The sequence below is a fragment of the Mycobacterium aquaticum genome (genome assembly GCF_002086485.1).
GTDB classification, from domain to species: Bacteria; Actinomycetota; Actinomycetes; order Mycobacteriales; family Mycobacteriaceae; genus Mycobacterium; species Mycobacterium aquaticum.
The window spans coordinates 1-56,445 of record NZ_MVHF01000033.1 but is presented as its reverse complement, the minus strand read 5'-3'; the positions used below and the strand labels follow the sequence as shown (position 1 = coordinate 56,445).

General features: G+C 66.8%; 56 protein-coding genes and 1 riboswitch (1 of these 57 only partly in view). Of the genes, 34 read left to right on the top strand and 22 right to left on the bottom strand.

The genetic code is table 11. From position 1 onward, the window contains the following. The 3 genes in view from BST13_RS26390 to BST13_RS26380 are tightly spaced (at most 34 nt apart) and all read left to right on the top strand, a layout consistent with a single transcriptional unit that may run on beyond the window. On the top strand, positions 1–618 hold the 3' portion of the coding sequence (locus BST13_RS26390) for an acyl-CoA dehydrogenase (protein WP_083167202.1). 1,212 nt of this gene lie to the left of the window's left edge; the window shows 618 of its 1,830 coding nt (coding positions 1,213–1,830); its start codon lies beyond the left edge, outside the window; it ends in the stop codon at positions 616–618. 23 nt (positions 619–641) lie between these two features. Further along, complete coding sequence (locus tag BST13_RS26385; protein WP_083167200.1) at positions 642–1,358, top strand: fumarylacetoacetate hydrolase family protein; 717 nt, start codon at positions 642–644, stop codon at positions 1,356–1,358. A 34-nt stretch (positions 1,359–1,392) separates the two neighbouring features. Next, the gene (locus tag BST13_RS26380) at positions 1,393–2,115 is read left to right on the top strand and encodes a type 1 glutamine amidotransferase (RefSeq protein ID WP_083167197.1); all 723 of its coding nucleotides are present in this window, start codon (positions 1,393–1,395) and stop codon (positions 2,113–2,115) included. Positions 2,116–2,297: 182 nt separating this feature from the next. Here the strand turns inward: BST13_RS26380 and BST13_RS26375 are convergent, their stop codons facing one another. Further along, the gene (locus tag BST13_RS26375; RefSeq protein ID WP_083167194.1) at positions 2,298–4,223 is read right to left on the bottom strand and encodes a DUF222 domain-containing protein; all 1,926 of its coding nucleotides are present in this window, start codon (positions 4,221–4,223) and stop codon (positions 2,298–2,300) included. Positions 4,224–4,349: 126 nt separating this feature from the next. Further along, on the bottom strand, positions 4,350–5,261 hold the full coding sequence (locus tag BST13_RS26370; protein ID WP_095533716.1) for a mycobacterial-type methylenetetrahydrofolate reductase: 912 nt from the start codon (positions 5,259–5,261) through the stop codon (positions 4,350–4,352). 157 nt (positions 5,262–5,418) lie between these two features. Here BST13_RS26370 and BST13_RS26365 point away from each other — a divergent pair, with 157 nt between their 5' ends. From BST13_RS26365 to BST13_RS26355, 3 genes are all read left to right on the top strand, one after another. Beyond that, complete coding sequence (locus BST13_RS26365) at positions 5,419–6,180, top strand: alpha/beta hydrolase family protein (RefSeq protein WP_083167192.1); 762 nt, start codon at positions 5,419–5,421, stop codon at positions 6,178–6,180. Positions 6,181–6,233: 53 nt separating this feature from the next. After that, positions 6,234–6,686, top strand: a complete 453-nt coding sequence (locus BST13_RS26360) for a 6,7-dimethyl-8-ribityllumazine synthase (protein ID WP_083167189.1) — start codon at positions 6,234–6,236, stop codon at positions 6,684–6,686. 102 nt (positions 6,687–6,788) lie between these two features. Continuing rightward, entirely contained in the window at positions 6,789–7,409 is a 621-nt protein-coding gene (locus BST13_RS26355) for a TetR/AcrR family transcriptional regulator (protein WP_245839806.1), read from the top strand. A 6-nt stretch (positions 7,410–7,415) separates the two neighbouring features. On the opposite strand, the gene BST13_RS26350 is transcribed toward BST13_RS26355, so the two are convergent. The 3 genes from BST13_RS26350 to BST13_RS26340 all read right to left on the bottom strand — a co-directional run bounded on the left by BST13_RS26350 (position 7,416) and on the right by BST13_RS26340 (position 9,890). Next, complete coding sequence (locus BST13_RS26350; protein ID WP_083167184.1) at positions 7,416–8,573, bottom strand: acyl-CoA dehydrogenase family protein; 1,158 nt, start codon at positions 8,571–8,573, stop codon at positions 7,416–7,418. Between the two features lie 45 nt (positions 8,574–8,618). Next, entirely contained in the window at positions 8,619–9,176 is a 558-nt protein-coding gene (locus tag BST13_RS26345; protein WP_083167256.1) for a hypothetical protein, read from the bottom strand. An 81-nt stretch (positions 9,177–9,257) separates the two neighbouring features. Next, positions 9,258–9,890 carry a cutinase family protein gene (locus BST13_RS26340; protein WP_095533715.1) on the bottom strand — a complete coding sequence of 211 codons (633 nt, stop codon included), beginning with the start codon at positions 9,888–9,890 and terminating at the stop codon, positions 9,258–9,260. Between the two features lie 284 nt (positions 9,891–10,174). Between BST13_RS26340 and BST13_RS39500 the strand changes: the two genes are divergently transcribed. The 5 genes from BST13_RS39500 (at position 10,175) to BST13_RS26315 (ending at position 16,057) form a co-directional block, all read left to right on the top strand. Then, entirely contained in the window at positions 10,175–10,462 is a 288-nt protein-coding gene (locus BST13_RS39500; RefSeq protein ID WP_095533714.1) for a YggT family protein, read from the top strand. A 56-nt stretch (positions 10,463–10,518) separates the two neighbouring features. Further along, complete coding sequence (locus BST13_RS26330) at positions 10,519–13,320, top strand: FAD-binding and (Fe-S)-binding domain-containing protein (protein ID WP_083167176.1); 2,802 nt, start codon at positions 10,519–10,521, stop codon at positions 13,318–13,320. A gap of 147 nt (positions 13,321–13,467) precedes the next feature. Further along, positions 13,468–14,538 (top strand): LLM class flavin-dependent oxidoreductase, encoded by a 1,071-nt coding sequence (locus tag BST13_RS26325; RefSeq protein ID WP_083167253.1) that lies wholly within the window; start codon positions 13,468–13,470, stop codon positions 14,536–14,538. Further along, positions 14,535–15,299: a DUF1684 domain-containing protein gene (locus BST13_RS26320; protein ID WP_083167173.1), complete on the top strand. Its 765-nt coding sequence runs from the start codon at positions 14,535–14,537 to the stop codon at positions 15,297–15,299. The genes BST13_RS26325 and BST13_RS26320 overlap by 4 nt, the downstream gene beginning before the upstream one ends. 83 nt (positions 15,300–15,382) lie before the next feature. Then, positions 15,383–16,057: a cutinase family protein gene (locus BST13_RS26315; RefSeq protein ID WP_083167171.1), complete on the top strand. Its 675-nt coding sequence runs from the start codon at positions 15,383–15,385 to the stop codon at positions 16,055–16,057. Between the two features lies 1 nt (position 16,058). On the opposite strand, the gene BST13_RS26310 is transcribed toward BST13_RS26315, so the two are convergent. Beyond that, positions 16,059–17,555, bottom strand: a complete 1,497-nt coding sequence (locus BST13_RS26310) for a potassium/proton antiporter (protein WP_083167168.1) — start codon at positions 17,553–17,555, stop codon at positions 16,059–16,061. An 80-nt stretch (positions 17,556–17,635) separates the two neighbouring features. Between BST13_RS26310 and BST13_RS26305 the strand changes: the two genes are divergently transcribed. From BST13_RS26305 to BST13_RS26290, 4 genes are all read left to right on the top strand, one after another. Beyond that, positions 17,636–18,325 carry a potassium channel family protein gene (locus BST13_RS26305; RefSeq protein ID WP_083167250.1) on the top strand — a complete coding sequence of 230 codons (690 nt, stop codon included), beginning with the start codon at positions 17,636–17,638 and terminating at the stop codon, positions 18,323–18,325. Between the two features lie 50 nt (positions 18,326–18,375). Next, positions 18,376–20,910, top strand: coding sequence for a DEAD/DEAH box helicase (locus BST13_RS26300; protein ID WP_083167166.1), 2,535 nt, complete (start codon positions 18,376–18,378; stop codon positions 20,908–20,910). 128 nt (positions 20,911–21,038) lie between these two features. After that, on the top strand, positions 21,039–21,770 hold the full coding sequence (locus BST13_RS26295; RefSeq protein WP_083167163.1) for a cutinase family protein: 732 nt from the start codon (positions 21,039–21,041) through the stop codon (positions 21,768–21,770). 118 nt (positions 21,771–21,888) lie between these two features. Then, a complete protein-coding gene (locus BST13_RS26290; RefSeq protein ID WP_083167161.1) occupies positions 21,889–22,506 on the top strand; it encodes a TetR/AcrR family transcriptional regulator in 618 nt (205 codons plus the stop codon). Between the two features lie 13 nt (positions 22,507–22,519). On the opposite strand, the gene BST13_RS26285 is transcribed toward BST13_RS26290, so the two are convergent. Further along, positions 22,520–23,320, bottom strand: coding sequence for an enoyl-CoA hydratase/isomerase family protein (locus BST13_RS26285; protein ID WP_083167158.1), 801 nt, complete (start codon positions 23,318–23,320; stop codon positions 22,520–22,522). Between the two features lie 157 nt (positions 23,321–23,477). Here BST13_RS26285 and BST13_RS26280 point away from each other — a divergent pair, with 157 nt between their 5' ends. Continuing rightward, positions 23,478–24,218 carry an SDR family NAD(P)-dependent oxidoreductase gene (locus BST13_RS26280; RefSeq protein WP_083167156.1) on the top strand — a complete coding sequence of 247 codons (741 nt, stop codon included), beginning with the start codon at positions 23,478–23,480 and terminating at the stop codon, positions 24,216–24,218. Between the two features lie 103 nt (positions 24,219–24,321). After that, positions 24,322–24,519, top strand: a complete 198-nt coding sequence (locus BST13_RS40450) for a hypothetical protein (RefSeq protein WP_211296185.1) — start codon at positions 24,322–24,324, stop codon at positions 24,517–24,519. A gap of 193 nt (positions 24,520–24,712) precedes the next feature. On the opposite strand, the gene BST13_RS26270 is transcribed toward BST13_RS40450, so the two are convergent. Genes BST13_RS26270 through BST13_RS26255 form a run of 4 tightly spaced genes read right to left on the bottom strand, consistent with a single transcriptional unit; the run spans position 24,713 to position 28,267 of the window. Continuing rightward, positions 24,713–25,498, bottom strand: a complete 786-nt coding sequence (locus BST13_RS26270; RefSeq protein WP_083167245.1) for an ABC transporter ATP-binding protein — start codon at positions 25,496–25,498, stop codon at positions 24,713–24,715. Then, a complete protein-coding gene (locus tag BST13_RS26265; RefSeq protein ID WP_083167153.1) occupies positions 25,498–26,493 on the bottom strand; it encodes a FecCD family ABC transporter permease in 996 nt (331 codons plus the stop codon). The genes BST13_RS26270 and BST13_RS26265 overlap by 1 nt, the downstream gene beginning before the upstream one ends. 29 nt (positions 26,494–26,522) lie before the next feature. Then, positions 26,523–27,296: a class I SAM-dependent methyltransferase gene (locus BST13_RS26260; protein WP_083167133.1), complete on the bottom strand. Its 774-nt coding sequence runs from the start codon at positions 27,294–27,296 to the stop codon at positions 26,523–26,525. Then, the gene (locus BST13_RS26255) at positions 27,293–28,267 is read right to left on the bottom strand and encodes an ABC transporter substrate-binding protein (RefSeq protein WP_083167131.1); all 975 of its coding nucleotides are present in this window, start codon (positions 28,265–28,267) and stop codon (positions 27,293–27,295) included. Before BST13_RS26255 ends, BST13_RS26260 begins: the two co-directional genes overlap by 4 nt. Positions 28,268–28,378: 111 nt before the next feature. Next, a riboswitch (cobalamin riboswitch) is annotated at positions 28,379–28,562 on the bottom strand. A 270-nt stretch (positions 28,563–28,832) separates the two neighbouring features. Here BST13_RS26255 and BST13_RS26250 point away from each other — a divergent pair. Further along, complete coding sequence (locus BST13_RS26250; protein ID WP_083167128.1) at positions 28,833–29,273, top strand: nitroreductase family deazaflavin-dependent oxidoreductase; 441 nt, start codon at positions 28,833–28,835, stop codon at positions 29,271–29,273. Positions 29,274–29,291: 18 nt separating this feature from the next. Here the strand turns inward: BST13_RS26250 and BST13_RS26245 are convergent, their stop codons facing one another. Next, the gene (locus BST13_RS26245) at positions 29,292–30,581 is read right to left on the bottom strand and encodes a flavin monoamine oxidase family protein (protein ID WP_083167125.1); all 1,290 of its coding nucleotides are present in this window, start codon (positions 30,579–30,581) and stop codon (positions 29,292–29,294) included. A gap of 64 nt (positions 30,582–30,645) precedes the next feature. On the opposite strand from BST13_RS26245, the gene BST13_RS26240 reads away from it, so the two are divergent. The 3 genes from BST13_RS26240 to BST13_RS26230 all read left to right on the top strand — a co-directional run bounded on the left by BST13_RS26240 (position 30,646) and on the right by BST13_RS26230 (position 33,341). After that, positions 30,646–31,218 carry a TetR/AcrR family transcriptional regulator gene (locus BST13_RS26240; RefSeq protein WP_083167123.1) on the top strand — a complete coding sequence of 191 codons (573 nt, stop codon included), beginning with the start codon at positions 30,646–30,648 and terminating at the stop codon, positions 31,216–31,218. A gap of 105 nt (positions 31,219–31,323) precedes the next feature. After that, positions 31,324–32,577 carry a M20 family metallopeptidase gene (locus BST13_RS26235; protein WP_083167120.1) on the top strand — a complete coding sequence of 418 codons (1,254 nt, stop codon included), beginning with the start codon at positions 31,324–31,326 and terminating at the stop codon, positions 32,575–32,577. 20 nt (positions 32,578–32,597) lie between these two features. Next, positions 32,598–33,341, top strand: a complete 744-nt coding sequence (locus BST13_RS26230) for a class I SAM-dependent methyltransferase (protein WP_083167118.1) — start codon at positions 32,598–32,600, stop codon at positions 33,339–33,341. A gap of 11 nt (positions 33,342–33,352) precedes the next feature. On the opposite strand, the gene BST13_RS26225 is transcribed toward BST13_RS26230, so the two are convergent. Continuing rightward, positions 33,353–33,901 carry an NADPH-dependent FMN reductase gene (locus BST13_RS26225; RefSeq protein WP_083167115.1) on the bottom strand — a complete coding sequence of 183 codons (549 nt, stop codon included), beginning with the start codon at positions 33,899–33,901 and terminating at the stop codon, positions 33,353–33,355. Positions 33,902–34,080: 179 nt separating this feature from the next. Between BST13_RS26225 and mgtE the strand changes: the two genes are divergently transcribed. Beyond that, positions 34,081–35,436, top strand: coding sequence for a magnesium transporter (gene mgtE, locus BST13_RS26220; RefSeq protein WP_425437057.1), 1,356 nt, complete (start codon positions 34,081–34,083; stop codon positions 35,434–35,436). Here mgtE and BST13_RS26215 read toward each other — a convergent pair. Both BST13_RS26215 and BST13_RS26210 read right to left on the bottom strand, forming a co-directional pair. After that, complete coding sequence (locus BST13_RS26215) at positions 35,433–35,894, bottom strand: hypothetical protein (RefSeq protein WP_083167110.1); 462 nt, start codon at positions 35,892–35,894, stop codon at positions 35,433–35,435. The two genes, mgtE and BST13_RS26215, sit on opposite strands and share 4 nt — an antisense overlap. A gap of 10 nt (positions 35,895–35,904) precedes the next feature. Beyond that, positions 35,905–37,536: a metallophosphoesterase gene (locus BST13_RS26210; protein WP_245839807.1), complete on the bottom strand. Its 1,632-nt coding sequence runs from the start codon at positions 37,534–37,536 to the stop codon at positions 35,905–35,907. 289 nt (positions 37,537–37,825) lie between these two features. On the opposite strand from BST13_RS26210, the gene BST13_RS26205 reads away from it, so the two are divergent. From BST13_RS26205 to BST13_RS26150, 12 genes are read left to right on the top strand one after another with little or no spacing between them, the layout of a single operon-like run. Then, positions 37,826–39,082, top strand: coding sequence for a flavin-containing monooxygenase (locus tag BST13_RS26205; RefSeq protein WP_083167105.1), 1,257 nt, complete (start codon positions 37,826–37,828; stop codon positions 39,080–39,082). Positions 39,083–39,103: 21 nt separating this feature from the next. Further along, complete coding sequence (locus BST13_RS26200) at positions 39,104–39,541, top strand: RidA family protein (protein ID WP_083167102.1); 438 nt, start codon at positions 39,104–39,106, stop codon at positions 39,539–39,541. Then, positions 39,538–40,212 (top strand): DUF1028 domain-containing protein, encoded by a 675-nt coding sequence (locus tag BST13_RS26195; RefSeq protein WP_083167100.1) that lies wholly within the window; start codon positions 39,538–39,540, stop codon positions 40,210–40,212. Before BST13_RS26200 ends, BST13_RS26195 begins: the two co-directional genes overlap by 4 nt. Next, the gene (locus BST13_RS26190; RefSeq protein WP_083167097.1) at positions 40,209–41,366 is read left to right on the top strand and encodes a M20 family metallopeptidase; all 1,158 of its coding nucleotides are present in this window, start codon (positions 40,209–40,211) and stop codon (positions 41,364–41,366) included. The genes BST13_RS26195 and BST13_RS26190 overlap by 4 nt, the downstream gene beginning before the upstream one ends. A 3-nt stretch (positions 41,367–41,369) precedes the next feature. Then, on the top strand, positions 41,370–42,791 hold the full coding sequence (locus BST13_RS26185; RefSeq protein WP_083167094.1) for an aspartate ammonia-lyase: 1,422 nt from the start codon (positions 41,370–41,372) through the stop codon (positions 42,789–42,791). Between the two features lie 55 nt (positions 42,792–42,846). Next, complete coding sequence (locus tag BST13_RS26180; RefSeq protein ID WP_083167092.1) at positions 42,847–44,184, top strand: NAD(P)/FAD-dependent oxidoreductase; 1,338 nt, start codon at positions 42,847–42,849, stop codon at positions 44,182–44,184. Next, entirely contained in the window at positions 44,181–44,897 is a 717-nt protein-coding gene (locus BST13_RS26175; protein ID WP_083167089.1) for a DUF1365 domain-containing protein, read from the top strand. Before BST13_RS26180 ends, BST13_RS26175 begins: the two co-directional genes overlap by 4 nt. Continuing rightward, positions 44,897–46,189, top strand: a complete 1,293-nt coding sequence (locus BST13_RS26170; protein WP_083167087.1) for an SAM-dependent methyltransferase — start codon at positions 44,897–44,899, stop codon at positions 46,187–46,189. Before BST13_RS26175 ends, BST13_RS26170 begins: the two co-directional genes overlap by 1 nt. A 45-nt stretch (positions 46,190–46,234) precedes the next feature. Next, a complete protein-coding gene (gene sigK, locus BST13_RS26165) occupies positions 46,235–46,867 on the top strand; it encodes an ECF RNA polymerase sigma factor SigK (RefSeq protein WP_083167084.1) in 633 nt (210 codons plus the stop codon). Further along, entirely contained in the window at positions 46,860–47,600 is a 741-nt protein-coding gene (locus tag BST13_RS26160) for an anti-sigma factor (protein ID WP_083167082.1), read from the top strand. Before sigK ends, BST13_RS26160 begins: the two co-directional genes overlap by 8 nt. 51 nt (positions 47,601–47,651) lie before the next feature. After that, a complete protein-coding gene (locus BST13_RS26155) occupies positions 47,652–48,611 on the top strand; it encodes an SDR family NAD(P)-dependent oxidoreductase (RefSeq protein WP_083167079.1) in 960 nt (319 codons plus the stop codon). 25 nt (positions 48,612–48,636) lie between these two features. After that, positions 48,637–49,221: an SOUL family heme-binding protein gene (locus tag BST13_RS26150; RefSeq protein ID WP_083167076.1), complete on the top strand. Its 585-nt coding sequence runs from the start codon at positions 48,637–48,639 to the stop codon at positions 49,219–49,221. A 29-nt stretch (positions 49,222–49,250) separates the two neighbouring features. Here BST13_RS26150 and BST13_RS26145 read toward each other — a convergent pair whose 3' ends face one another. From BST13_RS26145 to BST13_RS26115, 7 genes are all read right to left on the bottom strand, one after another. Beyond that, entirely contained in the window at positions 49,251–50,138 is an 888-nt protein-coding gene (locus BST13_RS26145) for an aminoglycoside phosphotransferase family protein (RefSeq protein ID WP_083167243.1), read from the bottom strand. 80 nt (positions 50,139–50,218) lie between these two features. Further along, positions 50,219–50,659, bottom strand: a complete 441-nt coding sequence (locus BST13_RS26140; protein WP_170064339.1) for an SRPBCC family protein — start codon at positions 50,657–50,659, stop codon at positions 50,219–50,221. A gap of 5 nt (positions 50,660–50,664) precedes the next feature. Then, a complete protein-coding gene (locus BST13_RS26135) occupies positions 50,665–52,032 on the bottom strand; it encodes a TIGR01777 family oxidoreductase (protein WP_083167071.1) in 1,368 nt (455 codons plus the stop codon). Positions 52,033–52,121: 89 nt separating this feature from the next. Further along, complete coding sequence (locus BST13_RS26130; protein WP_083167068.1) at positions 52,122–53,060, bottom strand: LysR family transcriptional regulator; 939 nt, start codon at positions 53,058–53,060, stop codon at positions 52,122–52,124. Beyond that, a complete protein-coding gene (locus tag BST13_RS26125; RefSeq protein ID WP_245839805.1) occupies positions 53,033–54,004 on the bottom strand; it encodes a DMT family transporter in 972 nt (323 codons plus the stop codon). The genes BST13_RS26130 and BST13_RS26125 overlap by 28 nt, the downstream gene beginning before the upstream one ends. Next, complete coding sequence (locus BST13_RS26120) at positions 54,001–54,582, bottom strand: TetR/AcrR family transcriptional regulator (protein WP_232491006.1); 582 nt, start codon at positions 54,580–54,582, stop codon at positions 54,001–54,003. Before BST13_RS26120 ends, BST13_RS26125 begins: the two co-directional genes overlap by 4 nt. Before the next feature lie 73 nt (positions 54,583–54,655). After that, complete coding sequence (locus tag BST13_RS26115) at positions 54,656–56,191, bottom strand: APC family permease (protein WP_245839804.1); 1,536 nt, start codon at positions 56,189–56,191, stop codon at positions 54,656–54,658. Positions 56,192–56,445: the final 254 nt, after the last annotated feature.

Below are 56,445 nucleotides of genomic sequence, written 5' to 3'. Positions count from 1 at the left end.
AAGGGGGTCGGCTCCGAACGCGCCTACGAGGTGCTCACCGAATCCCTGCAGACTCTCGGCGGTTCGGGCTTCCTGCAGGACTATCCGATCGAGCAGTACATCCGCGACGCCAAGATCGACTCGCTCTACGAGGGCACCACCGCCATCCAGGCGCTGGATTTCTTCTTCCGAAAGATCGTGCGCGATCAGGGCAGCGCGCTGGCACACGTCGCCGCGCAGATCTCGGCGACCATCAACGCCGAAAACACTGAGCTGCAGCCCGAAATCGCCCGGCTCGCCACCGCCCTCACCGACGTCCAGGCCATGGCCGCCACCCTGACCGGCTACCTGATGTCCGCCCAGGAGCGGCCCGAGCAGCTGTACAAGGTCGGGCTGGGGTCCGTGCGGTTCTTGCTCGCCGTCGGCGATCTGCTGATCGGATGGCGACTGTTGCACAGCGCGCAGATCGCTGCGGCGGCACTGGCAACCGCGAGCGAGCGCGACCGGCCGTTCTATCAGGGCAAGATCGCGGCAGCGAAGTTCTTCGCGCACAACATGTTGCCGCTGCTGACCTCGGTCCGCGAGATCATCGACTCGATCGACGGCGACGTCATGGAGCTGGACAACGCGGCGTTCTGAGCGCGCTGCGCGAGGATGGTCCGATGACCGACTACGTGATCCCTCCGCCGCGTCAAGCGTCGCTCCCGGTGAGCGGTAAGACCGCACGCTTTCCGATCCGGAGGGTGTTCTGCGTCGGTCGTAACTACGCCGCGCACGCGCGCGAGATGGGCAAGGACCCTGATCGCGAGCCGCCGTTCTTCTTCATGAAGCCGGCCGACGCGGTCGTCGACGCCGCGGGCACCATTGCGTACCCGTCGTTGACCTCGTCGTTGCACCACGAGATCGAGCTCGTGGTGGCGTTGGGGTCGGGCGGGCGCGACGTCGCCCCGGGCGACGCGTTGAACCTGGTGTGGGGCTACGGCGTCGGCGTCGACCTGACCCGCCGTGACCTGCAGGACGAGGCCAAGCGGCTCAGCCGGCCGTGGGACTGGTCCAAGGGCTTCGACGCGTCGGCCCCCTGCACACCGATCCACCCCGTGGCCGAAGTCGGCCACCCGGAGGCCGGCGAGATCTGGCTGCGGGTCAACGGCGATCTCAAACAGCGCGGCGATCTCACGGAGCTGATCTGGTCGGTCCCTGAGGTCATCAGTGCCATCTCGGCCGCGGTGGATCTCGCGGCCGGTGATCTCATCTTCAGCGGCACACCGGCCGGAGTCGGCCCCATGCAGGCCGGCGATGTGGTGTCCGGCGGCGTTGCCGGCGTCGCGGAATTCACGTTCACGGTCGGCCCTCCCGCCGATCCGGCACAGCCCCGGTGACCGATCGGGATCGGGGCGGGAAATAGCATGAGGCGTGGCATCGAAAGTACTGTTCATCCGCAATGACCCTGCCGAACCTGGGACTACGCTGGGTGAGGCCTTCGCCGAGAACGGGTTCGACGTCGACACGTTCACCGTGGTCTCGCGCGATCACCTGGAAAACCCGGCCATCGAGGTGGACTTTCCCGACCTGACCCGGTACGACGTGGTGGTCACGATGGGCGGGCGCTGGGGGGTGTACGAGGACGACCTGCGTGCGACCTGGGTCGGCGCTCAGATGGCCGCGTTACGGGAAGCAGCTGCCGCCGGCGTCGGTCTGCTCGGCGTGTGCTTCGGCGGCCAATTGCTCGCGCAGACCTTCGGCGGGTCTGTCGGCAAAACGGATGCGCCCGAGGTCGGCTGGTATGACATCAGCACAGACGACCCGCAACTGGTTCCGCCCGGCCCGTGGTTCCAGTGGCATTTCGATCGCTGGACGACACCGCCCGGCGCCGTCGAAATCGCCCGCAACGGCAACGCGCCGCAGGCGTTCGTGCTCGGCCGCACGCTGGGCCTGCAGTTCCACCCGGAACTCGATCCGGCGCTGCTGGAGGTTTGGATGGACGAAGACGAACACGGCGCAGCTGCTGCCGCCGTCGGCCTGACCCACGATGACTTACGTTCGCGGACAAAAGAACTCGCCGACGACTCGGCTGTGCGCATGCGCGCGCTGGTGCGCGGATTCCTGTCGCGAGTACTTCTCGCCGCGCCCCAGTAGGGTTCGGCGGAAGCCGAGATCAGCCGTCTTGTCCGACTCTGCTCAGTGCCTGGATCGGTGACGCCGTGGTGCCGTGGGCCGCACGCCTCAACGGCGTCCGGGGCGCAGCTACAGGCGACGGTGAGCCGCAGCGATGTTATGCGGCTCACCGCGCAGGTAGCTGCGGCCACCGTGGGTGATGGCTATGGGCCGCGCACCGCTTTGCCGCTTGGGGTGTGGTTGTTGGGTGGGTGGCACCGGCCCAACGACTCTGGGGTGAATGCCTCTGTGTCCCAGAGGTATTCGATATTGGGTATGGATGGATCGAAGGTGTTGTCCCGCTCTGAGGCCCAGTCGGGCCCTTGTTCCGAGGCCGGCACCCGGGTGAGGTCGGGTGTCAGGTCCCATTCGGGCTCGGGCTCCAGGTCCCATTCCGGTGTCCACTCGGGCGCGTGAACCTCGTCCGGTTCCGGTTCGCGGTCCCAGTTCTGAGCTGCGGCAGCCGGCTCCGGGATTTCCGCGGGCGCGCAGCATGGCCGCGACTCGAGGCCTGGCTTCGCTTCGGGTGGATGTTCTGCTTGGAGGTTCTGCTTGAGCTCGGGTTCAGGATCTTTTTGTGACTCGGGGTCCAGTTTGAACTCGTTGTGCGGCTCCGGATCCTGCCTGACCTTGGGGTGTGCTCGCTGTTCCCCTTCCCATGTGCGGTTCTGGACGGGTCTGGGCCCGTGCGCCGCACCCGGCATCCCGTCGGGGTCGTCTTGTTCTGGTGGGGTGAGCAGAAGTTCGGGGCGGTGGTGGTAGTTGATCCGATTTTGGCCGTGGTCAAGTCCGGGTGGGGGCTGCCATTCCACCTCACCGCGAAGATTGATGGTGGTGGTGAAGCCACCGTCGGTGTTCACGAGACGGTTGTCAGGGCCACACGCCAGAGCCATCTCGTCGATGTTGGTGTTACCACCATCAGCCCAATCCGCCACCGCGTGATGCACCTGGGTGCCGTAGGCGCCGACGGTGCAGCATGGTTTAGTGCAGCCGCCATCGCGGGCGATCAGCATGATCCGCTGGGCCGGGCTGGCAATCCTGCGGGCCCGAAAATAGTTCAAGGCGGCGCCGGTGGCCTCATCGAAGATCGCCAAGTGATGATTCGCGTGCCCGCCCATGCGAATCACGTCGCTGATGGGCAGTTTGATGCCGCCGCCGCTCATCCCGATCCCTGCGCGGCGTTCGAGGTCTTGCAAGGTGGTGCGGATGATGATCGACACCGGCAACCCGTTGAGCTGACCAAGATCCGTCATCAGCGCGATGCGTCCGACGACCAGTAGCGCATCGTGTTGGCGTTGAGCCAAGCTGCGGTGATCATTGTCGATCTGGTCTTGGGTGGGGGTTCCGCACGTGCACGGTTCGTCGTCATCCGGGTTGCACATGCCCGGCGCGGCGAACTTGGCGAACAGCACTTCCATCACGGCGGCGGCTTCAGGAGTGAGATTGGCGGTCAGTGTGGACATCGCATCACGGCCCTGTTTGGACATGGTGACTCCGCGTTTGCGGGCGCGTTCGGTGTCGTCGGGTTCGGGGCCGTCCTGATCGAGCAGAAACAACCGCAACTCGGCGGTTTCTTTGAGTTCTTTGGGGCCGACCCCGACCGCGACGCGGACCAGGTCGGCTTCGAACTGCTCGCGGGTGGCATGGTCGACGAAGGCGGGGAGCCCTTTGATCGCGTCGCGCAGCACCTTGACGTGGTCGGGATTGATCAGTCCGGCGCTCTGGGCGGCGGCCATCACCGGAAGCACCGGCGGCAGCGGCTCCCCGGTCAGGGCGCGGCGTGGCCCCAACTCAGCGGCTTCACCCAGCCGGCGGCCGGCTTCGGCACTCGACAGCCGCCACCGGATCCGCAGCACCTCGTTCCAGGATTTGGCGCCCAACTCCCGCGGTGTGGTGTCGGCCTGCAGCTGGGCCAACAGTCGATGCCACACCGAAGGCAGCTGACAGCTCAATGCCTCGTACTCGTCGAGCACCTCCATCAGTTCGGCGCGGGTCAGCGAACCGAATTCACATTCAGCGAACGCGTCGAACGCGGCTCGCAACCCCGCCGCCGCTTGGACCGCATCCGCCTGCATGATTCGAACATACATTCGACCACTGACATGTACGGCCGCCCTGTTGACACGTGAAAAATGCGCCCGCATGAGCCGGCGCCACCACCCGAACCCAGATCAACAAGCGCACCCTGACATGAGGCAACAGGGCCGCGTGAGCTACTAGTTGGTGCGGGCCGGCGACCAGTAGGCGAGCATCTCGGCGAACGTGGTGAACGCGGGCTTGGACACGCCGTAGGCGGCCTCGAAGTGGATGCTCAGCGGGAAGCCGAGGTCGGCCACCCCGTCGATCACCCTCTTGTACAGGTCCAGCATCAGCTTGCGCTTCTCTTCCGGATCCCGTTCGGCCAGTTGGCTGACGAACTCCTGTTCGGCAGCGACGGCCTCGTTGCCGGGATCCTGGATGAGCCAGTTGATCAGACCGACCTTGGTCTCCATCTTCGGCACGAAACCGAACGACAGCAGGATCTCGGGCCGGTGGTCGGTGGTCTCGGCGAACTCTTTGAGGAATCCGACGATGGTGTCGGAGTACAGCAGCTGCGTCATGCCGTAGGTCGCGCCGCGCTCGCATTTGAAGTTGAACCGCCCCTGCTCGCCGTCGCGGGTGGGGATCAGGATCGCGCCGCGGTTGGGAACCAGCTGCTCGTAGATCGACAGGGCATCGGTGGGCGCCACGCCCTCGCCCTCGCCGTCCTTCATGGTGCGGGGAACGCCGACGAACGCGATGCCGTCGAACCCGGCCCCGCTCAGATCCGTCAGCCGCCGGCCCAGTGCCGCCTCGTCGAGGAACGACGTCACCTGCGTGCACAGACCACGCATCCCGGGCAGTTCGGGCCGCAGGATGTTCCAGTAGTCGAGGACATCCATCCGGGGCTTCATCTCGATCGGACGGTCGTCGTCCTCATCGATCATGCCCGGGATCATCACGTGGCCGATCCGGCCGTCGATACCCGTCTCGGCCGCCAGCGCGAGCACTTTCCGCGCCTCGTCGACGGGGTACTGCACGCCGCGTTCCAGGTTCGGCGGGACGAGTTCCAGCGCGATGGTGTTCAGGGGCACGAACTTGCTCCACATCTCAATGCGTTCAGTCGCAGCATGCCGGGCAGCACTGACCAGCAGCGGCCGATGGCCTCCAGACTACGTATCGGCGCTGACGCTGTGACGGGCCGGTCACCTCGCCGGGTTCGAAAGTGACGGAGCAGACCGGGTACCGGCGTGGTACACCTCCTGCATGGCTGAACGCGTCACCTTCCCCAGCTCGACGGGTCCGATGCTGGCGGGCGTCATCGATCTGCCCGACGGTCCCATCCGCGGCTGGGGCGTGTTTTCGCACGGCTTCACTCTCGGCAAAGATTCGCCGGCCGCATCGCGAATCTGTAAGCAGCTCGCCAGCGACGGTATCGGCATGCTGCGCTACGACGCCCTGGGCCTGGGCGGTTCCGAGGGCGACTGGGGTGACGGCTCGTTCACGCACAAGGTGGACGACATCGTCGAGGCGTGCAGGTTCATGTCCGGACGCGGCACCCCGGCCGAGATCCTCATCGGTCATTCGTTCGGCGGCGCCGCGGTGCTGGCCGCGGCGCGGCAGGCCCCGGGAATCCGCGCAGTGGTCACTGTGGGCGCACCGATCGATCCGGTACACGTCGAGCATCAGTACGACGCCGTGCTCGAATGCGTCTTCGCCGAAGGCAGCGCGCAATGGATGGTCGGCGGCAAGACACTGACCCTCAAACGGGCGTTCGTCGAAGACGTCCGTGCCGCCCAGCTGCACGACAAGATCAAGGCACTCAAGCTGCCACTGCTGATCCTGCACTCGCCCACCGACAACACCGTGGGCATCAAGAACGCCAGCGACATCTTCCGCACCGCCCGGCACCCCCGCAGCTTCGTGTCGCTGGAAGGTTCCGAGCATCTGCTCACGGGTCCGGGCCAGGCCAAACGCGCGGGACGCATCATCGGCGCGTGGGCCGACGCATACCTCGGCGGTCGATAGCGGCTGAGGTAGCGTCTCGGCATGACCGACCAGCCCTTGCACGAGGAGCCGTAATGACTGACTCAGCCACCCAGATCGCATTTGTGCAGGCCACATGGCACCGCAACATCGTCGACCGGGCGCGCGAGGGCTTCACCGATCGGATCCGCACCGCCGGCTTCACCGATGACAACCTGGAATTCTTCGAGGTTCCCGGCGCGTTCGAGATCCCGTTGACGGCAAAGCGGCTGGCGAACAGCGGCCGTTACCGGGCGGTGGTCGCCGCGGCGCTGGTGGTCGACGGCGGTATCTATCGGCACGAGTTCGTCGCGACAGCCGTCATCGACGGGCTGATGCGAGTGCAACTCGATACCGAAGTGCCCGTGTTCTCGGTGGTGCTGACGCCGCATCATTTCCACGAGCACGACGAACACGTCCGGTACTTCACCGAGCACTTCGTGAAGAAGGGCGCCGAGGCCGCCGACGCGGTCACCGCGACCTTGGAGTTGCACAAGACGCTGGGATAGCGGCCGAACAGCTGGTAACCCCTCGAAACCGGTTGGTCGGCCGACCGCCGATCCACCGTAACATGAATCTCATTCACGTTACTCGTGTGGGACCATGCCTACGTGGTCACCCAAAACGGGTTACGTCGCCGACAGCCAGTGCAGGAGCGCAGCAAACGGCGCGTCGAACGCATCATGGCCGCTGCCATGGACCTGTTGGAGGCGGACGGGGCTGACGCGGTGACCACCCGGGCCATCGCCGAACGTGCTGACGTACCCGTCGCGACGGTGTACCAGTTCTTCCCGAACCGGGATGCCATCCTCTCGGAGATCCTCCTGGAGTATCTCGACCGACGCGATGCCGACGGCACAGCCATCCTGGGGACACTGACCCCGAGCAGCCTCGGCGAGGTCGTCCACGCACTCTTCGATTTCCACTACGAACACATGCGCACCCACCCGCAACTGGTGACGCTGCACTACAACAGCCTGGCCCGCGGCCTGCTCGCCGATCCGCGACTGCGTCGCGCAGAGTTCGCCAGCGCCCTTCACAATTCGCTATTGGCCTGGCGGTTACTGCGTCCGGACACCGATCCGCTGGTCACCGCCGTGGCCGTGGAAATGGGTAACCGTCTGCTCGAAGTCGCCCACCGGGCCGGGCCGGACGCCGATCGCGCGGTGCTCGCCGAAGGCGCCCGCGCACTCACCGCCTACCTGCAGCTCTACGCGGCCTCCGCCGACTGAGCCCGCTCAGATCGGGTTGCGGGCGATGAGTTGGGCCGCGATCACATTGCGCTGGATCTCATTGGTGCCCTCCCCGACGATCATCAGCGGGGCGTCGCGGAAGTATCGCTCGACGTCGTACTCTTTGGAGTAGCCGTAGCCGCCGTGCACCCGGATCGCGTCGAGCGCGATCTGCATGGCGGTCTCCGAAGCAAACAGCTTCGCCATCCCGGCCTCCATGTCCGCGCGTTCACCCGCGTCGAGTTTCTCGGCGGCGTCGAGAGTCAGCAGCCGGGCCGCTCGTTGCTTGGTCGCCATGTCGGCCAACAGGTTTCCGACCGACTGGTGTTTCCAGATGGGCTTGCCGAACGATTCCCGTTGCTGCGCATACCGGACGGCGTCATCGAGCGCGGCCTGACCGACACCGAGGGCACGCGCGGCGACCTGGATGCGCCCCACCTCAAGGCCGCGCATCATGTGCGCCCAGCCCTTGTTGGGCACCTCGCCGAGGATCGCGTCGTTGCCGACCCGGCGCCCGTCGAACACCAGCTCGCACGCCTCGACGCCGCGGTAACCCAGTTTGGGCAGCTTCTTCGAAACCACCAGTCCGTCACCGGGTTCGGTGAGAATGACGCTCATCCCGCGGTGGGCCGGTGTGGCGTCGCGGTCGGTGATGCACAACAGACCGAACAGCCCCGAGTGCGCGGCGTTGGAGATCCAGGTCTTGGACCCGTTGATGATCCACTCGTCACCGTCGGCGGTGGCCGTGGTCCGCATGGCCTGCAGATCGCTGCCGCCGCCAGGTTCGGTGAGCGCCATGGTCGCCCGGATCGACCCGTCGGCCATGCCCGGCAGATACTTCTGCTTCTGCGCGTCTGTGCCGAAGGTCTTGATCAGATAGCTGATCACCGAATGGCCGCCGATGGCACCGGCCAGGCTCATCCAACCGCGCGCGAGTTCCTCGGTGACGCGGGCGAAACACGCGGTGCTGACGTCGACGCCGCCGTACTCGGCTGGTGCGAGCAGCCCGAAGAAGCCCAGCCGCTTCATCTCCTCGATGAATTCTTCGGGGTAGATGTCGTCCTGCTCGTAGTCGCGCACCCGTGTCCTGACCCGCTGATCGACGAACTCCGACACCAGTTCGACCATCTGCTGTTCATCGGCGGTCAGCGTTCCGGCAGGCATGCGCTGGATTATGCCCGCACGCTCGGTTTCGAACGCGGATGCCCGCTACCGTTTGGCGCCCACCTCGGCGGGCAACGGCGGCGGTAGCGGCGTGGACGGTGTCGCCGACTCGAGCGGTTGCGGAACGTTCTGCGCCGTCGGCGCGTTCTGCGGCGCCGGAGTGCCCTGGGCCGTCCCTTGTGGCGCCGAGGCACCCGACCGGTGGAAATCGACCATGGGTTCCTCGCGGATGGTTGTGCTTCCCTGACTGACCACCAACGACTTTGCCGTGACCAGATAGGTGAAACCGCTGGACTCGGCACGGAAGCCCTCACCGGATGGCGTGGCGGGCGCGACCAGTTTGGCGCCGTCCCGCACCCGAACACCGCGGTACTCGAAGGTGCTGCCGGTCTTGCAGATCGCGACGCGCGAGGCGTCGGTACTGCCGTAGAGCACTGTGGCGTCGACGGTGCCGCATCGCGCGGTGGAGTCGACGAACCCTTGGGCGTCGGTGACCGGCCCGGCAAACGCGGGCACGGGTGCCACCGCCAGCAGCGCCGCACACAACGCACTGGCGGCGGCCAGCTGAGGCAACCGGCGCACTGACAACAAAGAACGCACCATCACCGTCCACGACACCACGCGCGACCGCGATGCGGGAGGGCCGAGTCCGACTTAGGACCCGATCGTTAGCTCCCCGAAACGTCAGAGGCGGCTTGCGACGAAATCGGCCGCGCGCTGGTTGTACGGCGGCAGTTCGTAATTGCTGTGTGCGGCGCGATCTCGTCCGCCCTGAACACAGATCGGGTCACCTGGGCTGCACTGGTCGATGGCCCGGCCCGCGAACAACCCGGTGCTCGACAGCGGGGTGCCGAAGCGTTGACCGGGATTGCCGAACACCGCCACCGCACGGACCGCGTCCGCGCTCGGCGGAGGCAGCGGCGGCGCCGACCCGAACGTACCGATGGTGCTGCCGATCGGCGGCACGCCCGCCAGCATCGATACCACCGCCGCGCCCTGGGAGAAGCCGCCCAACACCAGTTGCGTGCCCGGGCACTGCTCTGTCATCCATGCGATGTGGGCGGCCGCGTCGTTGGCGCCGTCGGCGGTGGTGAGGAAGTTGATGCCGGCCGGATAGTTCACGCCGTAGGTGCTCACCGAGCGGCCGCCCAGTTGTGGCGTCAGGGCGTCGACGAACGCCTGCCCCACCCGGCCGATGCCGGGTGGTTCGCCGGTGCCCCGCGCGAACACCACGTCGACGTCGGCGCACGGGTCGGCGGTTGCGGGGTGCGCCGAGACGACCACGGCCGTCGCGAGAAGCACGCCCGCCAGTGCCATCCGTGGAATCAGCCCCCGGTGCCTCATCCGCTGATCAAAACACACCGATCACGTTCAGCATGGCTATCCCGAAAACCCGTCCACCGGGCTAACCGGAAATGTTGTGGCACAAGTCCATTCATCGGCGCCACGAACGAAACCCTCGAAGTGCCCATCGGACCGGTCGGATTCGCACTGGCTCCGCGGCCAGAAGTGGCACTCGACACACGGGCGAAATCTTCAGCTACCCACAGCACCGCCTCAGGCGCGGGCCGAACACTCGACAGGAACGGAAGGAGCGTGCGGTGATCGCAGGTTTGCTCGGAATAGTCCTCCTACTCTTCGAATTCGTGCTCATTGCCCGCGTCGTCGTCGACTGGGTGGGCGTGCTGTCGCCTGTCGGGGCGCGCAGCAGCGGTGTGGAGTCCGCACGCCGGATCACCCACGGCATCACCGAACCCGTGATCCGCCCGGTGCGACAGGTACTCAGACCCGTGCGGCTGGGATCCGTCTCCCTCGACCTGGCATTCACCGCCGTGTTCGTCGCGGTGATCATTCTGCGCACCGTGATCGTGCCGATGATCCCGCTCTGACAAACGCATGCTGGGCCCGCTCGGGCTACCGAAAGCACTTCGGTACCGTGCGAACCATGATCGACGCGGCCGGCCTGGCCTCCCTCCTGGGCCGCGCCGGCGTGCGCGATGTCGCCGCCGACGACACCACCCGGGCGCTGTACACCTCGGATGCCTCGCTGTACCGGGTGCTTCCCCTTGTCGTGGTGCGACCGCACGACGACGCCGAGGTGGAGGCGGTGTTGACCGTCTGCCGCGGCGAGGGCGTTCCGCTGACGTCGCGGGGCGGCGGAACCTCGATCGCGGGCAACGCGATCGGCACCGGAGTGATTCTGGACTTCAGCAGGCACATGAACCAGGTGCTCGACATCGACGCCGAGTCCCGCAGCGCGGTGGTGCAGCCCGGGGTCATTCAGGCCGATCTGCAACGCCGTGCCGCCGCCCTCGGGCTGCGGTACGGACCGGACCCGTCGTCTTTCACGCGGGCCACCATCGGCGGCATGATCGGCAACAATGCCTGCGGATCACGCGCACTGGGTTACGGCCGTACCTCCGACAACCTGCTGCGGGTCCGCGGCTTTACGGGGTCGGGCGCCCGGCTGGACACCGCCGTCACCGGCGAGGGCCCGACGATGGCGGCGCTACGCGAGGTCACCGCCGCTCATCTGGGCACCATCCGCACCGAGCTCGGGACGTTCGGACGCCAGGTATCCGGCTACGCACTCGAACACCTCGCTCCCGAGCGCGGTTTCGACGTCACCCGGATGATGGCCGGCTCGGAGGGCACCCTCGCGGTGCTCACCGAGGCCACGGTCGGGCTGGTGATCGATCCGGTCCACGCGGTGTTGGTGGTGCTGGGCTACGACGACATAGCCACGGCCGGCGACGCGGCGCCCGGCGTCCTGGCCTTCTCCCCCACGGCGTGCGAGGGCATCGACTCGCGGATCGTGAACGTGGTGACCGAGCGGCGCGGACCGGGCGCCGTTCCCCCGCTGCCCCGTGGCAATGCATGGCTCTTCGTCGAGATCGCCGGTGACGACCTCGACGAGGCGCTCGGCCGTGCCGAACGCGTGGCCACCGGATGTGGTGCCGTGGCGGCCCGCGTCGTCACCGACGCCGCAGAGAAGGCTGCGCTGTGGCGCATCCGCGCCGACGGTGCGGGGTTGTCGTCACGGAGCCCGGCCGGTAGACCGGCCCATGCGGGCTGGGAGGACGCCGCGGTACCGCCCCGCCAGCTCGGCTCCTATCTGCGCGAATTCGACTCTCTGATGACCGATTTCGGCGTCAGCGGCTTGCCATACGGGCATTTCGGCGACGGCTGCCTGCACATCCGGATCGACTGGCCGCTCGATCGTCCCGGCGGCATCGCGGGGTTCCGCGAATTCCTCATGGCGGCAACGCGTCTCGTGGTCGGCTACCACGGTTCACTGTCGGGGGAACACGGCGACGGCCGGGCCCGCAGCGAGCTGCTGGCCATGATGTACTCACCCGCTGCGCTCTCGGCCTTCGCTGCCGTCAAACACGTCTTCGACCCCGACAATGTGCTCAACCCCGGGGTGATCGTCGACCCTCGCCCGCTCGATGCGGACCTGCGGATCCCCGCGGCGCCCGCGTTGCGGCGCGATCTCGCCTTCGCCTACCGGCACGACGGTGGGGATTTCAGCCAGGCCGTGCACCGCTGCACCGGGGTTGGCAAGTGCCGGGCCGACAACCGGACGACCGGCGGCGTGATGTGCCCGTCGTATCTCGCGACGCGCGATGAGAAGGATTCGACCCGCGGCCGCGCCCGGGCGCTGCAGGAGATGATCAACGGCACCGCGGTCACCGGCGGTTGGCGCGCGCGGGAGGTGCACGAGGCCCTCGATCTGTGCTTGTCCTGCAAGGGATGCACGTCGGACTGCCCGACCGGAGTGGATATGCCGATGTTCAAATCCGAAGTGCTGCACCAGAGTTACCGACGACGACTGCGTCCACCCGCACACTACTCGCTCGGCTGGCTGCCGCGCTGGGCACGGCTCGCCAGTAGAGCCCCCGGCCTGGTCAACTCCGCGGCGCGGCTGCCCGGCGTGGACCGCCTGGCACTGCGCGGTGCGGGCATCGACTACCGTCGCGCCATTCCGCCGTTTGCCCGGCAGACCTTCCGCGACTGGTTCGCCGGCACGCACACCCAACCGGTGGGCGGTGACCCGGTGATGCTTTTCGTCGACACGTTCACCAACTACTTCACCCCGGAGGTCGGTCGGGCCGCCGTGGCCGTGCTGGAGGCCGCCGGCCTGCGGGTGCAGTTGACGCAGCGTCAGCGGTGCTGCGCTTTGACATGGATCAGCACCGGGCAGCTCGACGCTGCCAGACGCATCCTGGGCCGCACGATCGACGCGCTGACCGAAACCGCCCGCTCCGGTGTTCCCATCGTCGGCCTCGAACCGTCCTGCACGGCCGTACTGCGCTCGGACGCCGCCGAACTGCTCGGCGAAAAGGCCACACCGGTCGCGGCCGCCACGCGCACGCTCGCCGAGTTGCTCACCGAAAGGTCTTGGCAGCCACCGCAACTCGACGGCACCGCGGTGGTGGCGCAACCGCACTGTCACCATCACGCGGTGATGACGTGGGATGCCGACGCTGCGCTGCTTGGGCGCGCCGGTGCGGATGTCCGGAAGCTGGGTGGATGTTGTGGCCTGGCAGGCAATTTCGGGGTGGAGCAAGGACACTACGAGGTGTCCGTCGCGATCGCCGAGCAGCAGTTGCTGCCTGCCGTGCGCGAGGCGGCACCGGGCACGGTGGTGCTGGCCGACGGGTACTCGTGCCGCACCCAACTGCACGACCTGGCCGACACCCGCGGACTGCACCTCGCCGAACTGCTGGCCGCGCGGCTGGAATGAAACCGCGAACACATCGGTTCGTATAAGTCGTCGCAACTGACTCAGCGCGACTGTAAACCTTGGCATCGAATCGCCGCCGCAACCATGCTGGCCGGCGTATCGATGAAGGAGGCGAGGTATGGCCCGTCGTCGCGGAGCCGGGTGCTGATGAAGTTCCTGTTGCTCACGCTCATCACCCATCAGCCCGATTCGGTCACGGGCGCGAAGAAGAGCCCCGCCGCGCGGCTGCGTGAGGTCGTCGACGCTGCCGTACTCGCCGAGGAACTGGGGTTCGACGGGTTCGCCGTCGGGGAGCGTCACGAGGATCCGTTCATCTCGTCGTCACCACCTGTGGTGCTGAGCCATATTGCCGCCCGCACGTCGCGCATCGGGCTGTTCACCGCGGTGACGACGCTGAGCCTGCTCGACCCGGTACGCGCCTTCGAGGACTACTCGACGCTGGACAACCTGTCCGACGGCAGGCTCGAACTGATCATCGGCAAGGGCAACGGCGCCGCCCAAGCCGAGCTGTTCCACGTGACCGCCGCCGACCAATGGGACCGCAATCGCGAGGGCTACGAACTGTTCCGCCGGTTGTGGGACAGCGAGGACGTGACGTGGTCGGGCAGGTATCGCCCGCCGCTGTCGCACGCCAAGGCACTGCCCCGCCCCCTGCAGGAGCGCATTCGAATCTGGCACGGCAGCGCGACAAGTCGCGATTCGGTGGACCTCGCCGCCCGCCACGGTGATCCGCTCTTCTCCGCCAATGTGACCCATCCGATCGAGCCGTACGCCGAATTGGTGCGGTACTACCGGCAACGCTGGGCGTTCTACGGGCACCGACCCGAGGACGCGCTCGTGGGAGCGGGCACGGCCGGATTCCACGTCGCGCCGACGACTCAGCAGGCGATCGCCGAATACCGGCCCACCTTCGAAACGCGGCTGGCATTTGCCCGTCGCGCCGGGCTGCCTGTGATCTTCGAGACCATCGAGGATTTCGTCGCCCGCAGCTCGGCTCTCGTCGGCAGCCCCCAGCAGGTGATCGACAAGGTCGGCCGCTACCACGAACAGCTCGGTCATGAAGTGATCCACCTCAGCGCGGACGCCGACGGCGTCTCAGCTGTGCAGAAACGGCGCAGCCTCGAGTTGTTCCAGAGCGAGGTGGCCCCGATGCTGCGGACGCTCATCCCGAGCAGACCCCTTGCCGCGCAATCCCTTCAGAAAGAGGTGACGTCATGACAACCACCGACACGTCCGCGACCACATTCGAAGCCGATTGGGACCAATGGCACCGGGAACGTGAACGCTACTTCGGCGATCCACTCGGCTGGGTGAGCCTGACCGGGTTGTATTGGCTCACCGACGAATTCGACACCGTCGCCGACCTGCCGGGCCGTTGGCGGGCGGACGAGGCAGCGGTATACGTCGAGGGGATCGACGGCACCGAGCGGCTCGAGCCGGTCGAGGGAGCGCCCGGACTCCTTGTCGCCGACGGGGACAGGCGCATCGAGGTGATCCGGCGGACCGGGTCGGTCGCGCTTCGGGTGCACGATCCCAAGTCACCCCATCTGCTGCGCTACCACGGCATCCCCACCTACCCGCCCAACGAGAGCTGGCGCGTCACCGCTACGTTCACGCCCTATCCGGAACAGGTCAGGGTCACCACGGGCGCGGTCGTGGCAGGCCTCGAACACCACCACGCGGCCGTCGGTGTCCTCGATTTCGAGTTGGCAGGCACCGCACACCAGCTGGTCGCCTTCGCAGGCCGCGACGGTGGCTTGCAGGTGTTGTTCACCGATGCCACCAGCGGCGTGACCACCTACCCTGCCGCCAGATCGCTGGCGCTCGCCGCGCCCGATGACGACGGGACGGTGACCCTCGACTTCAACCGGGCCGCCAACCTGCCGTGCTCTTTCACCGACTATGCGACCTGCCCGGTGGCACCCGCCGAGAACCGCCTCGCGGTCGCGGTCGAGGCCGGTGAGAAGAACCCACGCTGAGCCCGGCCTGTTGACAGAGTGGTAAAAGTGGTTATTGGGAAAGGATCTGCAAAGGGCCGATCCGGTACACGTCGAGGAGAATCATGCCGGTCGGCACGACATCTCGGCGCCCCAGCATCCACTTCGCCGTCGCCGCCGCTGTGTTGGCCACTTCAGCATGCGCGGTCACGCCCGCGGTCGCCTCTGCCGCACCGAAGTGCTCCGACGTCGAAGTGATCTTTGCGCGCGGCACCGACGAGCCGTCGGGTATCGGCGCGGTCGGCCAGGCGTTCGTGGACACGCTGCGTCCCATGGTCAAGGGCTCGACGGTCGGTACCTACGCCGTCCAGTACCCCGCGTCGTGGGATTTTCTCAAGGCCGCGGCTGGGGCCACCGATATGAGCAAGCGGGCCCAGACCACGGCGTCCCAGTGTCCGAAAACGCAGATCGTGCTCGGGGGCTACTCGCAGGGTGCGGCTGTCGTCGATGTCGTCGCCACCTCTCCCGTCGCAGGCCTCGGCTACAACGCGCCGCTGCCGGCCGCCGTCGTCCCCCGGATCGCGTCGATCGTCGTCTTCGGCAACCCGTCGGCGCGGCTCGGCCAGCCCTTGACGCGGATGAGCCCGGACTTCGGCGCACGAACCGCCGACCTGTGCAACACCAACGACCCCATCTGCTCACTGGGCCGGGACTTCGACGCGCACGTCCGATACCAGCAGTCCGGGCTGATCCAGCTCGGTGCGCAGTGGGCCGCACGGCATATCAACGTGCGCACCTGATTCACTCCAGCAGACCGTATTCGTTGAACCAGTGGGCCAGTTTGCCGCGGCGGCTGACCGCCCGCAGCCGAGCTTCGGTAGCCGGGCGGACTTTGCTGGTCGTGACGATCAGGAGTTCATCGCCGACCTCGATGCGGGTGTCGGGCAACGGGACGAAGGTGTTTCCGTCGCGCACGATCAGCGTGATCACCGCGGGATACGGCAGGCGCAGTTCGAGGATCGTGACGTTGTGCAGACGCGATGACGGCTGCACGGTCATGGTGAGCAGTTCCGCGTCGAGGACATCCAGTGGGGCCGCTTCGACCTGGATCTCGCGGGTGGACTCGGCGGTGACCAGACCGAGCCGGTGAGCGACGAAATGCAGGCTCGGCGCCTGCACCAGCGTGAAGATCACCACCAGCACGAACACGATGTTGAGCAGCCGGTGGCTGTCCGCCACGCCCACCACGATCGGGAAGGTGGCCAGCACGATCGGCACGGCGCCGCGCAGCCCGGCCCACGACAGGAAGAGCTGCTCCCGCAGCGGAATGCGGAACCCGATCAGTGCTCCCAGGACCGACAACGGGCGGGCGACCAACAGCAACACGAGGCCGATGACGATCGCCGGGATCACGTCGTCGGCCAGTTCGTGCGGGTTGACCAGCAAGCCGAGCAGGACGAACAGACCTATCTGCGCCAGCCAGCCGAGTCCCTCGGCGAAGGACCGGGTCGCCGACCGGTGGGGCAGGCCCGAATTGGCGAGCACGACCGCGGCCAGATAGGCCGCGATGAACCCGCTCGCATGGGCGCTACCGCTCGCCGCGAACGCGACGAGCCCCAACCCGAAGGTCGCGATCGGGTACAGCCCGGAAGCCGGTAGTGCGATGCGCCGCAACGCGATCGCGCCGAGCAGTCCGACCGCCAGGCCGAGCGCGACACCCACCACCAGCTCGTAGGCAATTTCGGCGATCGCGCCCTCCGGTTCGAGGATGAAGGGCACCACGCTGAACATCAGCACGAGGATGACCGCGGGTGCGTCGTTGAACCCGGATTCGGCCTCGAGCAGGCCTGCGAGGCGCCGCGGTAGCGGCAGCACACGCAGAACCGAGAACACCGCAGCCGCGTCGGTGGAGGCCACGATCGCCCCGAGCAGCAGGGATAGCTGCCAATCCATGTGCAGCAGCACGTGGGCGCCCACCGCCGTGATCACCGTGCTGATCAGCACCCCGACCGTCGCCAGCGACGCCGCGGGCGCCAGCACCTTGCGGATGTCGGCATAGCGCGTGGTCAAACCGCCCTCGACGAGGATCACCGCGAGCGCGGCAGTGCAGACGTTCCTGGCGAGTTCGACGTTGTCGAAGTGCAGCCCGATGCCGTCCTCACCGAGAACGACGCCGACCAACAGGAACAGCAACAGACTGGGAAACCCCACGCGCGTCGCGACGCGCGTGCCGATGATGCTTGCGAGCAGCACGAGGCCTCCGATCAACAAGGCCAGGTACAACTGTTGCAAGCTCATCAACGTGAAAGTAAATCAGTACCGAAGCCTGCGGTGAGGCCCGGTGCATGCGCAAAAATAACCGGGTGGCGGAACGGAAGATGCGAATCGCGATCGCCGGCGCGGGCAACGTCGGGCGATCCGTTGCGGGCGAGTTGCTCGGTTATGGCCACAAGGTCTTGCTCATCGAGCGGGAGCGGCGGAAGTTCGAGCCGGAGACAGCGGCTGAAGCGGATTGGTTGCTGGCCGACGCGTGCGAGATCAGTGCGCTCGAGGAAGCCGGAATCGAGACCTGTGACGTGCTGATCGCCGCGACGGGCGACGATAAGGCCAATCTCGTCATCGGACTGCTCGCCAAAAGCGAGTTCGGCGTGCCGCGGGTGGTCGCCCGCATCAACGACGTCAGTAACCAATGGCTGTTCGGCCCGAGTTGGGGTATCGACGTAGCGGTGTCGACGCCGGGTGCGCTGGTGGCGGGTATCGAAGGCGCCATCGACATCGGCCACCTGGTGCGGTTGATGGGCCTGCGAGGCGGCCGGGCCGAGCTGACCAAACTGACCTTGCCCGCAGCCAACCCGCTCGTCGGCCGGCGTGTCGACCAGTTGGACCTTCCGTCGAATACCGCCTTGGTGAGTTTGGTCCGTAGTTCGCAGGTCATCCTGCCGCAGCCCGAGGATGTCCTCGAGGCCGGTGACGAAATGCTGTTCATCGCCAATCGCGCTGCGGAGGGATCACTGCTGGCGGCGGTTCACGGCGGCCAGTTCCTGCACGACATGCTCGACGACGCCTGACGGACCTGCCGCACGGAGCCGCCCCGTGCTAAGGCACGCTTGTCACCACGATGACCACTGCGCTCCTCGATGACCCCGGCGATCTGTCCGCACTGCGCGCCAAAAGCGCTGATCCCGACACGCTGTTCACCGACTTCGCCGCCTGGGCCGAGGCCAATGGCACCGCGCTGTACCCGGCGCAAGAAGAGGCGCTGATCGAGCTGGTCAGCGGGGCAAACGTGGTATTGGCCACTCCGACCGGCTCGGGCAAGTCGCTGGTGGCCACCGGGGCGCTGTACGCGACGTTGGCCGCAGGCCGGCGCAGTTACTACACCGCGCCGATCAAAGCCCTGGTCAGTGAGAAGTTCTTCGCGCTGTGCGACGTGTTCGGCGCGGCCAACGTCGGCATGCTGACCGGCGACGCGGCGGTCAACTCAGAGGCCCCGATCATCGCGTGCACGGCGGAGGTGCTCGCCAACATCGCGCTGCGGGAAGGCGCGCAGGCCGACATCGGCCTGGTGGTGATGGACGAGTTCCACTTCTATGGCGACCCTGACCGCGGCTGGGCGTGGCAGGTGCCGCTGCTGGAATTGCCACGTGCCCAGTTCTTGTTGATGTCGGCCACGCTCGGCGATGTCACGTTCCTGCGCGAGGATCTCACCCGGCGCACCGGTCGTCCGACAGCGCTGGTCGCGGGCGCCGAGCGGCCGGTGCCGCTGTTCTACTCGTACGCGACGACACCGATGCACGAGACCATCCAGGATCTGCTCGACACCAAGCAGGCTCCGGTCTACGTCGTGCATTTCACCCAGGCCTCGGCGCTCGAACGCGCGCAGGCACTGATGAGTGTCAACGTGAGCACCAAGGAGGAGAAGGCCGCGATCGCCGACGCCATCGGCGGGTTCCGTTTCACGTCGGCATTCGGGTCGACGCTGTCGCGGCTGGTGCGGCACGGCATCGGCGTGCACCACGCCGGCATGCTGCCGAAGTACCGGCGCCTGGTGGAGCAGCTGGCCCAGGCCGGCCTGCTCAAGGTCATCTGCGGCACGGACACCCTCGGTGTCGGCATCAACGTGCCGATCCGGACTGTGGTGTTCTCGGCGTTGTCGAAGTACGACGGCACGCGGACCCGATTGCTCAGTGCCCGTGAGTTCCACCAGATCGCGGGCCGGGCCGGACGGGCGGGCTACGACACCGTTGGCACTGTCGTCGTGCAGGCGCCCGATCATGAGGTGGAGAACCTCAAGCAGTTCGCCAAGGTCGCCAACGATCCGAAGAAGCGCCGAAAGCTGGTGCGACGCAAGGTTCCCGAGGGCATGGTGCCGTGGAGCGAGGCCACCATGAACCGGTTGGTCGGTGCTCCGCCGGAGGCGCTCACGAGCAACATGCGGGTGTCGACCGCCATGATCCTGGATGTCGTCGACCGCCCCGGCGATCCCTTCGTGGCGATGCGACGGCTGCTCACGGACAACCACGAACCGCGCAAGCGCCAGCTTCGGCTGATCCGGGAGGCCGTCGGCATCGCCCGCTCACTGCTGCAGGCCGGCGTGCTCGAGCGCCTCGACGAGCCCGATTCCGATGGTCGCCGGTACCGGCTCACGGTCGACCTGCCGCCCGACTTCGCACTGAACCAGCCGTTGTCGACGTTCGCGCTCGCCGCGATCGACTTGCTCGATCCTGCGTCGGAAACCTATGCGCTGGACGTGGTTTCGGTGATGGAAGCCACGCTGGAGGATCCGCGCCAGATCCTGGCCGCACAGTTGAACAAGGCCAGGGGCGAGGCCGTCGCGCAGATGAAGGCCGACGGCATCGAGTACGACGAACGCATCGAACTGCTCGACGACATCAGCTATCCCAAGCCGCTCGAAGAGCTGCTCAACCACGCCTTCGACGTCTATCTGCGTACCAACCCGTGGGCCGCGGACGGCCGGCTGTCGCCCAAGTCGATCGTGCGCGAGATGTGGGAGCGCGCCATGACGTTCCGGGAGTTCGTCAGCGGCTACGGGCTGACGCGTTCGGAGGGTGCGGTGCTGCGCTATCTGTCCGACGCGTTCAAAGCCCTGCGCTCCGGTGTCCCCGCCGCCGCCCGCACCGACGAGGTCATCGACATCGTCGAGTGGCTCGGCGAGCTTGTCCGGCAGGTCGATTCAAGCCTGCTCGATGAGTGGGAGCAGCTCACCGATCCCGACCAACCCCACGACGCGCCAGTCGCGACACCGGCCCGGCCGCGCCCGCTGACCGGCAACGAACGTGCCTTCACCGCGATGGTCCGCAATGCACTGTTCCGTCGGGTCGAGCTGTTCGCCAGGCGACGCTGGGACGAGCTCGGCGAGCTCGACGGCGACGCGGGCTGGTCCGCGCAGCGATGGGAAGAGGTCGGCCTGGAGTACTTCGCCGAACATTCCGACGTCGGCACCGGCTCCGACGCGCGCGGCCCCGCGATGCTGATCTTCGACCGGCAGCCCGGTGTGTGGCGGGTACGGCAGATCCTCGACGACCCGGCGGGTGACCGAGACTGGGGATTCGACGTCGAAGTGGACCTCGAAGAGTCCGACGAAGCAGGGACCGCGATGCTGCGCCTGGTGGATGTCGGCCGAATGGACTGAGCGGTCCGTGTTCCACATCACATCGGCGAACCGATTCGGATGGAAGAATGCTGGGTATCTGCTTGGCGTGAATTGTGGGGCCAACGGCGCTTCCGCGAGTTTGCGAGTCGAGGGTTGGGGGTTGTCGCATGAACCGAATCCATCGTTGGTTGGTTGTCGCTGCCGTTGCACCGTTCGTGGCGGCGGGGTCGCTCGCCGTGGCGGCGCAGGCATCCGCGGAGTCGTGTCCTGACGTGCAGGTGGTGTTCGCCAGGGGCACGTTCGAACCTCCCGGCGTCGGCCGGGTCGGTGAGGCTTTCGTCGATTCCCTGCGAGCGAAGACCCCGGGCAAATCCGTCGACGTCTATGCGGTCAACTATCCGGCGTCCCTTGACTTCGCGACTGCCGCCGACGGTGTCGTCGACGCCAGCAACAAGGTCCGCGATGTCGCCAACGCATGCCCGAACACCAAGATGGTGCTCGGCGGCTACTCGCAGGGCGCCGCCGTCGCGGCCTACATCACCGCCGACGCCGTCCCGGCGGGCTTCGCCCTGCCGCCCGGACTCAGCGGTCCGATGCCGGCTTCGGTCGTCGACCACGTCGCCACGGTTGCTCTTTTCGGTAAACCGTCGAGCGGGTTCCTGCAGATGATCTACACCGGCGCCCCGCCGATCAAGGTCGGCGCCCAGTACGCGCCCAAGACTCTCGACCTGTGCATCCCCGAGGATCCGGTGTGCTCACCGACCGGCGGCGACAACTCCGCACACAACCAGTACGCCGACAACGGGATGACCGACCAGGCGGCTGCCTACGCTGCCAGCCACCTCGGAGCGGGCACTTCCACGGCCGCTGGCCAGGCAACGCACCCCCAAGGCGGGTAGCCCGTCCTGGGATCCGGGTCGACTGTTCGGCCACTCGGTCGGTTTACCGAACACGCGGGGCGCTTTCGCTAGGATGGCGTCGATCAACCGTGCGGAGTGCCGAGGGAGCGATCGCCGTATGGGCGCTGAGCCAGTGACAGGGTCCAGCCGCGTGGCCCGGCGTCGCGACCGCCGTAAGGCCGAGATCGTCAGGACCGCCACCCGGATCCTGACCGAATCCGGTTACCAGGGGATGAGCCTCGAAGGCGTCGCGGAGCAGACCGATATCGCCAAAGCGACGCTGTACCACTACTTCTCGTCAAAGGATGAGCTGGTCGCCGCGGCTCTGGAGTCGCTCACGCAGGAGGTTCTCCAGCGTCTCGCCGCGCGTGAAGAGACCCTCGGCGACGTGCCTGCGCGGGACCACCTGGCAGCGCTGATCGATGAGCAGATCCTCATCCTGACCGAAACCGCACCCGAGGTGGCGACGGTTTTCTCCTGGCCCCGCAGCTGGCCGAGGGTTTTCGAGGAGCCGATGAAGGACATGCGTCGTAGGCACGACGCGGTGTTCCGCAAGGTCGCCGAGCAGGGTATCGCCAGCGGCGAATTCACCTGCCCCAACGTCAATGTCGCGCTGCAATGCCTGCACGGGATCCTCAACCAGTCCTCGGTGTGGATACGGCCGGGAACTCACGAGGGCGATCGGACCGAGTTGCGCGCCGCGATCGTGGACCGCGCGCTGCGCATCTTCGACTGAGCCGCGCTCTGCCTCAGGACTGGGCGGAAGGAAACTGCGGAGCCCGCTTCTCACGAAGCGCGGTGTATCCCTCGACCACATCGGGCCCGAGGAACGTGAGCATCTCGTAGGCCGCCGATTGATCGAAGACCGGACCGGCTTGCCGCAGCCAGTTGTTCAGCGACCGCTTGGTCAGCCGGACGGCTTGCTGGGCACCAGCCGCGAGTCCATCCGCGATCCTCAAGGCCTCGTCCAGAACCTGTTCGCGCGGAAGGGCTTTGGCGACCAACCCGATGCGTTCGGCTTCGACGCCGGTGACCATCTCCCCCGTCATGAGGTAGTACTTGGCCTTGGCCATCCCGGCCAACAGCGGCCAGATGATGGCGGCGTGATCACCGGCGGCCACACCGAGTTTGACGTGCCCGTCGCCGATCCGGGCGTCCTCGGCGACGATGGCGATGTCGGCGAGCAACGCCGCTACCGCGCCGGCTCCCACCGCCACGCCGTTGATGGCTGACACAATCGGCTTGTCGCAATTGATCATGTTGTAGACCAGGTCGCTCATCTCCCCGAGCATGTGCGAAACCCGCTCGTAGTCACCGGCCATCCGCTGCACCATGGCCAAGTCGCCGCCCGCGCTGAAAGCCTTGCCTGCACCGGTGATCACCGCGACGCGGGTCTCCTTGTCACTGGAGACGTCGCGCCAGATGGCGGCCAGTTCGGCATGCATCTCCTCGTCGGCCGCGTTGTATTTCTCCGGCCGGTCGATGGTGATGAGCAAGACCCCGTTGGCCCGGCGGCTCAGTGCCAGTTGCCGGTAGTCGTTGAGGTTCATGTCTTCTCCGTCTCGTGTGCGGGCCACGCATCCTGACTGAACCAAAGCTAGGGCAATTCGACCTAGTGGGTCAATAATCGACCGTGCGGTTGACTTTTCTGGCGTCCCGGTTCGATAGTGATGCTCAGGCAGCACCCGCAGCCGGCAGGAGGGCAATATGCGACTCGACAACAAGACCGCGGTCGTGACGGGCGCGGCTTCGGGAATCGGCCGGGCCGTCGCCGTCGGGCTCAGCGCCGCGGGCGCGAAGGTCATCGCCGTCGACCGCGATCCACATGGCCTGTCCGACACGGTCGCCGGCATCGGCGTAATGGCCACGGCCCATGTGATCGATCTCGCCGACGCCGCTGCGATCACCGCCCTGCGGGACACCGTCGTCGCTGCCCATGGCATCCCGCAGATCATCGTCAACGCCGCAGGCTTCGACCGCGTCGAACCCTTCATGTCCAACGAAGATGCCCTGTGGGAGTCGCTCGTCGCGGTGAATTTCCTCGGCCCGGTCCGGCTCACCCGGGCCTTCCTCGAACCGATCCTCGCAGCGGAGGCGAAAGCCAAAATCGTCAACATCGCCAGTGATGCCGGACGCGTGGGATCTCTGGGCGAGACCGTCTACGCCGGGACCAAGGGTGGGCTGATCGCTTTCAGCAAGTCCCTGGCCCGCGAGATGGCGCGGCACCACGTCAACGTCAACTGCGTGTGCCCTGGCCCGACCGACACACCGCTGTTCGCATCGCTGCCGGAGAAGGTGCGCGACGGACTGATCCGCGCCATCCCGTTCCGACGGCTGGCGACGCCGGCCGAAATCGCCGACGCCGTGCTGTTCTTCGCGTCCGAACACTCGAACTACATCACCGGCCAGGTACTCAGCGTCAGCGGCGGCCTCACCATGGCCGGCTGAGCACTGCCGCGCGATTCAGTGATTGCGATGCACACCAGGCGGTTCGGTCGGTGCAGGCGGCGCAAGCACTGTCGGTGTGAACAGGTTGCCGCCGCCAGGAGTGATGCTCTTCTCCGTCGGTGACGCGGGGGCTGTGGGCGGCGGTGCAGGCGGGGTGGTCGTTGTCGTGGTCGTCGTTGTCGTGGTCGTCGTTGTCGTGGGACCGGACGGCGCTTGTTTCCCACCGCACGCCGCGGTGAACATGCCCAGCACCACGAGCCCGCCGCCGCAGGCGACCATGACACGGCGACGATTCTGGTGACGATGTTCCATCGCCATCTCCCATCTACACGAAGCCCCCCGATGTGACCGTACGCGTACCCCGGGCATCCGGTGAGTTATCGAAATAGCCTGCGATTCCTGGCAATTCGCTGTACGCAGGCTGGATGAACGGGTTGGCTCAGCCGTCGCGGAGCCGCGTGGCCTGACGACACGACGATTGCCCGGCGGCCATCTCAGCGGCGCGGCGGCAGGAGGTGGACAGCCGGTCGTCCAGCGCCCGCCCCATCGGCGATGACATTGACGTCAACGCCGTAAACAGAAGAGATCAGCGCAGGTGTCAGAACCGCGGCGGGCGTCCCGGCCGCGGCTACGCGACCGTCGGCGAGTACGACGAGCCGGTCACAGAACAAGGCGGCAAGGGTGAGATCGTGAAGTGTGACGACCGCGGTCACAGGCAGATCGCGGATCAGCGCGAGCAATTCGAGCTGATGCCGGATATCCAAGTGATTGGTCGGCTCGTCGAGCAGCAGTTCCCGCGGCTCCTGGGCGAGTGCCCGGGCTATCTGCACGCGCTGCTGTTCGCCGCCCGACAGCGTGTGCCAATCCCGGTTCCGCATGTGCGCCGTAGCAGTCTGAGTAAGGGCGCGCTCGACCGCACTGTCGTTTGCTTCGGCGGCACCAGACCACACGCTGTGGTGCGGAATCCTGCCCAGCCGCACGATCTGCTCGACAGTCAGGCTGACACCGGTGCTGGCCTGCTGCTCGACGACGGCGATGCGCTGCGCGAGTGTCCGGCGGCGGTGACCGCCGAGCGATTGGCCGTCGAGTAGCACCGCACCGCCGGTAGGGCGCCGCAGCCCGGCGAGCAGGCGCAGCAATGACGACTTGCCCGAACCGTTCGGCCCGAGCAGGCCGAGCGTCTCACCTTCTCCCAGCACCAGCGACACCCCGTCGATGATCAGTCGACCGCCCGCCGACCAGCTGACGGCGTCGGCCACGATCGAGTCGACTGGCGCCATCAGGACCACTTCCTGCGCGCGAGGAGAAGCACGAATATCGGCACGCCGACCAGTGCAGTTACCACCCCGACCGGCAGCTCCTGAGGGGCGAACACGGTGCGTGCCACCGTGTCGATCCAGACCAGGAAGATCGCACCGGCCAGTGCCGTGACGACGAGCAGCCTGCGATGAGCAGGACCGACAATGATCCGCGCAGCGTGCGGCAACACGAGGCCGACGAACCCGATCGCGCCCGCCGCGCTGACCAGGACCGCGGTAAGCAACGCCGTCGTGACCAACAGCAGAATGCGCACCCGTGTGACCGACACCCCGAGTGAGGCCGCCGCGTCATGCCCGAACGCGAACGCGTCCAACGCGTCGGACTGCGTCCAGCACAAGGCGACGCCCACCACGCACGCCGCAGCGCACAGCGCAACCTGATCCCAGGTGGCACCGCCGAGCGAGCCGAGCAGCCAGAACAGCACTCCCCTGGTCTTCTGGGCATCGGCAGACGAGAACACGATGAATGAAGTGATAGCCGAAAACAGTTGAGTGCCTGCGACTCCGGCGAGCACGACGCGATCCTCCCCACCGCCGGCGGCTGCCGCGAGGATCAGCACGAGGACGAACGCAGTCAGCGCTCCGGCGAATGCACCAGCAGACAAGCTGAGCGCACCGCCGATGCCGGTGACCAGCACCAGCGCGGCCCCGGTCGAGGCGCCCGAGGAGATACCCATCATGAAGGGGTCTGCAAGCGGATTGCGCATCATCGACTGCAGAACCGCCCCACAGATGGCCAGGCCGGCACCGCATATCGAGGCCAGCAGGGCGCGTGGCAGCCGGAGCTCCCACACGATGCCGTCGTCGATCAGCGCAATCTCCGCACTGTCGTTCCAAAGATGTTGTGCAATAACCGCGTACACGTCGCGCACACCGATGTCAGCGGGTCCGATCAGGATCGCTGCCAGGATGGAGAACAGGAGACCGCCGACAGCGATCGGCACAAGCAGCAACATCTCGCGGCTACGCAACGCCGACCGAGCGCTCACTTCATGCCGAGCACGACATAGTCGTCGAGCAGTTGCCACACCGTTCCCACCTCCGTGAAACCGGCTTGCGCCAATGCCGATACGTGGAAGTCAACGGCCGTCGACGGCGGCGCGGGACGTTCGGCGAACCGCTCGTCGCGAACCGCCGCGAGCACCGCAGCGCCGGGCTGTGCCCGCGCCGCCTGCCACCACGAGTCCCAGTTCGGTGCGCCGGCCCGGTGCGCTCGCCGCTGAGTCGCTTCGTCATGAGCCGCCGAAAGGCGCCCGAGTGCCTGCGACCGGCCGTCGAAGCGGAAATGGTCGCCGTTGAGCAGGATCCCGCCGCTCGCCAGCAAGGTGGCTGCGGCCGAGTAAACCCGCAACAGGGCGTCGGGCATGAGCCAGTGCAAGGCTGTCGTCGACACGAAGGCATCAGGAGTGCTGCCGCCGAGTGCTTCGGTGACCATAACCGGCCAGCTCTCGCGATCGAGATCGGCGTCGAGGACCGTCAACCGGTCCCCGTAGACGGGACGCAATGCGCGGGTCGCGATGTCGAGGAGCAGCGGGTCGTGGTCGACTGCCAGAACCCTGGCATTGGGCAGCGCATCGAGCACCCGTTTGGTCAATGACCCTGGCCCGCAAGCCAAGTCGACGACGACGGGGCGATCACCGCAGGCCAGCTCCAACAACTCGACCATGATGCGGAATCGGCTCTCCCGGTCGGCGATATAGGCGGCCTGCTGCTCGTCCCACGATGCCAGAAGAACGTCCGCGGACTCCGCCCCGCTCATTTGCCCGCCACCCCGAGGGACCGGAGCCCTGACGCGACGGTCTCGATCGCGTCAACGTTGCGCAGTGAGGGGTCCATCGCGGTCCCTGGCAGCGTGATCCACCGGCGTTCCCGCACCGCTGACAACCGCTTGGCGGCCGGGTCCGTTTCCAGGAATCGGATCTTGGCGGCCGCGCTGTCCCCGTCATCACCGCGGGTCAAATCGGCGAGGACGAGCACGTCGGGATCGCGTTGCAGGATGGCCTCCCATGAGATCTCAGGCCATAGTTGCCGATTGTCGTCGAATACGTTGCGAGCCCCGAGTTCAGCCGTGATGATCCCCGGTGCTCCGCAGCACCCTGCGATGTAGGGAGTCTTGGTGCCCGCGTACCACCACATCATCGTTACGCCGTCGGCCTTGAGGCCGTCGGCCGCGGCAGCCTTTCGTTTTCGCAGTGACGCGATCAGCTGATCACCCCGCTCCTCGATACCGAATATCTTTGCCACGTCAGTGATCTCTGCGTACATGTCGTCGAGCCTGAGCGCCCGCTGTTGTGGGGCGTCCTGCCCACCGCATTCGCTCGAGGATTGGTAGGTCGGCACACCGAAGCTCTCGAATCGGTCTCGCGGGGCCACGCCCTGGTCGGTGAAAGACCAGTCGAACGTGGCATAGACGAAGTCGGGTTTCTCTTTCAGCACGCGTTCCAGCGACGGGAAATCCCGGCTCAGAACCGGCACTTTGGCGTTCTCGGCGGCAAGCTCGGGACGTACCTCGTCGCTCCACGATGCGCTGCCGGCCATGCGGTCGGCCAGTCCCAGGGTCAGCAGCAGCTCGGTGGCCGGCTGATTGATCGAGACGGCGCGTCGTGGCGGTGTTTTCACAGTGACCGTGCGCCCACAGTTCTGCACGGTGACGGGATAGCCCGCGGTTTCGCCGCGGGATGCGGGAGTGGTCCCACCTACTGAAGAGCTGCAGCCAGCCAGCAACGACATGGCAAGCAAGACAACGGATATGACGCGTGTGCGCTCAGACAACACAAAGCCTTCCGATCCTGGACCCGATCGCGGAGTCCGTCCGATGGTCGGGTCTCCCGCCGAAGTGCGGCGGCGAGGCCCGAGCCAGCAGGTCTTCGGACTCGGAATCATCCAGACAGAGCGCCTTCCCAGTCCGCGGGGACCAGTGGCCGTTGCTCCGCCTGTCCTCCATACCGCTGCGCGTCAGTTCCGGATTCTCACCGGATTCCCTGACCCAACCGGGTTGGGCACGACTGGCTCGAACGGACCATACCAGCGCGGCGCGTCGATCAGGCGCGTAAACGGAACCCGTGAGCAATGAGGCGATCCACACGCCTTAATGATAATGGTTTTCATTTACTGTTGGTAGTTGACCCCGTCGACCTTTCCAGGCAACCGCGGATAGGCCTCGCCTGGGGACCGAGACATGGTGGTATGTAAGAGTTCTGAAGTTGTCGCTGATGGTGCGGCGAAACTCCGGTCGACTCCCATTAGGCTCGGTGCAGACGGCTTCGGATGCCCTACACCAGAATGAGAACACGCGATGAACAGCAATACGCTCAAGGACAGCGGCGCCAAACTGATGAATCTCGCGCACCGGTTTGTCCTCACGGTCAGCGGAAAACGCTTGCTGGCACAACCTTTCGGCATGCCGTTGGTCGAGCTCCACACCGTCGGGCGCAAGTCCGGCCAGCCCCGGTCCTGCTTTCTGACGACGCCGGTGCACGACAGCAAGCGGGTGGTGCTCGTGGCATCGAAGGGCGGTGACGACCGCCACCCTGATTGGTATCGGAATCTGCAGGCGCACCCCGACGCCGAGTTGGTGATCAACGGGGAGCGTCTCAAGGTGCACGCCCGCACCGCCAGTCCCGACGAGAAGGCCGAGCTGTGGCCGAAGATCGTCGCGTCGTACCAGGGATACGCGAACTATCAGAAGCGGACGACTCGGGACATTCCCGTCGTGATCTGCGATGTGAAGGACTGAGACCGGCACGGCGGAGCGTCACAGCATCGCGACGACCTCCCGCGCGACCCGCTCTCCCGACCGCACCGCACCCTCGAAGTATCCGCTGTAGTCCGGCGAGCTCTCGGTTCCCGCCCAGTGCACGCGGCCTACCGGCGCGAACGCCCCATCCAGCACTGCCAGCGCCCCTGGACGGGGAAAGGCGTTGTACCCACCCAAGACGAATTCGTCGTCATGCCATGACTTTTCGTGGAAACTCAGCGGTGAGCGGGCGGCCTCCCCGAGGTTCGCCGCCAACCCGCCGAGAATCGTCTCGCGCCGCGTATCCTCGTCGAGCGCGCTCAGGGCACGGGCATGTCCACCGGGCATCAGCACGCACACGTGTCCCGGTCCACCAGGAGGTGAGATGTCGAAGGCGCTCGACACCGGGCCGTCGAGATCGAGGAACTGGCCACGCAGCCCTGCGGCACGCCAGAACGGCGACTCGTAGACCGCGACCGCCTTGTAGATCGTGCCCATGAACGTCTCCCGCTGCGCCCGGTCCCGCGACGCAGGCAGGGCCGGGCTGTGTGTGATCGAAGCGGCCACCGGCGGCGCGACCGCGACGACGACGTGGCGGGCCCGCACCGAGTCCCCGGACGTCGTCCGTACGACGACACCCTCGTCGTCGCGGACGATCTCCCGAACCCTGCAGTTCAGCATGACCGCATCATCCAAATCCTCGGCAACGGCCGCAGCAAGCCCACCGGCACCGCATGAGAGCAACGCCTCCTGGGCGCCGCCCGCATCGGTGACCATGGTGCGCAGCCCGCCCCCGGACCTGATCGACGCGGCAATCGCCGCGACCGACAGCGCGTCGGGATCGTTCGAGGTCAGTTCACCCATCACGATGTCGACCACCCGCCGAGCCCGCCGTGGTGACACCGTGGCGAGCCAGTCGGAAAACAGCCGGTCGTCGCGCATCCCGACACCGAAGGGGGCCACGACCGCCAGCCGCACCAGCGCGGCGGCCGCCGCCACCGTGGTCAGCGAAAACAAGGAGATGTCGCGCCCGTTCTCGCGGATCGCCAGCCTGCCGCCCGTGTGGGTCGGATACAGCGCCATTCCGAACTCCGCGGCCAGCGCCTGCATCTTGACGTGGTCGTGGCCGATCCACTGACCGCCGAGGTCGACGGGCGTGCCCGCGGCCGAGTTCACCGTCATCGCGCGGCCGCCCACCCGGTCGGCGGCCTCAAGCACCCGGACCTTCGCGCCTGCCCGCCGCAAGTCCCGGGCCGCGATCAGCCCTCCGAAACCCGCTCCGACCACCACCACGTCGACATCCGCCATTCACCACTCCCTTTATGCAACATATGTTGTACAACAACAGTTGCAGATAGTTTAGAATTGCGCAATGCCCCGCCGCGTCGATCACGCCGCCAGACTCGCCGAGATCGAGGACACCGTCATCGCTATCGCGTCCGAATCGGGCTTCGAGGCCGTCACCATCCGTGCGGTCGCCACCCGCGCCGGCGCATCGACCTCCGTCGTCACGCACTATGTCGGCAGTCGAGATGAACTGTTGCACAACGCCATCCAACGGGAACTGGCCAGCAGACAGGCCGACGCCGACACCGCAACCCGGGACCTCGACGGAGCGGAGGCCCTGCGCTCGTTCATCGAATGGGCGATTCTCGGCCCCGACGAACGGACCCACAGATTCTGGCTGGCACTCGTGATGGCGGCGGGCCGCCAACCACAACTGCGCTCCGAACTCGACGGGTTCAACGAGTGGTGGAACGGTCGGCTGATGCAACTGCTGCAGGGTGCACAAGTGGCCAACCCCGAGATCGCATGCGATCTGCTCGGCGTGTTCGTCGACGGCGTCGTCGTATCCGGATTCGACGCGGGCCAACCGTGGCCCATCGACCGGCGCACCCAGGTGCTCGACATGATCTGGCGGACCATTGGTGTAGCGGCGCACTGAAACTGGTTACAGTGCACGGTGTTTCGATAGGCCATTGGCTCGATTCACGCTATCGGCGCACAGGTTCGGGGCCTACGATGATCCGGCACCGACCGGGAGGACGACATGACGATCGATTTGCCGAAGGACTGGGCCGACCGGCTGGGCGGCGGGCTCGCCGATTTCTATCGCGACTTGCACGCACACCCCGAGCTGTCCTTCCAGGAGCACCGCACGGCGGAGAAGGTTTGGGAGGCGCTCGCCCCGCTCGGCCTCGAGGTGACCCCAGGCGTCGGCGGCACGGGTGTCGTTGCAGTCCTGCGCAACGGTCCCGGCCCGGTCGTCTGGCTGCGCGCGGACTTCGATGCCCTTCCGGTGCAGGAACAGACGGGTTTGCCGTACGCGAGTACGGCCCGGGCCACCAACCCCGACGGCAAGGATGTCCCGGTCATGCACGCGTGCGGGCACGATATGCACACCACTGTGCTCGTCGGCACTCTGCAGTTGCTGACCGAGACCAAGAAGCACTGGTCAGGCACTGTGGTCGCGGTGTTCCAGCCGGCAGAGGAAATCGGCGGCGGCGCCGCGGCCATGATTGCCGACGGCATTCTGGACCGGTTTCCCAGCCCGGACGTCGTCCTCGGCCAACACGTCGGCCCGATCCCCGCGGGGGTCATCGTGTACAAATCTGGGGTGGTGATGGCTGCTGCCGACTCCCTGAAGCTGCAGCTGTTCGGCCACGGCGGGCACGGCTCTCAACCGGAGTCCACCGTGGATCCGGTGGTGATGGCGGCCAACGTCGTGCAGCGGCTACAGACGATCGTGTCACGCGAGGTGTCGCCGTTCGACCCGGCCGTGGTCACCGTCGGCTACCTGCACGCCGGGACAAAAGACAACATCATTCCCGACGATGCGGAACTCGGGATCAATGTCCGCACCTTCGACGAGACCGTGCGCAGCAAGACTCTGGCCTCGATCACCCGGATCGCCCAGGCTGAGGCCACGGCCTCCGGCGCCCACAAGGAGCCCGCGCTCACCACCACGCACAGCTTCCCGGCAACGGTCGTCGACGACACCGTCATGCAGCAACTCGCCGCGGTGTTCCGTGGACACTTCGGCGCGGAGCACGTCATCGAGAATCCCCAGCCGGTCGCCGCGAGCGAGGATGTCAGCCTCTTCGGCACCACCGCGGGTGTGCCGACGGCGTTCTGGTTCTGGGGCGGTTATCCGCAGGAGACCTACGACGAGTCGGCCCGCACCGGCCGGCCGGTTCCGACCAACCACTCGCCGTTGTTCGCACCGGTTCTCGAGCCCACGCTGTCCACCGGAGTCGAGGCCCTCACCATCGCCGCGCTCTCGCGCCTGAACACGAAGCGGTGACCCGCTCTTAGAGTGAGGGCATGGCAGAACTCCACGCTGACCGCAGGCGGGCGGAATCGTTCGGTGCGGCGTCCGACGACTACGACCGGTACCGGCCACGTTATCCGCAGGCGCTGATCGCCGATCTGATCACGGCTGCGGGGCTTGCGACGCTCGACGTCGGGGCGGGTACCGGGATCGCATCGGTTCAGTTGATCCGCGCCGGCGCAACGGTTCTCGCAGTAGAACCCGACTCGCGGATGGCCGGGGTCGCGGCAGGCAAGGGAGTCACGGCCGAGATCGCGACGTTCGAGGACTGGGAGCCCGGCTCGCGCACATTCGATCTGGTGGTGTTCGCCCAGTCGTTTCACTGGGTCCAGCCCCGTCCCGCACTGGCCAAGGTCCGGGGCATCCTCAATCCCGGTGGGCGGCTGGTGTTGTTGTCGAACCGGATCGTGCCGAAGTCACCGACGTGGGCCGACTTCGACGACATCTATTCCGACTATCTCGGTGACGAGCGCAGCTCGATCGTCGATGCCACCCGGTTGGCCGAAGTGACCGCGCTCATCGAGGACGGCGGATTCACGGTGGACAATCGCAACGTCGTCGAGCAGCTGCACTACACCACCGAGGACTGGCTCAATCTGGTGTTCACCTATTCCAACCACCTGACGCTGCCCGCCTCAGCACGAGATGAGTTGCGCCGCCGCCTCGCCGAGCGCATCGGTTCCGTCGGGGTCGACGCGGTCAACGACGCGCTGGCCGTCATCTGCACCCCGGTGTAAGGACCGCGAGGCTACGCAATCACCTTGCCGGTCAAGCTGATCAGTTGGTCGAACAGAACGCTCAATTCGCTGTCGCGTCGCTCAAGCGGCGCGAACCCGTCGGCACCGAAGTCCTGGAACAGTGACAGCGCCACCTGAGCGCGAACATCGAGCATCTGAAAGTTCGCCACGATCTGCCGCCACTGCTCTACGGCACGAACACCTCCGTCGGCGCCATAGGACACGAACCCGATGGTCTTGCTGAACCACTCGGAGCCGAGGCTGTCGACGGCGTTCTTCAGCGCACCGGGGACCCCGTGGTTGTATTCCGGGGTGACGAAGACGAAGCCGTCACACGCGTCGATCGCCTGGCTCCAGCGCGAGACGTTCGGCGATTCGTATTGCTTCTGCGCCGTGGCCGGCACGGTCGCCGAGGTCAGCAGTGGAACGTCGAACTCCTTGAGATCCAGTACCTCGAAATCCGCGTCGGCGCGCTGCGCCGCGCTCTTGGCAACCCAGTCGCCGACGGCCTTGCCATTGCGGCCTTCCCGGATCGAGCCGATGACGATACCGATCTTCATGAATTCTTCCTCCAAACTGCCACCGCACTGTGAAAGTGGTTCGCGGGCGCGCGTTCATCCCATTTGAGCCGATTGCACCGACCACCGCAGCCTATAGTGACGTCGCCGTGCGTTAGCGGGATCACGACCGATGTCAGCGGAGGAGTGCCATGACGAGGTCCGGTGTCGATCTGGGTGTCCTGAGCATTCTGCCGCTGCGCGCCAGTGCCTTGGACTCGCCGGAGGCGATACAGGAGTGGCTGAACTCGGCGGGCCCGGCGGAGCGCAGCCGGCAGGTCGGCGCGATGTCGAAAGCACAGATCGCGCGATTCGTGGCGCTGCTCGATGCGACGACCGGGCCCGAACTACTGGGATCGATCGACGTCGACCTGGCTGCGCGCGTCATCCGGTCGGCGGATCTCGCACAGGCGGGCGCATTCCTCGGCGCCATGGACTCCGACGAGAGTGCGGAGATCCTGCGCAAGCTTGGCGAGGCCAAACGCACCGCAGTGCTGGCGCAGGTCGACCCGGCGACCGCGGAGACGTTGCGCAACCTGTTGCGTTATGCACCGAACTCTGTTGCAGCACATATGCTTCCGGAACTGTTCACGATCGACGGCGCGCTTTCCGCGGCAGCGGCCGAGGACGCGGTCCGTGAGCAGGCCAACCAGATGCGCGGCAAGATCCGAGCCGGCGGATACATCTATGTCACCGACGTCGATCGACAGCTCATCGGGGTCGTCGGTTTCCGGGATCTGGTGCTCGCCGAGCCGGATCAGCCCGTGCACGAGTTGATCGACGACCATCCCGTGTCGGTGCGGTCGAGTCACGATGCGGAGAACGCCGCACAACTACTCGTCGACCACGATCTGACAGCGCTGCCCGTCGTCGACGAGCGGGGGAAGCTGCTCGGTGTCCTGACGGCCGACGCCGCCGCCGACATCTTGGAACGGGAGGCCACCGAAGACGCCGAACGCCAGGGCGGCTCGGCCCCGCTGGAGGTCCCGTACCTACGTGCGTCGCCGATTCGCCTGTGGCGCAAGCGCATTGTCTGGCTGTTGGTGCTCTTCGTCGCCGAGGCCTACACCGGCACGGTACTTCGGGCGTTCGAGGACGAGCTGGAGGCGGTCGTCGCGCTCGCGTTCTTCATACCGCTTCTGATCGGGACGGGCGGCAACACTGGCACCCAGATCACCACCACCTTGGTCCGGGCCATGGCCACCGGCCAGATGCGGTTCCGTGATCTGCCACGCGCACTGCTCAAAGAGATGTCGACCGGCGCGTTGGTCGCGGTGACGATGGCCGCCGCGGCCGTCGTCCGCGCGTGGACCCTCGGCGTCGGCGCGCAGGTCACCATCACGGTCTCGGTCACCGTCGCGGCCATCGTGATGTGGTCGGCACTGGTGGCGACCGTGCTACCACCGCTGCTCAAGAAGGTGCGGGTGGATCCCGCGGTGGTCTCGGCGCCGATGATCGCCACCATCGTCGACGGCACCGGCCTGCTCATCTACTTCCTGATCGCGCACCTCACGCTGCCGCAGCTTGCCGGTCTCTAACGTTGAGTTGACGCCGACTCGACGCGCCGGACCAACACCTCGGTGGCGATCAGCAACCCCAGCCGCATCACGTTTAGCCGATGCCAGCGGGCGATCAGATGCGACTGCACCTCTGGAGCGATTTCTCCTTTGAGGAGCGGGATGTTGATGCCCCGGATGAGATAGGTGCTCAAGCCGAGCGCGCCGGCCAGCGATGCGGCCGCGGCGACGACAGTCCGGTGATCGGCGCCGCCCTGCCAGCCGCGGTGCAGCACCACCGAGGTTCCGCCCATGGCCGCCGGTGTGATGGGCGCGTAATAGGGCGCCGGGCTGCCGGTCCCGATGATCCCCGGGCGTCTCCCGGCACCGGCGATAAGCTGGGGCACACCGACGACCGCCTCGTAGGCATTGCCGAAAAACCAGGCTGCCCGACCGAATCGCGCGATGCCGTTTGCCGATGGTGGTGCGAGTTTCGCCATATGCCCGAGGCTACGACGGCTGCCGACGGTAGGTGAGTTTGTCCAGTTCGTTGCCGTATTCGTCGACGGCGACGACATCCATCTCGCTGACGAACGTCCCGGGCCGGACGTCGACGCGGATGAACGCGTAGTTGCGGAACCGCACGCGTGACCACGCGACGCCCTCAGGCTGCTTGTCTCCGTTGGCATCCCAGACATAGCTGTTGGGCACAAAGGTGTCGGCTATCGGGTGCCCGCGATAACTCTCCGATTCGCCGGGCTGGAAGTTGTAGCGTGGCCGCCCGCCCGAACCCACGGTGTAGTACACCGTGCCGTCGGTGTCGGGGTAGACGACGGCGTTGTCCTCGGCGGCCCGCGTAGGGCTGCCGCCACGAATCGGATCGGTCCGCTCGAAGACGTGGTTGTGCCCCTGCAGCACCAGATCCACCCGGTAGCGGTCGAACAATCCGACCCAGGCCGCGCGGACTCCGCCGTCGCTGGCGTGCGAATCCGTCGTCGAATAGGCGCAGTGATGGAAGAAGCAGACGATGAAATCGATGTTGGGATCGGCCCGGTGCGCGGCCAATGTGCGTTCCACCCAGCTGTTCTGGGCCCCGCCCGAGTAACCGGTGTTCGCCTTGATCTCATAGCTGACGTCGTTGGCGTCCAATGAGAGCACCGCGACGTTGCCGTACACGAACGAGTACACCGAAGGGCAGGCCTTGGGGCCGTTGCCCGGAAAATCGAGCCGGGCCAGGTGGCCGGCGTACCCGTGCACCGGGTAGCTGGCTTCCATGTCGTGATTGCCGGTGGCGAACATCCACGGCGTCGTCGCGGCACTGCGCTCGATCGACCCGAAGTAGACGTCCCACACGAAGGGATTGAACTTGTCGAATCCCGACGGCGGGTTGCCCCCACCCGAGGGAACGAACGTACCCGGCTTACCCGCACCCGACGGGTCGGCGTAGGCGATATCCCCGGCCAGCACATGGAAATCCGGCCGAGACGCGACGATCTGGTTCAACACGTTGGCGGTGTGTCCGACGGTCGGGTCATTGTCCGGCTTGTAGTACTGGTCGTCGTAATCGCCGGGTTTCAGACCCGGTGGCAGCGCCGGGGTGTCGTCGGTCCCCTGGTCGCCCATCATGGTGAATCTGAATGGCACCTGCGCATCGCGGGCGCTGGGCATGGCCGTCGACGCGGACAGGACGTCGCTGACGAAACCGTCTTCGGTGCGCCACCGATAGAAGTGCGGTGCTCGTCCAGGCAAGCCGTCGACGGGCACATGGGCGTAGAACTGCTCGGCGGCGAGCACTCCCCCACGGCTGTCGGGAATCTGCGTCACCAAATTGCGGACCTCTGCCTCGGCCGTCGCCCCCAGCGCCGGCGTGGGGCCGTGATCGACGAAGACCTTCAACCCGCCCGGACTGCGCGACAGCTGTGCGGCGAACCGTAGTTGACTGGCCGCGTCGGAGCCGTAGCCCACCCGGCGGTTGGCCACCGTCAGCGGTGCGTCGGCGGCGTAGGCGCGGTGACCGAACGGAGAGGCACCAAGACCGGCGACAGCCGCCAGTGCTGCCGAGCCTCGCAGAAAGTTCCGTCGCGACACCCGGTGCCTGCGAAGATAGTCCTGATGCCAGTCGTACTGCTCGGCCATCGTCATGCCGGCGGCCACCGCCGTCGGGATCCCGGTATCGGGGGTCTCGCCGGGTGCTGTCAAACGTCTCGTGCCCACACCTGAAGATGGTGGTCCAAACCGTGCCCCGGCGCTGTGCGCCACGTCGAACGCGTGGTGACGGGCCGGTGAACCGTTACCCGCGCACGAACCCCGCTGCCACGCTGCAGATCGTTTTTTCAGATGAATTAGATCGAATATATGCGCTGTACAGATACAGCGCGCGGCTGAATCATGGTTTCCAACGAGCGATTCTGTCCGAGCAGTGGAGGTTGGGATGTCGAGCCAAGAGACCGAGGTTCTCGTCGTCGGCGCGGGTCAAGCCGGTATCGCGATGAGCGAGCACCTCGGTTTGCAGGGCGTTCCGCACCTCGTCGTCGAGCGTGACCGGGTTGCCGAGCGCTGGCGGTCCTGGCGATGGGACTCCCTGGTGGCCAACGGGCCCGCGTGGCATGACCGCTTCCCGGGCCAGGAATTCAACATCGACCCCGACGGGTTCGCCGGCAAGGAACAGGTCGCCGACTATCTCGTCTCCTACGCCGAGAAGATCGACGCGCCCATCCGCACCGGCGTCGAGGTGACATCGGTCCGCAAGAACGACGGCAGGCCCGGCTTCACCGCCCAGACCTCCGACGGCACCATCGAGGCCCGCTACGTCGTGGCGGCCACCGGCGCGTTCCAGAAGCCCGTCATCCCGCCGGTCGTTCCCCAGAGCGCCGGTATCCACCAGATTCATTCGAGCGCCTATCACAATCCCCAGCAGCTTCCGGACGGTGCCGTACTGGTCATCGGCGCCGGATCGTCAGGTGTGCAGATCGCCGACGAATTGCAGCAGTCTGGCCGGCAGGTCTACCTCGCCGTCGGGCCGCACGACCGGCCGCCCCGCAGCTACCGCAACCGCGACTTCTGCTGGTGGCTCGGAGTTCTCGGCAAGTGGGACATGGCCGCACCGCCACGCGGAGCCGAGCATGTCACCATCGCCGTCAGCGGCGCGCGCGGCGGGCACACCGTCGATTTCCGGTCGCTGGCCGCCAGCGGGATCACGCTGGTGGGGATGGCCGGAGCGTTCGAAAACGGTGTCATGCGCTTCGCCCCCGATCTGCGGGACAACATCGAAGCCGGCGACGCGAACTACCTGTCGATGCTCGACGAGGCCGACGCCTACGTGGCCCGCAACGGTCTCGACCTGCCCGAGGAACCGCAGGCCCGGATTCTCGGTCCCGACCCGGAATGCATGACCCATCCGACGCTCGAGCTGGATTTCGCCGCCGCCGGGATCACGTCGATCATCTGGGCCGTCGGCTTCGCGTTCGACTACGGCTGGCTGCAGGTCGACGCGTTCGACGAGAACGGTAAACCGAAACACCAGCGCGGCGTCTCCACGGAGCCCGGCGTGTACTTCCTGGGACTTCCGTGGCAATCGCGGCGCGGTTCCAGCTTCATCTGGGGCGTCTGGCACGACGCCAAGTACCTCGCCGACCAGATCGCGATCCAGCGCAACTACCTCGCCTACAAAGCCGCCAACCAGACCTGAAGAGGAAAGAGGACAGTGGTCATGAACGACACCACAACACCGACCCACACTCGGATCCGGCCGTTCAACACCAAGGACACCTATCCCGAACAGAACCTCGACAATGACCTGTGCCAGGCCGTCGTCGCCGGCGGGGTGGTCTACCTGCGCGGGCAGATCGGCCAGGATCTCGAAACCCGGGAATCGGTGGGCATCGGCGACGTCGAAGCGCAGACCGAGAAAGCGATGAGCAACATCGCGATGCTCCTCGATGAGGCAGGCAGCTCGCTGCGCGACATCGTCAAGGTCACCGTGTACCTCACCGACATTCGCTACCGCGAAACCGTGTACCGGGTCATGGGCCGCTGGCTCAAGGGCGTCTTCCCGGTGTCGACGGGCTTGGTGGTCGAGGCTCTGGCCCGCCCCGAGTGGCTCGTGGAGATCGACGCCACCGCGGTGATCTCCGGGGAGGCGAAATGACGTTCTCCCTTGTCGCCCGCGATCCCGGCACCGGCGCCTTCGGCATCGTGATCTCGTCGTCGAGCCCCGCGGTCGCATCGCGCTGCGCCCACACCCGGGCCGGGGTTGGGGTGGTCGCGTCGCAGAACGTCACCAACCCGGCCCTCGGGACGCTCGTGCTCGATTCGCTCGCCGGGGGACTCGATGCCGAGGCCGCCCTCAAAGCCGCACTGGCACAAGAGAAGTTCCCCGATTACCGGCAGGTGACCGTCGTCGATGCCAACGGCAACACCGCCGTGCACTCCGGGCCCAACAGCCTCGGCGTGCACACCCACCTCGAGGGTGATCAGGCCGTGGCGGCGGGCAACCTGCTCGCCGACACCAAGGTGATCGCCGAATTGCTGGGCGGCTACGCCACCAGCACCGCCGCGGCCTTCGAGGACAGGCTGCTCGACGGGCTGCGCGCGGCACTGGCCGCCGGCGGCGAGGCCGGCCCGGTGCACTCCGCCGGAATGCTTGTGGTGGAAGATGTCCCGTGGCCCGTGACCGACCTTCGGGTCGATCACTCCGACGATCCCATCGGTGATCTGGCCGCATTGTGGGCGCTATGGCGGCCGCAGAAAAACGACTATCGGATACGTGGCGTCGACCCGACACAGGCACCGTCCTACGGAGTCCCGGGGGACCAGTGACCACCGTCGACGCCGCCGTCGCCAAGGGTGTCGCCGCAGCCCACGCCGGGCTGGTCGAACTGTCCCGCGACCTCTACGACCATCCCGAAGCCGCCTGGGAAGAGGTCCGCTCCGCCGGACGTGTCGCCGGGCCGTTGGCGGACAACGGGTTTGACGTCACCGAGAAGTACTGCGGCCTGGACACCGCGTTCGCGGCGCGGATCGGCAACGGCGACCTGCACATCGCCCTATGCGCCGAATACGACGCACTGCCCGGGCTCGGCCATGCCTGCGGGCACAACCTGATCTCCGCGATCACCGTCGGCGCGGCACTGGCCCTCGCGCCCGTCGTCGACGATCTGGGCCTGACCCTGTCGGTGATCGGCACCCCGGCCGAAGAGGGCGGCGGCGGCAAGATCGAACTGCTGGAACGCAACGGCTTCGACGGGTTGCACGCCGCCGCGATGGTCCATCCCGGCCCGGTCGACGTGGCGCGGGCTCGGCCATTTGCCGTGTCGCACAGCCATATCGCCTATCAGGGCAAGTCGTCGCACGCTGCCGCCTACCCGGAACGCGGTATCAACGCGGCCGATGCGTTCACCATCGCCCAGGTCGCGATCGGGCTGCTGCGTCAACAACTACCGTCGTCGGTACGGGTGCACGGCATGATGACCCGGGGTGGCGAGGCCCCGAACGCGATCGCCGAACTCACCGAGGGCCGGTGGTACGTGCGCGCCGAAACGCTCGCGCAGTTGGCCGAGATCGAGCCCAAGGTGATGCGCTGCTTCGAAGCCGGTGCCCTGGCCTCCGGTGCCGAGCTCACGGTGACCCCGGAATCCAAGCCGTACGCGGAGTTCCGGACCGACGATGAGCTGCTCGCCTGCTACGAGCGCCGCGCGACCGCCGCGGGCCGGCGGTTCGCGACCGGGCCCGACACGATGATGGCGCGGGCGTCCACCGACATGGGCAACGTGTCGCAGACGCTGCCCGCCATCCATCCGTATATCGGTATTGACTCACTGCCCGCGGTCAACCATCAACCAGAGTTCGCCGCTGCCACCATCACTCCGGCTGCCGAAGCGGCCATCGCGCAAGGCGCGCTCGCCCTGGCGGGCACTGTTATCGATGCCGCCGGCCAAACCGCCATCCGTCACCGGCTGCTCGTTGGAAGATGAACCATGCCCACCCCGACCCGCACTGAGCACGACCTACTCGGCGACAAGGATGTCCCCGCCGACGTCTACTACGGCGTGCACACCGCCCGCGCGCTGGAGAACTTCCCCATCAGCGGCGTGCCGATCTCGCAAAACCCTGATCTGGTGGTGGCTCTGGCTGCGGTGAAACAGGCTGCGGCCGAGGCGAATCTACAGCTCGGGCAGCTCGACGACGGAATCGCCCAGGCCATCATCGCGGCGTGCATCGAGATCCGCGGTGGGGCCCTGCACGACCAGTTCGTCGTGGACCAGATCCAGGGCGGCGCCGGAACGTCGACAAACATGAACGCCAACGAGGTGATCGCCAACCGCGCGCTGGAAATCCTCGGTCACCAGCGGGGCGAGTATCGCCACCTTCATCCGCTCGAGCACGTCAACCTCGGGCAGAGCACCAACGACGTCTACCCCACCGCGGTCAAAGTCGCCCTCGGGATGGCTGCGCGGTCCCTCGAACAGGCATTGCGCGGGCTCGCCGAGCGCTGCACCGCCAAATCGATCGAATTCGCCGACATGCTCAAGCTCGGTCGCACTCAGTTGCAGGACGCCGTGCCGATGACGCTCGGCCAGGAGTTCGGCGCGTACGCCATCACCATCGGTGAAGACGCCGACCGGCTCGAAGAGGCCTTGGCGCTCATCGCCGAGATCAACCTGGGTGGCACAGCCATCGGTACCGGCCTCAATACCCATCCGCAGTACGCCGCGCTGGTCTGTGAGCGGCTGCGCGTGCTCACCGGCTTGCCGCTGAGCACTGCCGGGAACCTGGTCGAGGCGACCTCCGACGTCGGGGCCTTCGTGCAGCTCTCCGGTGTAACCAAGCGGGCCGCGGTGAAGCTGTCGAAGATCTGCAACGATCTGCGGCTGCTGTCCTCAGGCCCCCGGGCCGGGCTGGGCGAGATCAACCTGCCTGCCGTGCAAGCCGGTTCGAGCATCATGCCGGGCAAGGTCAACCCGGTGATCCCGGAAGTCGTCAACCAGGTCGCGTTCGAGGTCATCGGCAACGACCTCACGGTCACCATGGCCGCCGAGGCCGGGCAGTTGCAGCTCAACGCCTTCGAGCCCATCATCGCCCGGGCCCTGCTGTCCTCGCTCAACCACCTCACGGCCGCCGTCGACGTCCTCGGCACACGGTGCATCCAGGGCATCACCGCCAATGCCGAGCACATGCGTGACACCGTGCTGCGGTCGGCCAGCATCGCCACAGCGCTCAATCCTGTGCTCGGCTACGAGGCGGCCACCGCGCTCGTCGCCGAGGCCATCGCCACCGGCGCGTCGATCCCTGAGCTGGTGCGACGCTCGGCGCTGCTCGACGAGGAGACCTTGGCTCGCATCCTCAGCCCCGAGAACCTCTGCCGGCCAAACGATCCCAAGGCCACCGAAGCACTCTGAGCACTCTCCGCGGCACCACACCCATCCAGGTGCCGCGCAGCGACGAACCTCTGGTGTGAATCGACAAGAGGAGACATCGCTCGTCCGGCGGATCGCTGTCATCGGCAGTGGTGTGTCCGGCTTGACCGCCGCGTGGGTCCTGGCCCGAGACGCCGAGGTCACGCTGTTCGAGGCGCAGCCGCGCTGTGGTGGACACGCGCACACCCATCGGCTGCCGACCGGCCGCGATGAAGCATCCACGGTTGCGGTCGACTCGGGATTCATCGTCTTCAACGACCGCACCTACCCGACTCTGCTGAAGCTGTTCGATGAGCTCGGCGTGCAGTCTCAGGAATCGGACATGTCGATGTCCGTCCGGTGTGACGGCTGCGGTCTGCAGTACGCCGGGGCCAAAGGACCCAGCGGGTTGTTGGCGCAACCGTCCGCGGTGGTTCGGCTGTGCTATCTGAGGATGCTCGCGGAGGTGACGCGCTTTCACCGACTGGCCCGCACCGAACTCGCACTGGATGACCGCAGCTGCCGCACCCTCGGCGAATTCCTCACCTCTGCGCGGTTTTCCCGTTATTTCACAGCACATTTCATGGTGCCGTTGGTCGCCGCGGTGTGGTCGTGTCCCCCGAACATCGCACTCGACTACCCGCTCGGATACCTGTTGCGGTTCCTTGATCACCACGGGATGCTGACGGTATTCGGATCGCCGACATGGCGTACCGTGACCGGCGGCTCAGCTCGGTACGTGGACGCGATCACCGCGCGGCTGCACACCGTCCGCACTGGCGTTCCGGTGCGCAGCGTGGCTCGCACCGCGACAGGGGTGGTGGTCCGCGACGACGCGGGCCGGGTCGACCAGTTCGATGCAGCCGTCATCGCGACCCATCCAGACCAGGCCCTGGCCGTTCTCGACCGGCCCACCGCAGCCGAGACGGAGATTCTCGGTGCGTTGACCTATTCCGTGAACCACACTGTGCTGCATACCGATACGTCGGTGTTGCCGACGCGCCACCGGGCCCGAGCGTCATGGAACTATCGGCTGCCGGACTGCGCCTCATCCCCGGACCGGGTTCTGGTCAGCTACGACCTCAGCCGACTGCAGCGCCTCGACGCGACGGATCGACGGTTCCTGGTGACCCTCGGCGACGGCGGCAGAGTCGATCCCGATGCAGTGCACGCCGCCATGGTGTACGAACACCCGCAGTACACACCGAATTTCGTTGCCGCACAACGACGCCTGCCCGAGTTGGGCGATCGCCGGATCGCATTCGCAGGCGCGTATCACGGATGGGGCTTCCACGAGGACGGTGCCCGCTCGGGCGTCCTTGCCGCGCAGCGGCTCCAGGGCAGCTGGTCCGGTCCTGGGCCACAGCTTCGCCGCCCGGTCGGGAGCGCGGTGTGACGTCGCCGCGGATCGTTCGAACTCGCATCCGGCACGTCCGCCGGCGGCCGATCCATCACGAATTCGGCTACCACAGTTACAGCTGGCTGGTCGACCTCGACGAGCTGCCTCAGCTGCCGGGGCTGTTGCGGCCGTTCGCCCAGTTCAGGTCCGCTGACCACGCCGGGGAGCCGCAGTACAGACTGCGCACCAACATCGATGCATACCTGGCAGAGCATGGAATTTCCGTGCGCGGGGGCCGGGTTCTGATGCTCACCAACGCGCGTGTTCTCGGCTTCGTGTTCAACCCGCTCACGCTGTATTGGTGCCATGACCGCGCCGGGGCAGTGGCCTGCGTCGTGGCCGAGGTGCACAACACCTACGGAGGTCGACACCGGTACCTGGTGCGCACCGATCCGCACGGTAATGCCATTGTGGCCAAGGATTTCTACGTTTCTCCGTTCAACGCGGTAACGGGCAACTACCACCTGCACGTTCCGGAACCGGACCGGCAGCTCCATGTTGCCGTCCACTTGCGTGACCCCGCCGGCTCCACCGTTTTCAGCGCCACGATGACCGGTGCGGTTCATGCCGCCGACACCGCCACCGTGCTGCGGGCATTGGTGGCTGTTCCGTTGGCTCCGCTGTTGGTGGCGCTGCGTATCCGGTGGCAGGGCGTGCGCCTCTGGGCGCGCGGCCTGCCCGTTGTCGCTCGACCTCAGGAGAGGATCTGATGGCACTCGACCAGACCGGCATCATCCCCGCCCGGCAAGAGGATCCGACGCGCTGGCGTGAGCTCTCCAGGGTCCCCCGTGGCCCACGCGCCCGGTTCGGCGCGTCCATCGCAGAAGCATTGTTCCGAAGCGCCACCCGCGATCTGCCCATCCGGGTGGACTATTCGGACACAGCATCCGTCGCGGACGCCGCGTCGCCGCGGATGGTGTTGCACCGCCCCGATCATTTCTTCGCCCGCCTGGCCGCGGGCGGTCTGATCGGTTTCGGGGAGTCCTACATGGCCGGTGACTGGTCATCCCCAGATCTCACGGACGTTCTGACGGTATTGGCCGGTCGCATCGATACTCTCGTGCCGGCGCCACTGCACCGCTTGCGCCGTGTGTTCCTGCCGCGGGTGCCTCACAGTCAATACGGCGCACCCGGCGACGCCCGCGCGAACATCGCCCATCATTACGACCTGTCCAACGAGTTCTTCAGCCTGTTCCTCGACGACTCCATGACGTACTCGTCAGCGTTGTTCACGGGCGCCGATGCCACACCGACATGGCAGGACCTCGGCGAGGCGCAACAGCGCAAGATCGACCGCCTGCTCGATGGAGCCGCTGTCGCAGCAGGCACGCGACTTCTCGAAATCGGCACGGGCTGGGGAGAATTGGCGATCCGGGCCGCACAGCGGGGTGCCCGGGTTCACACGATCACGCTGTCACGTGAACAGCAGCTTCTGGCTCGCAATCGCATCGCCGCCGCCGGCCTGTCGAGCGAGGTCACCGTTGCGTTGTGCGACTACCGCGACGTGCGGGGCACCTACGACGCGATCGTCTCGGTCGAGATGATCGAGGCCGTCGGTCACCGCTATCTACCGACCTACCTGTACACCCTCGACCGGCTGCTCGCTGACGACGGCCGAATCGCATTGCAGGCCATCACAATGCCTGATCACCGGATGCGCGCGACCCGCAACACCTACACGTGGATTCACAAGTACATCTTTCCCGGCGGATTCCTGCCATCGGTGGATCTGCTCGAGCAGATCGTCGCAAGCCGCACCGGGCTTCGGGTTGTCGATCGGTATTCGTTCGGTTCGCATTACGCACACACGTTGCGACTGTGGCTGCAACGGTTCACCTCTCGCACGAGCAGCGCCGAAGCGCTGGGTTTCGACGAGATCTTTCGGCGCATGTGGGGGTTTTACCTCGCGTACTCCCAAGCCGGCTTCGCCTCGGGGTACCTCGACGTCCACCAATTCGTGCTTGACCGCGCATCCGGTGATGGTCACCATGACGCTGGATAAGGGCACGATCCCCCTCGACGGCCCGGTCTGTGCAAAAATCCCGGCATGGACCTCCCCCGCGGTCGTGACCGCGGTACGGGTGACCGCGCGGCAGAGTCGACGTCCGGCGCGCGCGCCGCCGACGCAACTGAGCTGGCCCGCCGACTCGGCGCGATCGCAGCCGGAGATCGCGATGCCTTCACCGAGTTCTACGACATGACCTGCGCACGGGTTTTCGGTCTGTCCTCCCGGATCCTCCGCAATCCGGCACTGGCCGAGGAGGTCTCCCAAGAGGTTTACCTGCAGGTGTGGACCTCGGCGGCGCGCGAGTACGACCCGGCGCTCGCCAGCCCGATCGGCTGGCTGCTGACTCTGACCCAGCGCCGCAGCGTCGACCGGGTGCGCTCCGAACAATCGGCCAGCGATCGCAACCACGCGTACGGTGCCAGCCAGTTGGGGCGCGAGCACGACGTCGTCGCCGACGAGGTCGGTCAGAGGTTGGACGAGCAGCAAGTCGTCGACTGCCTCGACACGTTGACCGACACCCAGCGGGAGGCGATCGCGCTGGCCTATTACGGGGGCCACACCTACCGCGAGGTCGCCGAACTCCTCGGCTCCGGGCTCCCCGCCATCAAGACCCGCATCCGCGACGGGCTGATCCGGCTGAAGAACTGTCTGGGGGTGGGTTCCGATGGCTGACAACCACACCGACGACGAACTCCTCGACCTTGCCTACCCGTACGCGCTGGGTGCCGTGTCCGAAGCGGAGCGCGCCGAGATCGCCCACCGACTGGCCACCGCAGGCGCAGCCACGGCCGACGCGTTCGCGCGCATCGTTGCCGACACTCAGGAGACGATGGCGCTGGTCACTGCCGGCGACGCGCTCACGCCACCTGCTCGTCTGCGCGAGTCCTTACTGCGAGCTGTCCAGGAACAACCACAGCGTGGCGGCGGCGACGATCTGGCTCGACACCGTGCGCGCAGACGCCGGTTGGTCGCGCGGGTAGCGGTGGCAGCCGCCGCTGCCGTCGTGATCGCCGTCGCCGGCGTCGTCGTGCTGCGGTCCACCCACGAGCCCACCGGCGTGCCATCGGTCGCTCAGGTCCTCGCTTACCCCGACACCCGCACCACCACAGCCGCGGTCGCAGGCGGCACCATCACTTTGAGCGCCTCGGCTCAGGCCAACGCCGTGGTCGTGTCCATGACGAATGTGCCGCCACCCCCGCAGGGGCACGTGTATCAGATGTGGTTCATCCCCGCGTCCGGGCCGTCGAGATCGGCAGGCACCATGAGCGCCGACACCATGCCGCCCCCAGGCGGTGAGGTCATCCCGGCACTGAATTCGGCGGCCGCGGTTGCGGTCACGGTCGAACCCGGCGCCGGGTCTACCCAGCCGACAGGCAGCCCGGTCGTCACCATCCCGTTGACCTGATTTCGCGCCGGATGACCCATCCGGGTAGGTGCGCGCGCCGAATCACTGTCGATGACAACCTCTGCTGTAGTTGACGAACTGCTCGACCGGACGATCGCCCTTGGCTATTCACGGGTGGGCATCGGGTTTCGACAGCGGTTCTGGCCAACGCCCGATTCCGGTGGCGAGAACCTGGCCGGCGCCACGGTCCTGGTCACGGGTGCCAACTCCGGTATCGGACGGGCGATTGCCGCGGGCCTCGCCGCGCGCGGCGCCACCGTGCTCATGACTGTTCGCGACCGTTCCCGCGGCGAGGCCGCCCGGCGCGACCTCTCGGCAGCCGATCCCGACGCCGACCTCGTCGTCGAACGCTGCGATGTGTCCGCATTCTCCGATATACGGGCGTTCGCCGCCGACCTGAGCGGCCGCCACAGCCGCATCGACGCGGTGATCCACAACGCGGGTGTGCTGCCCGCGCAGCGGACCGACAGTGCCGACGGGCATGAACTGTGCCTGGCCACCCACGTACTGGGACCGCTGCTGCTGACCGAACTTCTGCTACCTCTGCTGGCCGCCGCACCAGATCCGAGGGTGGTGTTGGTCTCCTCGGGAGGGATGTACACCCAGTCTCTGGATGCCGACGACATCGAGTATCAAACCGGCACCTACCACGGCGCCACCGCATACGCCCGCAGCAAGCGCATCCAGGTCGCCCTGTTGCCGCTGCTGGCCCAACGCTGGGCCGGGCGATCAGTGACGGTCGCCTCAATGCATCCGGGCTGGGCCGACACCCCAGGTCTCACGCAGGCGTTGCCCGGGTTTCGCCGCCTGTTCCGACCGATCCTGCGCACGCCGGAGCAGGCCGCCGACACCGCGGTTTGGCTCACCGCGACGACGCCGACACCACCCTCGGGACAGTTCTGGCATGACCGCCGCATGCGGCCCATCCACTATCTGCCGACGACCCGCTACACCGAGACCGCACTCGAACAGGTGTGGCGGTATTGCGCCGGGACGATCGGACTCTCGTGAAACGGCGGCATCGGAAGGACTCGCCATGTTGACCCAGATACAGACGGCTGCGACCCGCGTGCTGGAGGTAGCCGGGTCGGCGGTAGGCATCCGGCTCGGTGTCGAGGAGCCGCCGCATACCGCGCGCCCGTTGGTGCCAGGCGTGGAAATCCGGCAGTACGGCCCTCGTATCGCGGCCCAGACACACGTACTCGCGAACGAGGAAGCGGCCCGCAGCGCGGGGTTCCGGCGCCTGGCGCGCTACATCTTCGGCGCCAACCAGCAGCGGGAACCGATCGCCATGACCATGCCCGTCGGGCAGCAGGGCAGTGAGCAGCAGAGCTGGGTGATCCGGTTCTACCTTCCGGCCGGGTCTACACTGCAATCGTTGCCCGCCCCTGATGATGAGCGCGTCTCGCTTGTCGAGCTGGCCCCGGAAACCGTTGCGGTGCTGCGCTTCAGCGGTGATCGCGGACCATCGAGAACGGCCGAGAAAACCCGTCAGCTTCGAGAAACCTTGCGCGACTATGGGTTTGCGCCAGTCGGTGAGCCCAGTGCCTGGTTCTACGATCCGCCGTGGACGCTGGCGTGCCTGCGACGCAACGAGATCGCGATATCCGTTGAGACGTGAGCGCGGCCGCATCATCGCTGATCAGGAGATCAGTCGGTGGCGATGCGATGCAGGGTGCGTCGACCCATTTCACTGATCGACGGATTGCTGCGCTCGTAGTACCACACCAGACCCATCGCCTGCTGAAATGCCCACGCTTTTCCGCGTTCCCACTCCAGGTCATCGCAGTTCAGGGTGCCGCGTAGGACACGTCGTGCCGGCTCGTCGAACAAGTGCCAGGCACACACCAGGTCGAGAGCGGGGTCGGCCGGCCCCAGTCCGCCGACGTCGATGATCCCGACGAGCCGTCGCCTGTGGTCGACCACAACGTTGCCGGGAATGAGGTCGCCGTGTGTCATCACGTCGGGCGACTCGCGCGGCAAAGACCGCAGTTCAGCCCAGATCCGACGAAACGGTGCGACGTCGAAGAGTCGTTCACTCTCATGAAGGCACCGGTTGATCCACTCGTCGTGCGAGGTCAGGTCACCACCGCGGCCCACTCCGTCGAAGGTCTTGCCGTCGGTGCCGATGGTGCGCACACCGGCGATGAACTCGGCCAGGTCCCGCGCCAGCAGCTGTGAGCGGCCCGGCTCGTCACCGCGGGCGACCGAACCGGGCACCCAGGTCTGCACCGACCACGGAAGCGGATAGCCCGCACCGGGCTGCCCGAGTGCGATCGGCTCCGGCGTGCTGAACCGAGTTCGGCCAACGAGCAGCCGAGCCGCCTCGGCTTCGGAGCACCAACGCTGCCGGACCACGGTGGCGTCTTCTGATTCCAGCGGAAATCGAGCGGCGAGCCGCTCACCGATTCGGAACAACGCGTTGACGGTGCCCGAGGAAGCGATCTGTTCAATCGGTAGACCGCGCCATTGGGGAAACTGCTCGCCCACCAGAATGCGCACCATGTCCGTGGTGATCGTCAGCTGGTTGGGATGCATGTCCACACCATCAGAATCCGCATCCCAGGCGCCGACCGGCAACTCGTTTTGCGGCCCTCGGACAGCAGACCGCCGAGCGCTCACCCCGTGCCGAGCGAATGCAACCGCGCCAGTTCACGATCGAGGCCTCGCGCACCCTTGTCGAGCAGGTCGGCGACTGCGAATCGCAACAGTGGTTCCACCCAGCGCAGCCACCCAGCGAAGGCGAATGCCACCTGGTATGTCACCAAGCATCCGTTCGGCCGGCCAGCGACGGTGATCGTGTCATGGGCGACGACGGAGGCGTTTTCGCCGCGCAGTTCGATGGACTCACCCGGCGTGAGAGCAGTCACCTCGTACACGAGATCGCTCGTGCGCCCCGCGAAGGGGGAAGTGTTGGCGTAGCGAGTTCCTCTGCCGCCGTCACCGGAGAGTCGTTCAGTGCGGACCGTCCCGGGATCCCACTGTTCTGTCGTGGTGAAATCGGCAAGGTAGGCAAAGGCCACCTCCGGCGGGCAGCCAGCGGTCACCTGGCGCTGCATCCTGATCACGTGTGTTCCTCAGCGATGTTCCCGAGTTGATAGCGCAGACACTGCTCGAGAGACGGCCTGCGGAAGCGGTGTCCGGCCTCGAGCAACCGGATCGGCACCACCCGCTGACTTGCCGCGGCCAGCTCGCGTGCGCCCTGCTCGCCGAGCAGCAGGGCCGGCCCCAGATCGGGCACCGGCAACACCGCCGGTCGATGCAGAGCGTGCGCCAGGGTGGCGGTGTACTCGGCATTGCGAACCGGTTGCGGCGCAACCGCATTCACTGAACCCGACAGCGCAGGATCGACCAGCGCACGGTGATAGACGTCGACGAGGTCATCGACGTCGATCCACGACAACCACTGCCTGCCACTCCCCAACCGGCCACCCAGACCCGCCGCGAACAACGGACGCATCAACCGCAGCGTTCCGCCGCGCGGGGTCTGCACGATGCCGGTACGCACGTTGACCACCCGCAACCCGGCCGCCGTTGCCGGTGCCGTGGCGGCTTCCCAGTCGGCGACCACATCGGCGAGAAACCCGCCGCCCGGTGTCGCGGCTTCGTCCAGCTCGGCATCACCGCGGTCGTATCCGTAGAAGCCGATCGCCGATGCGCACACGAACGTCGAGGGACCGTTGATCGCGGCCGCCGCGCACTGCGCAAGCCGCCGGGTCGGGTCGATCCGGCTCTCCCGGACTGACCGCTTGTGAGCATCGGTGAACCGGCCGGCGATGGAGCTCCCCGCCAGGTGCACAACGGCATCGACGTCATCGAGCAGATGGGAGTCGGGCGCGTCCGGCTGCCAACGGCGTTCGAAGTCACTGCGGGGTTGGCCGCGGACCAGCCGGATCACCCGGTAACCACCGGTCGACAGAAACGCCGACAGTGCGGTCCCCACCAAGCCGCTCGAGCCGGTCACCGCGACAGTGCCCGGCCGCCGGCCGTGTTCATGGGACCACCGGTGGCCGGCCAGGTCTTCGGCAAGCTGGCTGTGCCGGTACAGAAACGTCGGTCGCAGCAAGCTTCCCGGAACAGCGGTGTCGACATGGTCGATCACGCGGGTGCGCCCGGCGTCGACGGCCTCGAAGAGGTGCTCGTGCCGCCACGAGCCGATCAGACTCGCCGGAAGCGACCGCCACCCGTCCCGGGCCAGTGCGTCGACGAACCGCGCAGGCCGGTCATAGGACCCCGGTTGATGCTGCGCAATCCACCGCAGGCCGCCGGGCAAGCCGAGCACTGCCCGGCCGTCGGCCAACGACGTGGCCTCCGATACGACGTTCAACGGCTGCCACGGCGGCATCAGTCGGTGTATCGCGCCGGGGCGCTCATGCCACGCGAACACCTCTTCGCGAGGCGAGTCCACCACGCTGCTGTGCACGATTCCCACGACACCTCCCCAGAGACGGTTGCCTCAGTGGTTCGGAGCCACCCGGCCTGCGGATGGCCGCAACCTCAAAACAGCGTCACGAGTGACCTCTAACCACTCTCCGCATCACCTGCGGCACGGCGATCGGCGAAGATGGCCCGCGCGGCCTCGGCCACGGCACGTGCACGAGCGGTGCTGCGAACCGACTGCAGCCGGGCCAGGACGATGGGCAGCCCAGGGAGGTCGTCGCGGATGGCGACAGTACTCACCGCGCCGCCGTCGTAGGTTCCGCGGTGCGCCGGGATCTGGTTGAGGATCGAAAACCCGTGTCCGCGTGCGACCAAACCGCGGACCGCCTCGTAGCTGGCCGAGCGGTACCGAATACGTGGTGTCACACCGGCTTTGGCGAGAAGCGACTCGAAATAGTCACGGCTGTCCGGGAGATCGAGCAAGACCATCGGCTCGTCGGTCAGCTCTGTCAGCCGGATCGATTTCCGTTTGGCCAGCCGGTGTTCGGCCGGCAGCGCCACGTACGGCGCTGCCACACCAAGAGATTCGACGTCCACGCCGGTTCCGAGTGCAAGGTCATAGGTCAGCGCGAGCTCCGCGGTGCCGTTGCGCAGCACGGTGCGGATCGCATCCGCCGACGTCTCGACGACCTCGACCTCCAGCTCGGGATGGCGGGCACCGAGGTCGGACAACAGCCGGGGCAGTACGAACGGCGTCAAGGTCACGAAGCACGCCAGCCGGACCGTTCCGTGCACCTGGTCGACCCGGCCGCTGGCGTTGTCGAGCACCTCGTCGAGATGTGCCAGCAGTGCGCGGGTGTCACGCAGCATCTCTTCCCCGGCGGCGGTCAGGGCCAGGCCGCGGGCGCGGTGCCGGATGAACAACTGCGTCCCGATCTGCTGCTCAAGCTGGCTGATCGCGGCCGACACCGCCGACTGCGCGATGTGCAGTTCGTCGGCGGCCTTGGTCATCGACGAATACGTGGCGGCCTTGACGAAGTACCGCAGCTGGGTCAGCGTGACGTCGGGACGTCGGCGCATCGGGGACTCCCTACAGCGTCGTGGGGTTGTCTGCCGAGTTTATTCGCGGCGCGCCCGGACCGCGGCGAGACGCCGGGCAAGGTCAGCACGACGAGCGCCGCCGCGATCAGCGCGACACCGACCCAGCCGACGGCGCCGACGGTTTCGTGCAGGATCACCACCGAAAGCACGGTCGCCGCGGCCGGTTCGACGAGAGTGACGGTGGTCGCCGAGGTGGCGCCGACCCGCGCCAGCCCATAACTGAAGAGGACGTATCCCAAGAACATCGGCAACACCGCCAGATACGCGATCACAACGATGCCCGGATACGTCACGACGGCGCTGCCCGCGGTCGCCACGAACACCGGCATCAGAAGAATGCCGCCGAGGCCCAAAACCGCTGCGGCCGAAGCCCCGCGGCTTGTCCCGTCGTCCATGAGCCGACGCATGGCCCAGGAGTAGCCGGCGTACGAGCCGCCCGCCGCCAGCCCGAGCACAACGCCCAGCGTCGCCGAGTGCGCGCCGCCCGAGTCGGAATGCCGCGACAGGCTGAGCAACACGCTGCCGCCGATGCCGAACCCGCACGCGAGTGCCCACTGCCTCGTGAGAGCACGCCCGTCACAGAGCCGCTCTATCACCGCTGATGCCAACGGCGCCGACGCCAGCGACACGACACACCCCAACGCGACGCCACCGATGCGCATCGAGCTGTAGAACGCCAACGGATACACGGCGACACACGCGCCCCCGAACGTCACCAGCCGGTACCGCGCCGAAAGCACTGCGCGGTCCCGATATAGCGCGCGCCGGCTGAAGACGATCTGCAGCAGACCGCCGACGCCCATCGCCGCCGCCCCGACTGTCACGGCGCCGACCGACGGCGCCAGGGCCGACGCCGTACCGGTGGTTCCCCACAGCAACGACGCGACGACGATGGCCACCATCCCTACGGTCCGCGGTGTCACAGGGCTGCCATCAATGCGGCGGCCAAGGCGCGGGCGTGCGCGATCCGGTCCGATCGGCCTTCCAGTCCGGCGCGTGCGATCGATCCCTCCAACAGGAACGACATGTGCTCGGCGACACCGTCTGCGGCATGTTCGCCGCAGATGGCGACGAGCTCGCTGCGCAGGATCTGTTCCACTTCCTCCTTGTGGCGGCGCACTGCATCGCGGCCGGGATCGCCGACGGGCAATTCGGCGGCGGCGTTGAGCAGGCCGCATCCCCGGAAGCCGTGCTCATAGCCCATTTCGGCGTGGTCGGCGTAGGCGTCGAACACGGCCAGCACCTTGTCTTCGGCAGTCACGGCGTGCGCGCGGCGCCGCGCGTACAGGCCGAGCCATTCTGCGTGTCGCTCTTCGAGATAGCTCGCCACCAACTCCGCCTTGGACGCAAAGTTGTTGTAGAGGCTCATTTTTGCCACGCCCGCGTCGGCCGTGACCACGTCGATACCCGTCGCCGCGATGCCGTCGGCGTAGAACCGACGCGCCGCCGCGTCCAGCAGCCGACGCCGCGCTTGCCCACCCGGGCGGCCCCGCTTCGTCATGGCGGACATGCTCTCATTTACTAGGTAGATCTGTCTAGTAAATAAGCGGCGGGCACGCGCGGTCCGTCTCGGCTCAGGTCAAGATGTCGTCCGGCGCTTCGAGTGGCGTCGTGTCCGGGCGTTCGGCGCGCACCGCCCGGGCCCGCAGGTAACCCACCGCGCCGAGGACGCCCAGCACCACCAGAGTGCCCAGCGTGAAGACCTCGAAGGTCAGCTGGCTGACGCCCCACGTCTTCTCGAAGTCGTAATCGATACCGAACAGGCTCTCCAGAGTGCCGGGGAAGACGGCCACCCACGACCCCAGCGCGACCCACAGGAAGCACAACCCGCCCAGGATGCGGAAGCCCGTGTTGCCGGTCGGCACCCGGAACGGCCGTGCCACGTCGGGAAACCTGGTGCGCAGCCGCACCGCGGCCGGAATCGAGATGACGTAGCTGAGCAGGAAGGTCGAGATCGAGATGCTCAGCACCACACCGAAGATCGACGCCGAGGACCCGGTGACCTGCATCGCGACCAGGCAGAACACGGTCGCCACGACACCAGAGAGCAGGTTGACGCGCACGGGCGTGCCCAGCTGCGGGTGGAATCGGCCGAAGAACCCGCCGAAGAACGCGCCGTCGGCCGCGGCCATGGCCTGCATGCGGTCGCTGATGATCATCCAGGCCGAACCCTGGGTCATCAGGATCATCGCGAAGATGACGCCGGTGACCGTGAGCATCGCCGGCGCGGCCGAGCCGTACACACTGAACACCTTCGCGACCGCTTCCATCAACCCACCGATGCCGGTGATGTCATCTTTCGGCAGCACGACGAGGATGGCGAAGATCGGCAGCAGGTAGGCGGCCGCGGCGATGCCTGCCGACCGGGCGATCGAGATCGGTACGTCCCGGGCGGGGTTCTTCATCTCGCCTGCCGCACTGTTGCCCGATTCGAAACCCAGGTAGGAGAACAGCAGCAGCGGTGTCACGCCTAGCATGCCGGCGACCGTCGGGCTGAAGTCACTGACGGACAGGCCCGCGACGCCGTTCCGCGAGGCGTAGATCGCGGTGGTCACCAAGAAGATGACCAGGAAGGCGATCTTGAGGATGGCGCCGACGTTCGGAATCCACTTGCCGTGTTTGAGACTGATGATCGCGGCGAGCACGGTGAGCCAGATGAACACCAGCTTGAACACGTAGTCGGTGACCGTGCCGTGCTCGAACGGCGTGACGTAGGTGCTCCAGGTCTCCGAGGCGATGAACGCCATCGAGCCACCGACCCAGACGGGCTGGGTGACCCAGGTCAGCAGCGACGCGATGGCCGCCACCGGGCGACCGAAAGCCTTGCGGCACCAGATATATACACCGCCCTCACCGGTGAACGCGCCGCCGGTCTCGGCGAACACGAGGCCGTATGGCACCAGGAAGAACACCGCAAGCACCAGGGCCCAGGTGAAGGTTTCCGCGCCGAATCCGGATACCTGTCCGAGCGTCTCGATCGACACCACCGCGGCGACGATCAAGAACACGATGTCGAGCCGGCCCAGCGTCTTCTTGAGGTGCTTGACCTCACGATCAGCCTGGGCGGTCTCCCGATCACCCGCGGCTGCCAGTCTTGGTTCGGTTTCCACGATCATCCTTCTCTCGATGTGATGGCCCCCACACTGACCCGCGTCCGCGCAGCTGTAAAACATCCTTTTCAGTGAATTTGAATCGGAAATTCCGATGCGATCGTTGGTGGCCTCGCCGCGGCGTCACCGCTCAGCCGCGGCCGAGTGGCCAGTTATTCGCGTTTTTTCGCTCATTTTCGGGCTGTTGCGGAATCGTGTGGGGGTCAGTGCAACGGATCTCGTCAGTGGTGGCGGGTGGCCGGGCCCGAGGTCGG

Excerpts from the sequence above, each read along its gene's own strand:
- BST13_RS26185 (WP_083167094.1), top strand. The coding sequence starts at position 41,370 with ATGCCCACCCCGACCCGCACTGAGCACGACCTACTCGGCGACAAGGAT.
- BST13_RS26350 (WP_083167184.1), bottom strand. The coding sequence starts at position 8,573 with ATGCCTGCCGGAACGCTGACCGCCGATGAACAGCAGATGGTCGAACTG.
- BST13_RS26255 (WP_083167131.1), bottom strand. The coding sequence starts at position 28,267 with ATGTCGTTGCTGGCTGGCTGCAGCTCTTCAGTAGGTGGGACCACTCCC.
- BST13_RS26270 (WP_083167245.1), bottom strand. The coding sequence starts at position 25,498 with ATGGCGCCAGTCGACTCGATCGTGGCCGACGCCGTCAGCTGGTCGGCG.
- BST13_RS26340 (WP_095533715.1), bottom strand. The coding sequence starts at position 9,890 with ATGGCACTGGCGGGCGTGCTTCTCGCGACGGCCGTGGTCGTCTCGGCG.
- BST13_RS26375 (WP_083167194.1), bottom strand. The coding sequence starts at position 4,223 with ATGTATGTTCGAATCATGCAGGCGGATGCGGTCCAAGCGGCGGCGGGG.
- BST13_RS26310 (WP_083167168.1), bottom strand. The coding sequence starts at position 17,555 with ATGAGCTTGCAACAGTTGTACCTGGCCTTGTTGATCGGAGGCCTCGTG.
- BST13_RS26160 (WP_083167082.1), top strand. The coding sequence starts at position 46,860 with ATGGCTGACAACCACACCGACGACGAACTCCTCGACCTTGCCTACCCG.
- BST13_RS26200 (WP_083167102.1), top strand. The coding sequence starts at position 39,104 with ATGAACGACACCACAACACCGACCCACACTCGGATCCGGCCGTTCAAC.
- BST13_RS26305 (WP_083167250.1), top strand. The coding sequence starts at position 17,636 with ATGCGAATCGCGATCGCCGGCGCGGGCAACGTCGGGCGATCCGTTGCG.
- BST13_RS26145 (WP_083167243.1), bottom strand. The coding sequence starts at position 50,138 with ATGCATCCCAACCAGCTGACGATCACCACGGACATGGTGCGCATTCTG.
- BST13_RS26155 (WP_083167079.1), top strand. The coding sequence starts at position 47,652 with ATGACAACCTCTGCTGTAGTTGACGAACTGCTCGACCGGACGATCGCC.
- BST13_RS26195 (WP_083167100.1), top strand. The coding sequence starts at position 39,538 with ATGACGTTCTCCCTTGTCGCCCGCGATCCCGGCACCGGCGCCTTCGGC.
- BST13_RS26215 (WP_083167110.1), bottom strand. The coding sequence starts at position 35,894 with ATGGCGAAACTCGCACCACCATCGGCAAACGGCATCGCGCGATTCGGT.
- BST13_RS26205 (WP_083167105.1), top strand. The coding sequence starts at position 37,826 with ATGTCGAGCCAAGAGACCGAGGTTCTCGTCGTCGGCGCGGGTCAAGCC.
- BST13_RS26245 (WP_083167125.1), bottom strand. The coding sequence starts at position 30,581 with ATGGCGGATGTCGACGTGGTGGTGGTCGGAGCGGGTTTCGGAGGGCTG.
- BST13_RS26120 (WP_232491006.1), bottom strand. The coding sequence starts at position 54,582 with ATGACGAAGCGGGGCCGCCCGGGTGGGCAAGCGCGGCGTCGGCTGCTG.
- BST13_RS26325 (WP_083167253.1), top strand. The coding sequence starts at position 13,468 with ATGAAGTTCCTGTTGCTCACGCTCATCACCCATCAGCCCGATTCGGTC.
- BST13_RS26365 (WP_083167192.1), top strand. The coding sequence starts at position 5,419 with ATGGCTGAACGCGTCACCTTCCCCAGCTCGACGGGTCCGATGCTGGCG.
- BST13_RS26345 (WP_083167256.1), bottom strand. The coding sequence starts at position 9,176 with ATGGTGCGTTCTTTGTTGTCAGTGCGCCGGTTGCCTCAGCTGGCCGCC.
- BST13_RS26370 (WP_095533716.1), bottom strand. The coding sequence starts at position 5,261 with ATGTGGAGCAAGTTCGTGCCCCTGAACACCATCGCGCTGGAACTCGTC.
- BST13_RS26285 (WP_083167158.1), bottom strand. The coding sequence starts at position 23,320 with ATGAACCTCAACGACTACCGGCAACTGGCACTGAGCCGCCGGGCCAAC.
- BST13_RS26240 (WP_083167123.1), top strand. The coding sequence starts at position 30,646 with ATGCCCCGCCGCGTCGATCACGCCGCCAGACTCGCCGAGATCGAGGAC.
- BST13_RS26290 (WP_083167161.1), top strand. The coding sequence starts at position 21,889 with ATGGGCGCTGAGCCAGTGACAGGGTCCAGCCGCGTGGCCCGGCGTCGC.
- BST13_RS26330 (WP_083167176.1), top strand. The coding sequence starts at position 10,519 with ATGATCGACGCGGCCGGCCTGGCCTCCCTCCTGGGCCGCGCCGGCGTG.
- BST13_RS26280 (WP_083167156.1), top strand. The coding sequence starts at position 23,478 with ATGCGACTCGACAACAAGACCGCGGTCGTGACGGGCGCGGCTTCGGGA.
- BST13_RS26315 (WP_083167171.1), top strand. The coding sequence starts at position 15,383 with ATGCCGGTCGGCACGACATCTCGGCGCCCCAGCATCCACTTCGCCGTC.
- BST13_RS26265 (WP_083167153.1), bottom strand. The coding sequence starts at position 26,493 with ATGTTGCTGCTTGTGCCGATCGCTGTCGGCGGTCTCCTGTTCTCCATC.
- BST13_RS26210 (WP_245839807.1), bottom strand. The coding sequence starts at position 37,536 with ATGACGATGGCCGAGCAGTACGACTGGCATCAGGACTATCTTCGCAGG.
- BST13_RS26295 (WP_083167163.1), top strand. The coding sequence starts at position 21,039 with ATGAACCGAATCCATCGTTGGTTGGTTGTCGCTGCCGTTGCACCGTTC.
- BST13_RS26385 (WP_083167200.1), top strand. The coding sequence starts at position 642 with ATGACCGACTACGTGATCCCTCCGCCGCGTCAAGCGTCGCTCCCGGTG.
- BST13_RS26235 (WP_083167120.1), top strand. The coding sequence starts at position 31,324 with ATGACGATCGATTTGCCGAAGGACTGGGCCGACCGGCTGGGCGGCGGG.
- sigK (WP_083167084.1), top strand. The coding sequence starts at position 46,235 with ATGGACCTCCCCCGCGGTCGTGACCGCGGTACGGGTGACCGCGCGGCA.
- BST13_RS26130 (WP_083167068.1), bottom strand. The coding sequence starts at position 53,060 with ATGCGCCGACGTCCCGACGTCACGCTGACCCAGCTGCGGTACTTCGTC.
- BST13_RS26260 (WP_083167133.1), bottom strand. The coding sequence starts at position 27,296 with ATGAGCGGGGCGGAGTCCGCGGACGTTCTTCTGGCATCGTGGGACGAG.
- BST13_RS26230 (WP_083167118.1), top strand. The coding sequence starts at position 32,598 with ATGGCAGAACTCCACGCTGACCGCAGGCGGGCGGAATCGTTCGGTGCG.
- BST13_RS26360 (WP_083167189.1), top strand. The coding sequence starts at position 6,234 with ATGACTGACTCAGCCACCCAGATCGCATTTGTGCAGGCCACATGGCAC.
- BST13_RS26170 (WP_083167087.1), top strand. The coding sequence starts at position 44,897 with ATGGCACTCGACCAGACCGGCATCATCCCCGCCCGGCAAGAGGATCCG.
- BST13_RS26250 (WP_083167128.1), top strand. The coding sequence starts at position 28,833 with ATGAACAGCAATACGCTCAAGGACAGCGGCGCCAAACTGATGAATCTC.
- BST13_RS26150 (WP_083167076.1), top strand. The coding sequence starts at position 48,637 with ATGTTGACCCAGATACAGACGGCTGCGACCCGCGTGCTGGAGGTAGCC.
- BST13_RS26300 (WP_083167166.1), top strand. The coding sequence starts at position 18,376 with ATGACCACTGCGCTCCTCGATGACCCCGGCGATCTGTCCGCACTGCGC.
- BST13_RS26225 (WP_083167115.1), bottom strand. The coding sequence starts at position 33,901 with ATGAAGATCGGTATCGTCATCGGCTCGATCCGGGAAGGCCGCAATGGC.
- BST13_RS26320 (WP_083167173.1), top strand. The coding sequence starts at position 14,535 with ATGACAACCACCGACACGTCCGCGACCACATTCGAAGCCGATTGGGAC.
- BST13_RS40450 (WP_211296185.1), top strand. The coding sequence starts at position 24,322 with ATGCTCTTCTCCGTCGGTGACGCGGGGGCTGTGGGCGGCGGTGCAGGC.
- BST13_RS26140 (WP_170064339.1), bottom strand. The coding sequence starts at position 50,659 with ATGCAGCGCCAGGTGACCGCTGGCTGCCCGCCGGAGGTGGCCTTTGCC.